Here is a 57,671-nt window from a genome sequence, read left to right as displayed (position 1 = left end):
TCCATTATCTCTTTTTATGTTAAAAAGATCTAAATTATAATCTTTATTCTCAAAAACAACATATGAATTACTGTTTAAAGACATGCTCTGAAAATCAGCACGAAAAATACTGTTATTATTTAAAAACACTTCAAAATAGTAAATACCACTAATAGCCTTTGAAACACCAATATCTTTTTTCAAAAAATTTAAAACAAGACTATAATCATCCAATTCTAAATCTAAATCAATATCCTCCTTTAACTCAAACATTGCATCATCCTTACCTTTTAAAAGGATATTACCTAATAAAAAGGAAGAATTGATATTTAAATTATTTCTATTCTTTATCACAAATAAAGGATTAATTATATGTCCACTATAATAATCAACAACTACTACATCAAAAACTTTACTATCATTCTTTAAAAAAATTTTCTCATTTTTGTATATAAAATCACCAAAAATTTCCAAATTAAACCCCAAATCTTTATCAAAAATGATCAAAATGCTTCCATCATATTCACTAACCTTATTCTTGGAATACAAAATCTTATAATTGTTTGAAAAAATAGAAAAGTGTGTATCTAAAGCTCTCAATTTTATACCAATACTTAAAGTATCATCTCGAAATTCTCCAAAATCACTTACCAAATCAAACTTCTCATCCTTTCCAAACTCCAAAAACGCATACAAATTAAAAAAATTAAAGAAAAAAAGAAAAGCAATTATCATTACAACTACAACCCTAAATACTTTAAATCACTATCATCATTAAAATATAAAATTCCTTCATCAAATTCAACATATGAATTTACCTTATCTTTAAAAAAGATATTATCAAATAAATTATAAGAATCTACAGAATAAGTCCTTATATTGATTATACTACCACTTAAATCATAGAAATATATCCTATACACTCTAGAAAAAGGATCATAAGAGGCTTTTAAAACAGAATTTTTATTATCAACTTTAAAAATTTTACCACTGTTAATATTAAGTATTAAAAATGAATTTGCAGTCTCAACAAACAAATTATAAAATTTATCAATCTTAAAAAAAGGATTAAAATCCTTAATCTTTAAATTTGTTAAATATAAAAACTGATTATATCCATCCTCTAAGTTAAAAATTTCTAGAGAGTATTCCTCATTTCCCCTTAAAATACATAAATATTTATTATTTAAACTTAACTTAAGACATATAATTGGCAAACCAACACTTAATAAATCACCACCATAAATCATTTTTCCACGTTTATACACATAAGTCTTGCCATCAGAAAGTCCTAAAGCCAAAACATCATCATTATAATCAATACTTAATATTGAAGCTATAAATTTTAAAGACAAAATTTTACTTCCATCGGCTCCATAAACTTCTAAGGCCTTATGTAAATTATTTAAAGCAAAAACAACATTATCTTTTGTAAAAACAAAATCCTTATATGCCAAAGAAAACAAAAATTTATCTGTCTTTCTAGAAAATACAGAATAATTATTTTTAAACCTGTTAAGCACATAATAATAGTCTGAAAAACTTACTAAACGATCACTTACAACATGATAACCATATTTATTGGGATCTAGATTCAAAATTTGATTAGCAATAAAAACATTACGCCTTGCAACAGTATCAACCAAATTATCAAACTTCTTAAAGTAATTAAACTTATAAAAAATTGAAATATCAATGGTTGCTTTCAAGATAGAATCAGTTAATACTATGAATATCAATAAAAAAATTGATAACAAAAAAATTTTGATCTTTCTAAATCGAATTGAATTTTCTTTACAAAGATTCACACTTATTAAAATCCTCCCCTCAAACTCACCTACTCTTGCTCAAATCCGACTGAAATTTAACAGACCAAACTTCATAAAATTTTGAAAACTTCTCAGCTATCGCTTTCTGAGAAGTAATAGTAGCTAAAGTTTTTCCGGCCTGAATGTAACCTAAAATCTGTTCTGAAAGTCCATAGATCCCATTTACTTCATATCTTGCTCTTAACAAAAATGCTCCTTCCTCTAAAAGATCTAAAGATTTAATAAGATGAGCTAATTGAACCTTATAAAAAGGACTATCAATAACTAAATTTTTTGACAAATTCTTAAAATCAATAAAATTTTTAACCAAAACAATAAATTTAAGATATATATCTTCTAAAAAGAGAATCGCTTTAGAATCACCTTTGCTAAAATACATCCCCAAATCAATAAGATATCCTAACTTTCTAATAATCAAAAACCGTTCTTTAGGATCTAAATTAAGCACAGATTCATTATCCATAAGTTCCCCAAAAGAAATAAATAAAACAGGACTTACAAACAACGAAAAATCAGAAATAAAACTAAAAAGATTCACTCGAAAATCATAGTTAACTTTTAATCTAGGTTTTGTGTAAAAATAATTTAATGATGCAATATAACTTAGAACATTTAAATTTAAGTTAATAAAATTAACCGTAACATCCAAATCCAGTGCAAATTTATCGGACTTTTTTATGTCTTTTATATCTTTTAAAGTTTTCAAAATAAGATCATCAATAAATAAAATTTTTTGATAATTTTCATTATGAACTAAATCCATAAATACCCACTAATATCATTATTACCTTTTAAAAACTTTTCTCATGTTGAAAGATAATATCATTAACATTTCCGCTAAACATGCGAGCAACTTTTGAAACACGATCATTATCCAATAATAAACAAGCATGAACATAAGTTCTATCTTTAGTATATTCCTTTTTTACCAAAATATGATAATTTGAAAGATTTGCAATATTATCAAGATGAGTAACAACAAATATTTGCATATTTTTTGACAATTTTTTTAAATACTTGCCCAAATTCTTCCCAGACTCACCCCCTATACCAGAATCAATGTCATCAACCATTTTTTCACATTTTTCTTTACTATCTTTATGCAATTTCTCTTTCGAAACAAAATTATCATAATCATTTAAATATTGAATATATTCTTCATAGACTAATCTATATTTTTCCAATTGAGAATTTAAATTAGCATAATTATCCAAAATCTTCAAATTATTTGAGGGGTTTCTCAAAATTAAATACTGTTGATTTTGAAGATGCACCTCAATCAACATAGTAAAAATTGACTTTAATATGGTACTAGAAATTGGTTTATTATTAATATAATAACTATTTAAAAGAGTCTTTGAGGATTCAAATATAATTACTTTTTTTATAATAATAAAATCTAGGGCTAACATAGCTTAAAAAAATAAATACTCCTTAACATCACTATTTACCCTAAACTTGGCAAGTAAAATATATTTCTGTTTTTCACTAGTAATTATATTACTTTTAATTTTTTCACCAAATAAATAATAAATTGTTAATAATAAGCTTTTTCCACTTCCAAACTCACCTATAAACGTTATCAATTCCTTACTTAGCTTAATAGAAAGCTCTTTAACTAAAACAAAATTTTTCACAAAAAATTCAACTAACATACAAAATTTTAAAACAAGCTATATTTATATTATAAAACGCTATACATTATAATAACTTATTTTTAAGCCTTCTAACAAAAGTATCTGTACAAAATGATGCAAAACGTAAACTCTTATTATCAAGTCCCAATTCAAAAATAATATCAACCCCAAATTTACCAATATTAACGCCATCAACGAAAATTGATGCTGAGTTTAACGCATATCCTTTCTGAAATGAAAGTGAAAGCTTACTCCTGCTTGAAAAGATAAAGGAACGATTATAAACAGAATGTGGAGAAATAGGAGTTAGGATAAAAGCCCGAAGATCTGATTCTAAAATAGATCCACCTGCCGAAAAAGAATATCCGGTTGAACCTGTAGGAGTTGCAAATATTATTCCATCACTCCTATATGAGAGAAAATCTTCTGAATTCACCCTAAGATTTACATAAATCAACTTATTAATAACACTAGAACGAATAATTACATCATTTAAAGCATATTTGGTAAACACATTATTTCCATTCTTATAAGCACTAATATTAAGTAAATATTTACTATGAATAACTAAAGAATTATCAAAAAATTTATCTATAACCTCTTTAAAAGCAATAGGTTTTATGTCTGCTAAAAATCCTACCTTGCCTAAATTTATTGAAATAATTGGAATATCAATATCATTTTTTAAAAGCAAGCTACTAGCTAATAAAACCGTACCATCTCCACCCAAAGTTATTGCAAGAATTAAATTATCCTCAGTTAACACCTCTAAAGATTTATCAATTCCTGCAAATAAACTTAAAACACCATATTTATGTTCTAAATATTTTTGTATTTCATAAGCAAGAACCTCAGCATCTAAATTTGAATAATTCACGTAAATGAGAACCTTACTCTTCATTATTCTCCTTATATGGAATTTGTGCAAATTCACCCTTGTCAAATATCCGTTCAATATCAATTAAAATTAAGTATTCACTCTCAAAATTTTCCTCATTCTCAATTTTAACAACCCCAGATATGTATTTTCTATCCAAAGTTTGCAAGGTCGCAGGGGGTTCTTGTATCTTTGATATATCAAAGCTAATAACCTTGAGAACTTTATCTACAAATATTCCTAAAAGCTTATCTTTGATATTCACTATTAAATAACCTGTTAAAAGTTTATCTTCTTCCGTTACATAAACAGAAGGGATTTTAAATCTAATATTTAAATTTATTAAAGGAATAACACTCCCTCTAAGATTATAAATACCCGTAATATAATCAGGAACATTGGGTATTGCATATATACCTTCCAAAGGCACTTTAATTACTTCCCTAATGTGATCTATTGCAACCCCATAACTCTCTTTGCCTATCTTAAAACATGCAACTTGTAAATGAGATTTTTTTTCCATAATTCTTTCTTTCATAAACATATCCCAACACCCTTAAATACTTTAAATATTTGTATCTAACTTAATAAAATCCTTAGATAAAAAATAAATCTCAAAGGAATTCTTCCGCACAGCTTTAGGTCTAATTTTTTTGACAATCTTAAAACAACTCTTAAGCTTATAAAAAAGCTGTTCTTCCTCGCCTCCTTGAAAAACCTTAAGTAATAAATTACCACCTTTTACCAAAATTTTAGACGCCAATTCAACTATTCTCATATTCAAATTAAAAGAATTACTTGTATCAACTAATCTATTACCAGTAGTCTTAGGAGCTGCATCACTTATAATTAAACTATAAGGTGCAAAAGTCTCGATCTTTTGACAAACCTCATCTATATATATATTACCTTTGATAAAATAAAAATTATTAGTAAAATTAAGATCTATATCATTAAGGTCAACTGCAACAAGTACCCCATCTTTAAGGTTACCATAAGTATATTGAGAAAAACTGCCAGGAGACGCTCCAATATCCAATATATTGCCAGAGGAAAATAAAGCAAATCTCTTATCAATTTCTATCAATTTATAAACAGATCTAGCAAGATATCCTTCTTTTTTAGCTCTTCGTGAATATTCATCAACAACATTATACATATCAATACTCTGCAATATACTCAATCCATTATACTTTTTATTATAATTATTATTATGCATAATAAATCATTTTTAGATAAGATCGAAAAAAATATTAATAATATATTCTCACAAGACCATTTTCTCAATTTATTTAAAGACAAAGATTTAAAGCTAAAACTTAATATACAAAAAAACACAATAAAGACAATTAAAGCTCCAGCTATTGAAATAATAAATAGAGGGGGAAAGAGAATAAGACCAATGCTAATGATTTTACTAGCATATGCATTAGGATATAATAACAAAAATACTGAAAATTTATACAAACTAAGCATGCTACTTGAATTACCTCATTCTGGAAGTTTAATTATTGATGACATAGAAGATGGGGCTATTAAAAGAAGGGGAAAACCTGCTATTCACTTAATTTACGGATTAGATAACAGTATTAATACAGCTAATTTAATTTACTTTCTTCCTGCAAAATTAATACAAACTTCTAAATTAAAAAAAAGTCAAAAACTATTAATTTATGAAATTTTTTTCACAACGCTTTCAAATCTTCACCTAGGACAAGGAATTGATATCGCATTGCACAATGGGACATATATCCCAAACGTTGACGAATACATATCTTTAGTAGAACTTAAAACAAGTTGCTTTTTTGGAATGGCTGGATTTTTAGCCGGAATACTTACAAAGAATGAAAATAGAGCAAAAAATCTTTACAACACATTTTTAAAGCTTGGAACCTGTTTTCAAATAATAGATGATATTAAAAATATTAAAGATGGAATTAATGGTAAAGATTTTGGAGATGACTTAATTGAAGGAAAAAAAAGTCTACCCATAATATACTTTTTAAAAGAAAAACTGTTGAATGAGCAAATCATTCAAGAATTAAGTGCAATTAAAAATAAATCTATAAATGAATCAAAAAAAGAAATATTAAAATTTAGCAATATGATTAACTCATCAAATGCTATTCAAGATTCTGCAAATCTTGCAATGTTGTACCTTAATAAATTTATAGAAGAATTAAATTCATATGCATTGATCAACAAGTATAAAGATATGATAATGGACATTGTAAAGAAAATAAAAGAGGAAAATTTATGAGAAAATATGCAATAATGCTAGTCTGGATGAATATCATTACTTTTGTTTATGCAACAATTCCTACAGAAGATATAAATAAAATAGATGAATTTTATACAAAATCAATGTTACTCAAAAAGCTAAAAAAATATAATCAATCCAAAGCATTATTAATGCAAATTATAAATACAGAGCCAAAACAAGTTGATGCATATTTACTGATCGCAGAATTAGAATACTTGATGAATAACTGGTTACAAGCAATTGAACAAACAAAAACTTATCTAAAAATAATTGATTTTAAAGATACAAAAAATTATCTTGATATTTCATGGGCATATTTTCTCATGGGAGAATCAAGAAATTCAATGGACTATATAATGCAATTTATTCAAGATAATAAAGAATTACTAAATACTAATATATACATATTAATTGATACTATTTTAAAAAAAGGATTTTATCATTTTATACAAGATGAGGATTTAATATTTAATCTGATAATAAATACTCTTTTCCAAATAGAAACATATGATGACACCATATTTACAATTTTTCTAAATAATTTAGAGATCATCAAACAAATACCCTTTTATGAATTTAATAAAATTAAAATCAAAGATTTAGAATTACAAATTCGGGCTTTAAAAAAGCTTAAAAATTCGATAAATGATATTGCTAAAACGGTTTAGTTTTTCTAAAAAGTGAAACAAATACATTAATTAATATAGCCATATAAAAGGGCAACGAAAGGGCAAAATAAGAATTAACATAATCTTGAAAATTAAAAAACTCGTATTCAATAAATATCATCAAAAATGCACTTGGAAAAATGAACCAAGGATTTGCAAATGCAATATACAGTATACAAATAGCAAGCCAACCATTATTTAACCCCAAATCATAAGAATAAACATTAAAATTGATAGCAAGAAATGAGCCTGCAATACTTGCCGAAATTACGGATACAAAAATAGCAAAAGATTTAAAGTAATTACTAGTTCGTTCACCTAAGATATTTTCATAATCATTCGAGCGAATAAACTCAAAAACTACTCTAACTCTTGAATAATTTAATATATAAATACTAAAACTTAAAAAAACGAAAAAAAATATAATAAAAAAAATAATAGCAAAATTATTAGAAATATTTAAACTAAATCCTGGAATAAAATTGAAATTAGCTTTCATTAAAACCCTAACTAAAAAATGACACAATATGTTAATTCCTATACCCGTTATAAAAATGTTATAACCATTTATTACAATAAAAGACAAAAAAAAACCAAAGAGCAAACTAATAAAAATTGTCATAACAACTGAAACAAATATTCCATACCCCAAATAAATAAAAAAAGATGTTAAAAAAACAGATAAAAAAGAAATGCCTTCAATAGATATATTTAGAAATCCTACTCTTTCAGCATAAAGAATGCCAAGAGCCAAATATGCAAATACTATAGAATGCAAAAAAATACCAAACATTTATTTTTTACCCGAATTAATTAAAAACAATGAAATAAAAATCGACATAGCTTGATATAAACCAATAAATTCAAATTTAAACGAATAATTTATTTTAAGATAATTATTAAATTCATTAAGCATTGCAAAAAACAAACTAAAACATAATACATATATATAATTAAATCCTGAAACTACAGCAACAACAAATCCATTCCAGCCAAACCCAGCAGTTAATCCTAAAAATAAATAATTCTTAAAAAAAATTAAAAATATTGAACCCACAAGACCATTTAAAAAAGCACTGGTAAATACCGTACAAAACTTATACTTAAACTCATTAATGCCAAAAAATTTGCTTAACGGCTTCCTATCACTTAATATCTCAAGTTTCAATCCTAAAACAGTTCTTTTATGAATAAATACATAACATCCCCAAATCAAAATACTAAATAAAAGCAAATATGGAAAAGCAGTATCAATAGCGAATATCTTATCAATACTTTTTGTCTGATTTAAAAGTCCATTCGAGCCTAAAAGCTTTGATATAAATCCATCAACTAATCTTTGATTTCCATAAGACATTAAAAGACCTGTAAGCATCCCATTTACCCCACAAAAAAATGTCAGTAAAAAAGGAATAATTCCTATAACACCAACTAAAAATGAGCTTAAAATTATTATTAATACAAAATTAAAGTATGTAAGTCCAAAAAAATCACAAAATATATATGATAAAAACGCTCCAAAATAAACTTGACCCTCATCACCAAGAGTCAAACTATTACTTCTAGCACAAGTTGAAATCCCTGTTGCAATTAATAAGAGTAACATAAAGTTCCACAACATCACTTTCATATAAGAAAAACTAAAAAAACCATCAAAAAAATAGCTAATACTCAACACACTCAGTGAAAATATTAACAAAATATATTCTCTTCCAAATGCCCTCATATAAACAACATTTCCTTTAAAGCATCTTTGTTGATATGTTCTCTTTTCAATTTCAATACAACCTCACCAGCCTTTATTGCCAAAACATTATCAGACAAAAGCAGTAATTCATCTAAATTAGGAGTAATTAGTAGAACAGGCTTTTCATTAGAAAAATTACGAATAAAATTAGATGTCTCACTATATGCTCTATAGTCTAAATTACTAAGAGGTGAAAAACAAATTAAAAAGCTCTTTGTAATATATTTTTCTCTAAAAAGAGCAAGTTTTTTTAAAGTTCCTCCAGAAAATGACAAAGACTTAGAATAAAAAGTCCTTAGTATCTTACTATCACAATATTCCATTTCGTTTTTAAAATTTTTTTTAAGATCATTAATAATAGACTGTTTAATAAAAATCTCATTTTCAAAACTCATTATTTTGGCCAAAAAGCTATCCAATATAGTCATATTATCAGAAAATAAATTACCAATTCCTAAAGGTAAAAACCCAGCCTTTAACTCATAAAAATTAATATATTCATATCTATGCCCATTCATCTTTATACATCCTACAAATGGAATCTCGCCTAAGAATAATTTTTCCCATGTTCTTATTACTGCCTCTTCTGCAATAATTCCTAAAACTCCTCTTTTTTTCAAAGAAAAACTAATATCATACTTCCAAAAATCTTCAAAAAACAAATTAAATTTTATAAAATCCTCATTTGGCCCACCACGCCTAATATTTATAGAAATAAACTTATCAGCAGGAATTTCAAGCTTACTAAGTATTATCTCTTTATTTGTCGTTCTAAAACACTTTCCCTCTTTTAAAATAATAAATTCATCACTAAATTTTATGGCATCGCCAATCTCTCTATGAGTAATAAAAAGAGAAGTAATATCTGCCCTTTTAAGGGCTTGAAGCAATTTAATAAACTCTTTAGCCTCTTTTTGAGAAAAATAAGAAACACTCTCATCAAAAATAATAATCTTTGCATTTTTTTTCAGGGAAGAAATAATAAGCAAGGAATAGATTTCTTTAATATTCAAATCTTGTATTCTAGTCTCTAGATCAAAAGCAATATTATAAAATTGCCTAAGCCATTTATAATATCTATAGGTATGGGATTTATTCATTGGCATAAAAAATTGAGAATCAAACCAATAAATACTAAGATATTCCCAAACTTTTAAGTTCATATCAAGTTTTGGAATCTGAGACACAATATAAATACCATTACTCTTTGCTACATCTACATTCCAGCTTTTTTGCCTAATATTATTTACAAATACATCACCACTATCAAAACGAATAAATCCAGCTATAATTTTTGATAAGGTACTCTTACCTTCTCCATTTCTCCCAATTACAGTTAAAATCTTAGATTCCTCAATTCTTAAATTAACACTATCTAAAATAGGTTTTTCAATATCTGGAAAAAATTTTACTATGTTTTTAAACTCTACCATAAATTATTCTAAATTTATTTTGATCTCAGTATTATTCATCTCTTTAATTTTTTCCTCAAGTCTTTTTTTAAGTTTTGAATCGGTCTTCTCTAAATAAAACCTATTTAACAAATTAAATGAAACCCCCCTTTCTTTAAAGCCCAGAACCTTATAAGTTCCATATTTAAGCTCCCCTTTAAGGGCTTTTCCCAAGACTTTTTCTAAATAAAATCTTTGATTTGTAACGCCTGAACCAATAATATTATCTTTATTATTCAAATAATCTTCACCATCAAAAAGAACAGCAAAAACACCATGCTCACGAACCGATGAGAGAACTCCTTTAACAGCTGTACCTACAATTGGAAGAACTACAGAAACTTTCAAGTCTAAAATTAAAGAGTCAGATAAAACTTTTACCCTATTGCTATCATGCCAATTTCCTAAAGTTCTAAAGAACACTTCTGAATCTAAAATTTCTCTAATTCCATTCTTGAAATAAGGAAAAATATAATTATTCATAACAGGATATTCTTGTCCAGCAATCAAGGCAACATTTTTATTATATAAATTAGAACTTTTTAAAAATAAACCCACATAATAACCCAATATGTAAGCTTCTTCTGCAACATTATAAGAGAGTGAATACACTTGTGGATTAGTATTTTTAACTAAAGAATCAAAAAGCAAAAACTTAGTATAAGGATAATTGGGAGAAATCCTATCAATAATTCCTTGCATTGCATTATTTGACGTTATTAAAAAATCATAATTGTTAGAATTTAATAACTTTTCAAGTAATTCTATCCATTCATGCTGATTAAACCCAGCTTCAAACAACCGAATCTCAATATCACTTTTATTTTTTTTAAATTCAATTAAAAAATCATACATTGCTTTATAAGAAGGAGAACCACTAATGATTCCAGGAATAAATAATGCAACTTTTCTATTAGATGAAGACCTAGGTTCTCTAATTCTAAAAAAATTAATATAAACAAATAAAAACAAACAAATTAGTGAAACAAAAACACAAAAAATCCTAAAAAAAAGAGCTTTACTCACAGAAATAAAACACCTTTTTCTTATAAAATAAAATAAACCTTGATACTACGAGAACAAAATGGCATAAAATCAAAAACCTAAAACGCACAATACACCAACCTTTTTAAAAAAGTTTCTTTGTAAGAAAGATACCATAAAAGCCTCTATAACGTCCAATTCTATATTCAATTTTTGCTTAAACTTGCTTAAAAACACCAGTATTGGATCAATATAACAAAAACTCAATGCAAGAAGTAGATTAAATCAAATCAAACCAAAACTATTAATCTTGAAGATAGAAATTTTATTAATACTTCACAATCACAACATTTATCAAAATTAAAACTCTCTAGGTTTTAACAAATAAAATTCATTAACACTTAAATTACTAGGAATATCACCATTTGTACGAATTAAATACATCTTAAAAGAATGAACAGTTTTAAAAAACTTCTTTGTTAAAGACGAGCGATTTTTTTTATAATATTCCAAATATTTTAAAATAGCCCCATGGACACTCACTTTATCAAACACATCAGAAGAATGCTTAACAATATCTTCTATAAAAAAAAACACATTGGCCAAATAAATAAAATTATTAAAAAGAATACCTATACGACCTCTTAAATAATTGACATAATTTATCATGTCAACTCTATTTCCTAAGGTATAATTTTTATCTTCTAAACTCCACTTTGAATATATTGTATTAAATTTAGGATCTCTTACCAAATAATCATATACAAAATCAAATCTAAAACTATCTTCCACATATTTTAAAAACATATAAGTTAAACGATTATTATTTAAAGAAAAAAAATCTTTACGAGATATTTCTTTCAGATTTTCAATTACATTTTGCGATACAGAATCACTAGTTTTATATAAAAAAGAATTATTATCCCAAAGTAAAATACTAGTGCCTGCTGAAATCCAATACTCATCCTTGTTATAATGTTTAAGAACTCCATCAAAAACACTAACAAAATAATTATTAAAGTATTCACAATTTACATAAAATTTTGCCGGAACATCGGTCATAAAAAAATAATTATTCAAATCTACAGAAAATGAAGAACCTTGCACAACCTCATAAATAACCACATCTAAACTCCCCTTAAATAAATATATTTTTGCATCCTGCATATCTTTAAGAGAAGAATAACAAATAAGACTATGAGTATTAGAATACAAGGTTAAATCTGATGCAATACCATTTATCCCATACAAACCTATTTTAATTTTAGAATTATCTCCCACTTCAATAAAATCATATTCAAAAATTTCATCCCCCAAATTTAATTTAACAGAAATAGCATTCCTTATAACATTAATCTGCCCTTCCATTTCTTTAATAGACGCCACTTGAGAGAATAATGTCACTTGTAATAATAAAAATAAAAGGATAATAACATATGATTTCACAATCAAATTTTCCTCTTTTTAAAACCTTATAAGCTTAATTATATCTTTTTTAAAGAGATTTAGTAACTTTAACAAAAAGGAAAAATACGTTATACTTTTCAAGAAAGTATAAAAATAATATGTTATACTAATCCTGTTCTTTTTAAAGAACCTAAAACATAATAAAACTACAATTTATGTAGTCAATCTTATATCAAAAGGATGTACTTATGATGAAAAAAAACAAATTACTATTTTTAATGTTATTCGTATTTGCTCTTTCCCTAATTTCATGTAAGACCCCGCCAGAAGAAAGAAAATGTGGAAATCCTAAAATTTATAAGGAATACTAAAGTCAAGAGTTAGAGTATTGATGCAATAAAAATGGAGTTTCAATGTATACGGTTATACAGTAAAAAAATTGTATAATGTTAAATTGTGTAATAATATACTAATTAGAGGCTTTATGCAAAGATAAAAGAATTAATATATCTAAAAAGCAAAATTCTTAATTTATATAGTCAATATCACATAAGAAGGATGTATTTATGATAAAAAAAAGCAAATTATTATTTTTAATGTTATTCGTATTTGCTCTTTCCCTAATTTCATGTAAGACCCCGCCAGAGGATACAAAAAATTCAAACTCCAAAATTTCAACTAAAAAAACTGGGGATATAAAAAGAGAAATTGAAGATATAAAAAACGACGTCTTAAGAGAACGAGGAAATCTTTTTTATTCTAAAGAATTTAATGAGACTGAAAAAATTGAAAAAGAAATGCACAAAAAATTTGAAAAGGGAATGATTAAAGAAGGTAATGAAATTGCCTTAAAAGTATTAGAAAGATACAGAAATATCGCAAGAGATACAACAGAAAAAAAAGAAAAAATAAACTATTTAAAAGAAAACATTGAAAAATACTTGAATGATGCTGAAGCTAATGAAGCATATATATGGATCCCATTAGAAATAGACGAAGTAAATAACTTATATTTCGAAGCAACAAGAAAATATAAAATGTATGATATCGAAAGTTCTCTTGGAATGTATAGTAAAACATTTAATAAAGCACAACAAGCTGCTAAAAAAGCAAAAGAAGCAAGAGCTCTTAAAGAGACGGAAGAGAGAATGTATAAACAATTAAAAGCACTGGAAGCTGCTTCTGAACTCCCCGTTTACAAAAACAATAAACTCATTAAACCATCACCATGGAATGGAAGAGCACTTCTTAAGGATAAAGGTGAACGCATAAATCTTTTAAACCCACAAGATGAAACTTACTTACTTGGACAAATGGATTCATTAGTACTTGCTTATGAAGAAAAGGCTGAAGAAGTAAAAAACCCAGACTCAAATAAATTTAAAACACTTCAACTTATTGAAAAAGCCAGACAATTATGGGAACAAGGACTTGAATCTAAGAATCTTAATAATCTTAGACTTGCAAATGAATTATTCTTAGATTCTGCAAGATATCTAAAAGCCTATCAAAGTCAATCAAGTAAGGAGTTATATATAGTTAAAATCGGAAACACCTTATGGGGTATTTCTAAAAAATTATACAGCGACCCTTACCTATGGCCAAAAATTTGGTTTGCAAACAGACAAAAAATTCAAAATCCAGATTTAATACATGAAAATTGGAAAATAATAATTCCTTCTAAATAAAACAAAAAAGAAAATAAGCTTATGCTTGTTTTCTTTTTTTATATTTAATAAAATTAATTTAAACAAAATTTTTTTACAAAATAAGAGAATCAAAAATGAAAAAACTAGTACTAATAAGTATCCTATTCTTCTCCTGTTATACAGTAGCCCACCTAAACAAACAACTTACAAAAGACACTCCTTACAGCATTTACCTACGAGAAGCTCAAAAAGCAACAAATATTAACGATTATCAATCTGCTTTAAAGATATATGAAAAAATGATTGAAAATTATAAAGAAAATGAAAGCATCGTTGCCATAGGAAAATATGAAATCGCATTCATATATTATGTGACAAATAAAAACAACACAGCAAAAAAGCTCTTTGAAGAATTAATACAATCTAATGTACAAACACCTAAATGGATCATTCCCTTATCTCAAAAAGTAATAGAAAAAATACAAAACCAACAAAAAAACAAATCATAATACACAATTAATGCAAACCACTATTTAAGTAATATTCCATAAATTGTAATATCTTTTTCCTTAGCAGATTTAATGACATCCTCATAAACTATAGGTCCTCGGGGATATTCATGGGGAGGTGCATTACCCAATACGATAATAAACCTATTATCTGCGCTCCAATCAAATTGAGTAACAGCAGCATTAATTCCCTCAAATACTGCCTCAGGATAATCTCCCCCACCACCTACACTAATACCTCCAAGAACATTATTTAAATATTCCTTATTATTAAAATCAAAAGATCTTGTTAAAAAATCTTCAAGATAATCCTTATAAAATACAAAACCTATCCTATAAGACTTATATTGACTTAGTTGCGATTCTATCATAGAAAAAAGGTGTTCTTTTAGAATTTCGATATGATTTTTCATACTATCAGTCACATCAATAACAAAAACAAGATCTAAATCAGCAAGCGGATCTTCTGATTTTTCTAGAATATTTTTTATCTTTTCAACAAGATCAAGTCCTTTTTTTGCAACAACAACATTATCTGCAAACCTATAAAATTCTTTTTGTAAATTATTATTATCAATTGTACTTTTTAGTTGAATGTCTCCAAAGAATAACTCATAAGCATTATCCTTATACTGACCTAAATAATCATTATATTTTTTCTCAAAAGTTCTAATTGAAAACCAAAAAGGATCTTTTTTTCTCTTTAAAACCTCTAAATCGATATCATCACTCCTTGTCGAAAAATTAGGAAAACCGTATCTCAACTTTTTAGGTATTAAGATATGAAAAGCTTGTCCAAATCTTCTATTTTGAACAGGTGTAGAAGATGTTAATGATAAGAGACGTCTATTTTGAATAACTCTACCATTTAAAATTCTAATCTCATCCCCATTAATTTTATTATACTCCAATGTTCTAAATGAATAAGTAGAAACGTCTTTACTCTTACCTGGGATTTCAAAAGATTCAGTTAAAATAACTGATTTAATATTTGGCTTTTTTCTTATAAAAAGATGAAAACCATCTTCATGAGCCTCAACATATACATCATCAATATTAATGCTTAAGTGATCATTCATTGAAGAAAATAAATTAAATACAATAAATAAGAAAATAATAAAGTAAGCTTTTCTCATATAAATCCTTACACGTTAATTAGGCAACCTTATATGCCTTAAAACTAACAAAACACCAAACAATTTAAAGATTATCAGCCAAATTATCATAGAATAAAATCTTAGAACCAATAAAATCATTCTTAAAAATACCTCTAAGATTTAAACTAGCAAGATCTTTTTTAACACTCTTAACCATCTCATCATCACGATTTAAAAGATCAAATATTCTAGAAGATTCAGTCAAATTCGCAATCCCCGAATCAAAAAGATTATCATTTCTAACAACACCAGAGTCAATCCTATCACCAAGAGATGCTCTTATCTCAACAACACCTAGATTATTGTAAATTTCAATTTCTTTTATCAATAAAGCTTTATGATGATCATTCCCTTGAGGTTTAAAATTTAAAATACTAGACTTTTCTGATTCCAAGTTCTGCAATACTCTTAAATAATAACTCCTAGCAGCTTCAAAATCACCCATCTTGTAAAGAACAGACGCAATTGAGTTTAAAACTTTATTACTATTTGCAAATCCTGACATATTTTTAACTCTAAATAAATAAGTTAATGCATCTTTATAATTATTTTCCTTATAATTAAGCAATGCTAATTTGTAATAAACATCTGGGGAATTAACTCCTTCATTTATTGCCATTTCATAAGAAGATATAGCCGATTTAAAACCATTTAAAGTTCTAAGAATATCCCCCTGCTTTTCATAAATTAAAGCAAGCTCTTTAGAGCCTTTAACAAGACCATTTTTTTTATAAAAATCATACTCATTTAAAGCCAGACTAACAATATTACTTGCCTTAAGAGCATCATTGCTCCTCTCATAAATATCTGACAAAATTCTATAAGCAACAATCTTTTCAGATGAATTTTCAATTGAATCTTTTTGTCTAAAACTATTTAGTGCTGTTAATAAATACCCTTCTGATTTCTTAAGATCACCCATATAATAAAAATATCTACCACTCTCAAAAAGAGCCTTATCATAGTCAGGATTTTTGAATAAAATTCTTCTAAGAATATATTCAATCTCTGAGTTAATATTAATATCATTTAAAGCATTGGAAATACTTTTTCCATTACCTGCCTTAAAACTAGAAAATTCTTTATTAAGTAAGTTCATTTGAGCAGTGAAATATTTCAAATTTTTAGAAAGAGCATTTATTCTCTTATTATAAACTGTAAGCTCGACATATTTATCTATCAATTTCTTAGCATATTTAGTATAAACTACTTCATCAATATCTAATTCTTTATTTACCTTAATAAAAGCATTTAAATCTTCAGCTTCTCTTTCAGCACCAGCCTCAATGTAAGCATTAAAAAGTTTAAACAAAATTTCCTTTTTATGACCATACTTTGAAAGCAAAATAGTGTAATTATTAATGCTATCTTTGTAATATGCAGGATCTCTTTGAGCCCACTGAAAATAATTATCACCCTTAGCCATTAATGCCTCATAATCATAAATAAAATAAGATATAACCTCATCCAAAATAGCATTGGCATCAGCATACTCACCAAGCCTCATTTTCATAGAAGCATAAGATATATACCCATCCCTATCAAAATTTTTACGTCTTCTCTTAGAAGCATCCACAGAAAATGGATCAATGGTAAATAATTCTTCATATTTTTCCTCAGCACTATCAAAATCTCTTACATCTTCAAAAGCTTTAGCATAAGTTAAAAACCACTTTTTGTTAGGTTTCATATAATATGCATCCCTAAAAATAGCTTTAGCAAGCTCTCTTTTATTCTCATATATATATGAGATTCCCTCTTTATATTTTTTATCAGATGCAATATAAAAAAACATAACATCAACTAAAAAATAAAAAAACAAAAAAGTTAAAATAACAAAAAGAGATGCAATTTTAAAGATTGGAGTTAAAGCTTTAGAAAGTCTATAGCTAAAATTTTTTTCAAGCTTGCTAAATTCCTCTGCTTTATAATACATAACAGGCAATTTAACAGAACGACCAACAATGTCTCCAACAAATTTAGCAATAAACTTAAGCCCTTTCTTATTTTGTTCAACAAGATCAATTAATGCTTCAATTTTGTACCTAGAGACATTCTTTAGCATTAAAGCCTCAGCAATAGCAATTCTCAAATTTCTAGGATAAGAATCTAAATTTTTGAAAAATAAAGGATAATTAATTCTAAAATTATGTGTACCCAAAGGTTCTTTTTGGTCATCTTCCAAAAATTCAAAATCATCTGAAAGATTAGACCAATTATCCTCTTCACCATCACTAAAATTTTCAGAATTTTCATTAGAAAGAGATTCATCATTGTAAGGCATTTCTAAACGATCACCTGTTTCACCTGATTCATTTAGACCACTAATCATATTCTCAAGATCAAGATCATCATTACTATCATTTAAAGATTCCTGACTCAAATTATTAGCATCAATCTCATTATCAGTAGAATCATCAGAATTTAATAAATCTAAATCACTCTCTATATCTAAATTTTGCAAACTATCAGCATTATTATCTAAATCAAAGTTAATAGCATCGTCTAAACTAATAGAATTATCATCAAGAACTTTTTCAAGATTTTCTTCAAGATGAGAACTTAAAACATCAAAATCATTATCTAAATCATTAAACTCAGGATCAATATCTACTTTTTCAGAATCTTTTAAAATTGCAATATCATTTTCATTAGATAAATCCTTATGATCTTCCTTACTATCAAGATCACCAAGCATAGTATCCAAATCAAGCTCATCATCAGGTTCTTCTTCTAAATCAAAAACTTCTTCTTGATTTTCCCAAGGAACAATAGACTCCCCATCTTTAGGAGGTTCAATATCCATCTGAATGCCAAAACGTTCCTTTTGAGCCCTTTCATCGGAAATATTATCTAATAATTCTCTTTTAAACTTATTTATTTTTTCTATATCTGGCATACTACAATCAAAATCCTAAATCAAACCACTATATATCTTGGCTCCTTCTTCATGAAGAACCTTAAAACGTTTCTCTAAATCATCAGCAATTCTAGGACCCAAAATCTCTTTTGTTGGTTCTAAACCTTCTTGATTTAACTGCTCTAAAATTAAATTTTTGTATTCAAGTACATCTAATATTTCCGTTGCATTATAAACAAGAATATCTTCTTTAAAAACATCACAAGACATATCTTCATTTGATGAAACTTCAAGAATACTCCCATTAACACCAACCATTATAAAATAATCAAAAAGCTTAAAATAACTTGAAATTTCTGAAATTATTTTTTTAGTCTCAGGCTTACCTTTCCTATATCTTGTAGCCGTCGGAAAAATAAGAATCATATAACCACTACTCTTTTTATCTGCAATACATCTCATAGAATTAGCATTAAAAACCCGTCGCTCCCTAATCGTTTCATGATCAACACCAACAAATGCATGTGGAGGATAAATAAATATCACACTATAACCTAAAGATAGACTTTTAATTAATAAATTATCTTTAAAAAGTTTAACACCAGCTATAGGGACAATATGTTCTGAAACTTCCTTACAATTCATTTGATTAAGCAAAAACTGAAAACAAGGAAAATCAAAATTACTATAATGTTCCATTAATATAATTGAAGACTTACCAAATTTAGATTTCTCATAAAGCTTTAAAATATTTTGAATACCAACAATAGTAGAACTACTCTTAAGAAGTCTTTTAATCATTGTATCAACCAAACTCCTACTAACAGAATCTGCTTCATGATAAGAATTATTTAAATAATTTATTTTTTCAATAGCTTTAAACCTACTAAACAATTCATTCTCAATACCTTTAAAATATTTATTAAAACTCTCATTACGTATAAACATAAAACTTCATCCTTTAAAGTTCTTGAAAAAAAGATACTAGTAAACCAAAATATTACATATATATATATATATAATTACATGTAAATATTTTACATAATTATACTTTATTTATTTAGCAAATTAAAGTAAAATCCATTCAAGTATGTTAAACAAGAATAATTCAAAAAAAATAAAAATAAAAAATATTTATAAGGAGAATAAATCAACTATGAAATACAAAACAATAATTCTTTTCTTATCTTTATTGATTATATGGCTAACTTCCTGTTCCGGTGATGAACACAAAGATAAGATAATATTTAGAGTAACAAATGAAGTCGAACCTGATTCAATTGATCCTCAACTTGCTACTTCTGTTCAAGCATTTAACATAATTATAAACACATTTGCAGGTTTAACAACAAGAAACACACAAACTGGAGGACATAAACCAGGATTAGCTCAATCTTGGGATATATCTGCAGATGGACTTATATACACACTACACTTAAGAGAAGGTATTATTTGGAGTGATGGGGTTCCCATTACTGCTGAAGGAATTCGAAAGTCTTACCTTAGAGTTTTAAATAAAGAAACAGGTTCACAATACGTTGACATCGTTAAATCAACAATCAAAAATGCACAAGATTACTTCGAAGGTAAAATACCGGAATCCGAACTTGGTATTAAAGCTATAAACAACTCAACTTTAGAGATAACTTTAGTTGCTCCAAAACCTTATTTTCTTGATATGTTAGCACATCAAACATTTATACCAGTTCCAGTTCATGCTATTGAAAAATATGGGCAAAATTGGACCAATCCTGAAAATATAGTAGTAAGTGGTGCATACAAATTAAAGACAAGAATACCAAATGAAAAAATAGTGCTTGAAAAAAACGATAAGTATTACAATGCCTCAAATGTTGAAATAGATGAAGTGATATTTTACCAGGTACAAGGAAACACCGCGTATAACATGTACATAAATGACGAACTTGATTTCCTAACCAAAGTAGCATCAGAATATTTAGATGAAGCTAGAATAAGAAATGACTATTATTCTCATCCTGTAAATAGAGTAGCCTACATGGCATTTAACATCACCATCAAACCACTTGATAATGTAAAGGTTAGAGAAGCCTTAACTCTTGCTATTGACAGAGAAGCACTCAACAAGATTACTCTAAAGGGTCAATCAAAACCAACAAGAAACTTAACACCATCATTTGAGCATTATTCTTACGGGAAACAATTAAAATTATTTGACCCACAAAGAGCAAAACAACTATTAGCTGAAGCTGGTTATCCCGATGGAGCAGGTTTTCCAACTCTTAAATATAAAACCTCACAACGAAATGGAATGGCAATAACTGCAGAGTTCTTGCAAGAACAACTTAAAAAAATACTAAACATTAACATTGAAATTGAAATTGAAGAATGGAATACATTCCTAAATAATAGAAACAAAGGTAATTATCAAACATCATATATGGGATGGACAGGTGATTATTCAGATCCACTAACATTTCTTGAAAGTCTATTTACAACAGAAAATCAAGGATTTGGAGCATATGGCTACTCAAACAAAAAATATGATAAGTTAATAGAACAATCTAATTTTGCACAAGACCCACTACAAAGACAAGACATTTTAAGACAAGCTGAGGCTATAATTATAGAGCAAGATTTTCCTGTAGCTCCACTCTCAATACTTAAATCATACTATCTATTTAGGCATGACAAATGGACTGGTTGGATCCCTAATGTTTCAGAAGCTTATCTTTATGAAGAAATAAAATATAAAAGAGAAAATATCAGTAATTAATAATAAAATATGAAAATAACTTTAAAATTAATAAACTAACACTTAATAATGATTAAAAACCACTCCTATAAATTATAGGAGTGGTTTTTATTACATAATCAGAGCTTTCAAAATCATCTCAACATTTTTGCACCTAAATCTCTTTTATAATAGTTCATTATTTTACTTTATAACTTTTTTATATCGAACACCAAGTAACTATTCAAAAATGTAAGCAAAGATACACATCTAACTTAATATCCAATAATATTCTACATTCATATGCCTCTATTATTATCTTTATATTTAAACTTACTTTATGGTATAATAAATTTTTACCAAATAAATTAAAAAGTTCAATAAAAAAATTTTTATAGGAAAAAAACTTTAAAACTTTTAACTGTTTTAATTGCATTAGAATTAACTTTAGTAAATAGGAGGTAAAAGAATGAAAATAAGAAAATATACATTTATGATATTTTTCTTAATAGCTATTTTATCCTGCAGTAAGGAAAATAGCAAAAAAGATTCGTCTTTCAAAATCAGCATGGGAGGAGAACCTAAATCAATAGATCCGCAATTAACTGAAGACAAAATAGGTGCAATTATAGTTGCACAAATGTTTAGTGGTATAGTAGATAGTGACTCAAAAACTGGTGGATACAAGCCAGGGCTAGCTCAATCTTGGGACATATCCGATGATGGAACTATATATACATTTCACTTACGAAAAGATATCGTTTGGAGTGACGGGGTCCCTATTACTGCTGAAGGTATAAGAAGATCTTATCTTAGGATGTTAAATAAAGATACAGCATCAAATTATGTCGGCATGATTAAGTCAACAATCAAAAATGCACAAGATTACTTCGAGAACAAAATACCAGAATCTGAACTTGGTATTAAAACTATAGATGACTTGACACTAGAGATCTCTATTATTGCTCCAAAAGCTTACTTTTTAGATATGCTAGTACACCAATCTTTCATACCAGTACCAGTTCATGCTATTGAAAAATATGGAAAAAACTGGACAAATCCTGAAAACATGGTAGTAAGTGGTGCATACAAACTAAAGGAAAGAAAACCTAACGAAAAAATATCACTTATAAAAAATGATAAATACTTTAACGCTGAAAATATTGAATTACAAGAACTTATATTTTACACAATAAATGATGCATCAACTGCCTATAGAATGTATGAAAATAATGAAATTGATATGCTTACATATGGAGCAATTCCACCTGATTTAATAAAAGAAATAAAATTAAGAAATGATTATTATTCATCTGCTATTAATGGTCTTTACTACTTCTCATTTAACACACAAGTCAAACCTCTTGATAATGTAAAGGTTAGAGAAGCTTTAACTCTTGCTATTGATAGAGAAACATTAACAAAAAAAGTTATAGATAATGGTTCTATTCCTACAAGAAATATAAGCCCAAACTTTAATCATTATTCTTACGGAAAACCACTAGAATTATTTAATCCACAAAGAGCAAAAGAACTAATGGCTGAAGCTGGTTATCCTAATGGTGAAAACTTCCCTCAACTAAAACTCAAATATAATACAAATGAAAGTCATAAAAAAATTGCTGAATTTGTTCAAAATCAATGGGAAAAAATTTTAAATATCAACATTGTACTTGAAAATGAAGAATGGTCATCATTCTTAGAAACCAAACAAAAAGGGAATTATGAAATAGCAAGATCTGGTTGGATGGGTGATTATTCAGATCCATTAACATTCTTCAGTTTATTCCAAAAAGAGTTTGCACATTTTTCCTCATACAAGTACTTTAATAAAAAATATGAAAATTTAATAAACCAATCTGATCGCGAGCAAGATCCAATCAAAAGACAAAACATTTTAAGACAAGCTGAAGAAATAATTATAAATAAAGATTTCCCTGTAGCCCCAATATACATATATTCAGGAAATTATTTATTCAAAAATGACAAATGGACTGGTTGGATACCTAACACTCCAGAAAGATTTAATTTCTCTGAAATTAAAAGGATCAAATAACAATAAACAGACATCTATCTTAATAGATGTCTGTTTATTGTTATTTGATCCTTTCCTTTAAAAATCGTAATTTATATATTAGTGCATAAAATAAGGCTAGCTTAATGGTATTAATTTTCCCAATTAAAATAAATTCAATATTTTTTGAAAAAATTTGAATCTCATATGTTAAAATAACCAATTATACAATGAAAAAAATCTTTCTGTTATAATAAGGAGCAATTATGTTAAAGTTTACCATGCAAAAAATACTAGAAACAGTACCAACTTTAATAGTGATAATTTTTTTGTGTTTTTTAATAATGAGGCTTGCTCCCGGAAACCCATTTGATTCTGAAAAACCCATTGACCCTCAAGTTAAAGAAAAATTGATGCAAAAATACCATCTTGACAAACCTTTTTATGTGCAAGCTTACTACTACATCACAAACATTTTAAAAGGAGACTTTGGGCCATCATTAGTAAAGAAAGATTTAAATGTAAATCAATACATAAAATTAGGATTTCCTAAATCATTTACAATTGGAATAATAAGCTTAATAATATCTCTCACACTTGGAATTTTGCTAGGCTCATTAGCAGCGACCCAAAAAAACACTCGTACCGATTATATAATAAGAATAGCAGTAATATGTGGAATTTCTGTACCCACCTTTGTGACTGGTCCTCTTTTACAATATTTTTTATCTGTAAAATTAAAATTATTTTACACTTCTGGATGGATTTCGGAACGAGGAGGTCTTATAAATTTAATTATGCCAATATTAACAATGAGTCTGCCATGGATAGCTATTTTTACACGCATTATTAGAGGTTCTATGTTAGAAATACTAAAGAGCGATTTTGTAAGAACAGCAAAAGCCAAAGGACTAAGTTTTAATGTAATAATTAGAAAGCATGTGTTAATAGGCTCTATACTCCCTCTAATAAGTTATATAGGACCTGCATTTGCTGGTATAATTTCTGGCAGTATGGTTATTGAACAAATATTTAGAATTGCTGGAATGGGTACATTTACAGTAGAATCATCTCTAAACAGGGATTATCCACTACTCATGGGTTCACTATTAGTATATTCAACAATATTGCTCATTTCCATTTTAGCATCTGATATTGCTTATAAAAAGCTTGATCCAAGAACATAGGAGAACAAAATGAACGAACACGAAAAGCAAGACACCTACGTCGAAATCCACACAGCAAACAAAAGAGCTTGGTTAAGATTTAAGGAAAACAAACTTGCATTTATTAGTATATTTATCATCGGATTTTATATACTAATTGCAATACTTAGGCCAATACTACCAATATACAAATATAATACTCAAGTAGTAGAACATGCTGATTTGCCCCCATCTCTTAAGTATGCTGGAGAATTATGGTATGAAAAGGAACTTCATTTCATAAAAAGATTATCAGCAAAGGAAAAACGAGAAATCAATAAGGAAGAAAAAACAAAACTAGAAGAGATAAAAAGAAAAATAGAGACCGAGGTTCAAATAATTGATGGAAAAGAAATTAAAATACACAAAAGAATATACCTACTAGGAACAGATAGTCTTGGACGAGATTTGCTTGCAAGAATAATACAAGGAAGTCAAATATCAATATCTGTAGGCTTTATTGGAGCACTAATATCAATGATCATAGGCACTATAATAGGTGCAATAGCAGGCTTTTTTGGTGGTATTATCGATAGGATAATAACTAAAATAATAGAAATTTTTTATGTCTTACCTACTTTGCTTGTCATAATAATTTTAATGACTGTTATGGAAAGAAATATAATTGGGATATTTATTGCAATTAGCATTATCTCATGGCTAACAATTGCTAGGATCGTAAGAGGGCAAGTAAAATCACTTGCAAGATCTGAATTTATACAGGCAGCTAAAACACTAGGTGCAACAAATAAGAGAATGATATTTAAACATTTAATTCCTAACAGCTTTGGCATGATAATAATTATTGCAACAATGAATGTTCCATCATTCATTATACTCGAATCATTTTTATCATTCTTAGGTCTGGGAATATCAGCACCAATGACTAGTTGGGGAGAATTAATCAAAAACGGAATCCCCACATTTATTGAATACCCATGGAAAATTTTCATCCCAGCAACAGTAATGACAATATTTTTACTATTTATGAACTTTTTAGGCGACGGATTAAGAGATGCATTTGATCCAAAAGACAACTTATAGGAGACATTAAATGAAAGAAAACTATATGCTAGATATAAGAGATTTATCAATTGAGTTTAAATTGAAGCATACAACAATATATCCTGTAAGCAACATAAACTTAAAAATGAAAAAAGGGGAAATTAGGGCTATTGTTGGAGAATCTGGTAGCGGTAAATCTGTCACAAGCATGGCAATACTAAAATTACTTCCTGAAATTACGACAGTATACAAAACCGGTGAAATACTATTTGAAGGTCAAGACTTACTAAAACTTAGCGAAAAAGAACTTCAAAATATTAGAGGCAATAAAATAGCAATGATATTCCAAGATCCAATGACTTCGTTAAATCCATATTTAAGAATATCTACACAAATTGAAGAAACAATAATGTTACATCAAAAATTAGATAAAAAAACAGCAAAGCAAAAAGCAATAGAAATGTTAAAAACAGTTGGTGTTATAAATGCAGAAGAGCGAATAGAACATTATCCACACCAATTTTCAGGGGGAATGAGGCAAAGAGTTATGATTGCAATGGCTCTCAGTTGCCATCCATCATTATTAATAGCAGACGAACCAACCACAGCTCTTGATGTCACAATCCAAGAACAAATATTACTACTCATAAAAAGCCTGTCTAAAAAATTTAATACATCCACCATATTAATAACCCATGATTTAGGAGTAGTTGCAGAAGTATGCGATACAGTTTCTGTAATGTACCAAGGAAAATTTGTAGAAGAAGGTACAGTACAAGAAATATTTAAAAATCCTAAACATCCATATACAATTGGGCTTTTAAAATCAATACTTACTCTTAATAAGGATCCAAATGAAAAACTTTATTCAATGAAAGATAATCCTATTGAAACTATTACAAACAAAATGGGAGGCTTTAAATGAAAGATGAAAAAGACATAATTCTTAAAGTAAAAAACTTAGTACAAACATTCACAATTGGGGAAAACTTTTTATTTTGGAAAAATAAACGTAAGGTAAATGCCGTAAATGGTATCAGCTTTGAAGTTGAACGTAACAAAACATTAGGACTGGTTGGAGAATCTGGATGTGGAAAATCAACAACCTTAAGAACAATAATGCAGATCTACACACCAACATCTGGCAACATATATTTCAATGGAAAAGATATTACTAAACTGTCAAAAAGAGAACTTTTAAAGACAAAAAAAGACATGCAAATGGTATTCCAAGATCCACACACATCTCTCAATCCAAGAATGACAATAAAAGAAATAATAGCAGAACCATTAGTGATATACAACGAAAATAAAATTTTCCCAAGAACCAAGCAAGAAATAGAAAAAAGAGTAAATGAATTAATGGATATTACTGGACTTGCAAAAAGCATGCTATTTAGATATCCACACGAATTTTCAGGAGGACAAAGACAAAGAATAGGGATAGCAAGAGCACTTGCTCTAAATCCCAAGCTATTACTGTTAGACGAAGCCGTCTCTGCACTAGATGTATCAATAAGAGCACAAATTTTAAATTTACTTAAAGACTTACAAAAAGAATTGAATTTATCTTATCTATTCATTTCACATGACTTGGCAGTAGTAAAATACATGAGCGATAAAATTGCAGTAATGTATCTGGGGGTCATTTTAGAGATTGCGCCTAGAGAAATTTTATTCTCAAACCCTAAGCATCCATACACTAAAACATTAATAGCATCTATCCCTGAAATTGATCCTGAAAAAATAAAAAATAAAACTATCAAACTTGATGAACCCTCCCTAACAAATATACTAAACACATCTATAACACCAGAAAATACAATTCTTGAGGAAGTGGAAAAGGATCATTTCGTATCTAAGTACCTTTTTGATGAAATGAATAGTCTGATAAATAAAAATGATACTTAAGACAAATAAACTTTTATTTGTCCGACCCCAGATTTCTATATTTAGACCTCACAAAACAATGTGAGTTATTAACTTAATTTAGTATAAATTTTTATATTTCCATAGATAAATTGTATTAAAAAGTGCTAACAAAAACTTCAATTTTTCCCTTCAAGCGATTAATTATCAAAATAAGAAACTTCAAAATCCATCTTATTGTCAATACCTTCAACCGAATATAGATTAATTCTATTAACATTATTCTTATCTATAACTTTATTTCCAGAATCAACAAAATAATAATAAATTCGACCTTTAGGAAGGTCTTTAAGCTTAATAGTATACACCCCTTTATAGGGTTCTTGTTCAACTAATCTATTTAAAAATGGATTAAAATTATTAAAATTGCCAGCTATTGTAACAATCTGTCCAGGGCGACCTATATAAAAAATTTCAACTTCTCTTCCATCAGAAGAATCAATCGGATTTCGTAAAGACACGTAACTATGATCTACACCTATATCAATTATAGAAAATGGTATTGAGTCTTTATTAAAGACTACATTTTTATTATATTCATCATTTGTCCAAATACCATCTACAACAAGCCTATACTTAATGCTACCAACTCCATGAGGAAGATTAATCTTTACAAAAAAAAGTCCATATCTATTTTTCTTAAATAAATACTTTTTTGCATAACCATCAAAGTCAAAAGCAGCAAAAATTTTCCTAATATCCTTATTTGGAGGATAAAACATAATGACTCTCTTAGAGTCAACAATTGGTGATAAATTATCCTTTCTTGTTGAAACTTCTAAAAATTCATTTAAAGATAAATCAAAATTTTCAATTACATAATATTGTGAACAAACATTAAAAATATTAAAGAAAAAGAATATAAAATAAAATAGCCCACCTAAAATTTTTTCCATGATTTAATTATAAAATCCAATAAACAATTCTTTTTACCAAAATACTACACATTTATCTTACTTATCATTATACTAAAATATATATACTAAAGTAAATATACAAATATTAATCAATAAGGAGCGGAAAATGGGCTTTCATATTTATGAAGTAAAAGCTAGGCAAATAATTGATTCTAGAGGAAATCCAACTGTTGAAGCAGATGTCATACTTGAAGATGGTTCTCTAGGTAGAGCAGCTGTTCCATCAGGTGCATCAACAGGAACCCATGAAGCTGTTGAATTAAGAGATGGTAATAAATCTATTTATATGGGTAAAGGGGTACTAAAAGCAGTTGAAAATATAATAAATATTATCTCTCCAGAACTTGAAGGAATGAGTGCTTTAAACCAAGTTGAAATTGACAAAAAAATGCTTGAACTTGATGGAACTCCTAATAAATCAAAACTTGGGGCTAATGCTATTCTTGCAGTTTCAATGGCTACAGCTAGAGCAGCAGCCGAACACCTTGGACTTAAAGTTTATCAATATCTTGGTGCCTACAAAGCCAATATTTTACCTACACCAATGTGTAATATTATAAATGGAGGTGCGCACTCAGATAACTGTGTCGATTTTCAAGAATTTATGATAATGCCAATTGGAGCAAAAACTTTCAGTGATGCAATAAGAATGTCTGCTGAGGTTTTCCATACACTTAAAGGTATTTTAAGTAAAAAAGGTTATGCAACAGCTGTTGGAGATGAGGGTGGATTTGCACCAAATTTAAAGTCAAACGAAGAAGCTTGTGAAGTTATTATGGAAGCAATACAAAGTGCAGGATATACACCTGGAACAGATATCGCAATTGCTCTTGATCCAGCAACATCTGAATTATACGATCCAAAAACAAAAAAATATGTACTTAGATGGTCAACAAAAGAAGAACTCACATCCAAAGAAATGGTTGAATACTGGGCAAAATGGGTAGAAAAATATCCTATCATATCAATTGAAGATGGAATGGCTGAAGAAGATTGGGACGGCTGGAAAAAACTTACAGATAAGATTGGAAATAAGGTTCAACTTGTTGGTGACGATTTATTTGTAACAAACACATCATTCCTTAAAAAAGGAATTGAAATGCAAGTTGCAAATGCAATTCTTATTAAAGTAAATCAAATTGGAACACTAACTGAAACTTTTGAAGCTGTAGAAATGGCAAAAAAAGCAGGATATACTGCAATAGTTTCACATCGTTCAGGAGAAACAGAAGATACAACAATTGCCGATCTTGTTGTTGCACTTGGAACAGGACAAATCAAGACAGGATCTTTATCAAGAACAGACAGAATAGCTAAGTATAATCAACTCTTAAGAATAGAAGAAGAATTAGGAAGTATTGCCGAATACCACGGAAGAGACGTTTTTTATTCCATTAAAAAACAATAATAATAACTAAAGCCCTCATAAGAAGGGCTTTTTTTTATATAAACAAAATACTTATCTTTTTGAAAACTGAAAGCTCTTCCTAGCCTTTTTCTTACCAAATTTTTTACGCTCAACTTTTCGCGAATCTCTTGTTAAAAACCCATTGGACTTAAGAATCATTTTATACTCTTCGTTAAGATCAAAAAGAGCTCTTGCAATACCATGTCTAATAGCACCGGACTGACCTGAAATGCCTCCGCCATAAATATTAATGTAAAGGTCATATTTTCCAAGAGTATTTGTTAAAACTAATGGAGATAGAGCAATTGTCTTTAAATTTTCAAGTTGAATATAAGAATCAAAATCTTTATTGTTGATCTTAATATCACCTTTACCTTCCCTAATATAAACCCTAGCAACAGAAGACTTTCTCCTTCCCGTACCCATTCCTAAATTAATGCCTTTAACATTTGATTTTGCCATTTTTCCTCTCTTAATTTGCTTCTAATTTATAAAAATTTTGAGAACTAAGCATGTGATTAGAACCCGCAAAAACTTTAAGATTTCTAAAAAGTTCACGTCCCAAAGGTCCCTTTGGTAACATACCCTTAATAGCTATTTCAAGAGGAGCTGTTGGATTTCTCTCAGATAATGTTCTAAAAGTATCAGAGCGAAGACCTCCAGGATATCTTGAATGTCTATAATAAATTTTTTGAGAATATTTTTTACCAGTAAGCCTAATCTTTGAAGCATTAATAATTATAACATTATCACCTAACTCTTGGTGGGGCGTATAATAGGGCTTATGCTTACCTCTTAAAATTTTAACAGCTTCTGTAGCAACTCTACCAAGAACTTTATCTGACGCATCAATCACACACCATTTTTTCTCTACACACTTAGGTTTAACCCATATTGTCTTATTATTCGTTATCCTATTCATAATAATACACAGTCCTCACTTAGATATTCTACAAACTTATACTTTTTCATTGTATTATTTGTAAGTTAACCTGTCAATACTAACAGCCAAATTTATCCTGTAGCTTAAGAGAAACTTTGTGAAAACCATCTAAATCTCCTTTAGAAAATTTTAAAGGAACAAGCGAAGGAACATCAAAAAAAGGACTAATTAAATAGCCATTCTTTAAATACTCATTAAAAATTTCATCATGATACTCAGATTTATAAAGAGGAAACATATATCTATTAATTAGTTTAAATATAGGTGTAGCAAAAATATTAAAATTAATTTTTGTACTTTTTTCATAAGACAAAATCTTAGTAAGCATATGTCTAGCAATCGCTAAAGTTAAAGCATCAAAAGAATCTCTAAATTCTATTTTTCTAGATAAATTATCTACTATAGCAATGTTAATAGACATGCATCCAGGCATTGGGATCTTTACAAGCATAGGATATCTAAAATTATTAAATCCAGCCTTAAATTCATATATACCTTGTTTTTCCTCCCAAGGACTACTAAAACAACAATGGTCTGTTAAAGATAACAAAAAGTCTCTAGCATCCCTTTCAAATTTAAAAATACACACAAATCCTGCTTCTTTAAAAAAAGAAAAAAGAACATTTTCAAATTGTTTTCTAAAAACAGAAGGATAAGAAGCAGTAAGACCTCTTGAAAAAGTTTGCTTAAGAATAAGATTTAACCCTTGAACCCTATGTCCTAAAAAATTTAGGCCCCCATTTAAGTACAAATCCAAATACCTATTACCACTAATATCATAAAGATAAAAAAATCTTGCTCTTTTAATTATTGGAAAACAGCTAAATAAAGATTTATTATACATCCCTTAATTTATTCATTAAAATATCATTTGCAAGAACGGGATTAACCCTTCCAGAAGTTTTGCGCATAATTTGACCCATCATGAACTTAATTGCATGACTCTTACCTTTTTTATAAAGTTCAATTGATTTAGGGTTTTCATTCAAAACCTCAAACACAATTGACTCAATGAAAGAGCTATCACTTATCTGTGCTAAATTTTTTTCATTAATAATGATAGTAGAAGAAACATTTCGATCAAGCATTTCTAAAAATATTTCTTTTGCTATCTTACCACTTACCCTATCACTAACAATGAATTCAACAAGTTCACTAATATATGATGGTGGTAAATTAAAATCAAGTATACTTATCTCTCTATCATTTAGTACACTTAATACCTCAGACAATATCCAATTTGCCACTCTCTTAGGATCACTTGAGGCAATTGCTGCCTCTTCAAAATATTTAACCAAGTTTTTATCAGCCGTTAAAGTCACAACATCAAAATCACTAAGACCATATTGCTCTTTTAATCTAACTCTTGTATCAAAAGGCAATTCCACCATTCTATTAGACTTTATACTTTCAATATAAGAATCATCGAGTTTGATCAAAGGCAAATCGGGCTCCTTTATATAACGATAATCAGCTACCGTCTCTTTACTTCTTTGAAGCACTGTAATACCCTTTTTATCATCAAAACCCATTGTACGTTTACCTACACTCTCAAAAGTTTTTCTATGTAAAATCCACTCTTCTTTTTGTCTTGACTTTTCATAATCAATTGCCAATTTTACCGATTTAAAAGAATTTAAATTCTTTATCTCAGAAATGGGGGTTTTATACTCAATATTATTCTCATTGATAAGTAAATTAACGTTGACATCACAACGAAATGACCCGTTTTCCATGTTACAATCAGACAAATTAAGATATCTAAAAATTTCTCTTAAAGCACTCAAATAAGCTACGGCTTCTTCTACATTACTAATATCTGGTTTTGAGACAATTTCTAGTAATGGTGCACCTGAACGATTAAAATCAATATAACTTCGATTTTCACTCTCAAGTAAATGCAAACTCTTGCCAGAATCTTCTTCCATATGTATCCTAACAATATTGATTTTTTTTAAACCTGAACAAGTCTCAATAAAAATAAATCCATTTTCACAAATTGGTGCATCATTTTGAGATATTTGATATCCCTTAGGTAAATCGGGATAAGCATAATGCTTTCTATCAAACTTAACAATATTTTTAATTTTAGAATTAGTAACATGCCCAGCTAAAATTGCACTACTAATAAGTTCTTTATTTATACTAGGCAATGCTCCAGGAAGTCCAAGACATGTTGGACAAGTACGAGAATTTGGAATACCACCAAAATCATTCTTACACCCACAAAAAGCTTTGGTTTTTAATCCTAATTGTACATGAACTTCTAAACCAACAAGTAACTTATATTCCATTTAATCCCAATTCCTCTATTACATTTTTTGCAAAACTTAAAAGCTCAAAATCTCTCTTAACTTGGCCAATTATTTGCATACCAATAGGCAATCCCCTATCATCTTGAGAAAAGGGAATAGATAGCGCAGGGGCCCCAATAAGATTAGCAATCACAGTACACAGATCAGAATAATACATCTTTATAGGATTATCAAAATTTTCACCAATTTTAAAAGGTTTCACAAAACTTGTAGGCGTAATAATATATGAATAATTATTAAAAATCTCATTGAATTTTGGAACCAATACATTTTCAATAATTTTACAAGCCTTTACATAGTATTGCAAATCATAACCTTCTGATAACAAATAATTACCAAGCACAATACGCCTTTTCACTTCTTCTCTTAAAAACAAACTCCTATGTCTATAGTAAAAATCACTAAGATTTAATTCATCACTTAACCTTTTCCCATAATGAAGACAAGTATAACGAGCAAGGTTAGATGCAGCTTCAACTGGAGATAATGAATAGTAAAGAGAAAGTACAAAGCTTACTGCCTCTATTGAAACTTCATAAAGTTCAACGCCTCTGTTTAAAAGTGCAGATTTAAATTTAGAAAATTCGCATGCAACCTCAGGTTCCATCAAATTTTCACTAAGTTCTTTAATTACAGCTAATTTAATACCTGCTAAAGATTTACCTAACAATGGATAAGGATCTTGAATAATATCTATGCTGGTAGCATCCATTTTATCAATTCCACAAGTATATTTTAATATTAAAGCCACATCATCAATAGAATTAGCAAAAAATCCTATTTGATCAAGAGATGACGCATATGATACAAGTCCATAACGAGATAAACCTCCATAAGAAGGCTTAAAACCAATTAAACTTGAAAAGGACGCAGGAAGCCTAACAGAACCTCCAGTATCACTACCAAGTGCAAAAGGAGCTTGACCGGCAGCAACAACAGCTCCAGAACCACCAGAACTACCACCTACAACATATTCTTTATTTAAAGGATTAAGCGTAACACCATAATAAGAAAACTCACAAGAAGAGCCCATTGCAAATTCATCCATATTAGTTCTACCAAGCATAATTGCACCATTATCTTTTAATCTCTTAATAACAGTTGCATCATAAGGAGAAACATATCCTTGCAAAAGTTCAGATGCACAAGTCAAGGCTTTATTTTCAATTGAAATATTATCTTTAACAGCAATGGGCATACCAATTAAGGGTAAATTTTGCCCCTCACCTCTACCCAAAAGTTCATCATATTTTTTTGCCAATTCTAATGAATCATCAAAAAATTCAATATATCCATTGATATCCTTATTTGCTTCATAAAGTTCTTTATAAAAGAGCACAATATCATAAATTTTACACCTGCGAGTCAATATTAATTCTCTAATTTTTATTAAACTTAAACCTCTGAAGTCCAAATCAATACTCCCTATTCAAGCACTTTAGGTGATGAAAAGTAACCATCTACAAACACATTGCTAAAATTTTTAATAGATCCAATCGCCAAAGAAGGTAAAATTTCATCGTTTCTTAAAACAGAAAAGTTACATGCCTCTTTTTGAATGCCATCTTTTATCTCAAATTCAGAAATTTTATTTAACATGCCAATAATTTTTTCAAATTTAATGGCAAATTCTCGTTCTTCATTCTTACTTAATCTTAGTAAGCTTAACTTTAAACTATCTTCTAAACGAATATCTTTAATATCTTTCAAATTTAACCTCTAAATTTTGGCAAGTCCTTTAATATAACTTGAACTTAAAATAGCTTTTTTACCATTTCTCAGATTAATTTTAATAAATGGCTCACCATTTTGATACCACTTATCAACAACTATTCCGTTTTCACCATTATAAGTTATATAATCTCCAATATTAAAGCTTTTATTACCATTTTTTGAAAAAAAATATTTAAAATTATCTTTTAAATATTCTGGAACAAAAACAATATCATAATTATCTTTGCTAATATCTTGAAAAAAGATTGACATAGCTGTATTTTTGAGCATGCCTCCAAAAAATCTTTGCAAATTAATCGTCACAATAAGCTCAAATTTGGCTCTAGTAATAGCAACATAAAAAAGTCTTCTCTCCTCTTCCAGTCTCTCTTTAGTCAATTCTTCGATCTCAGCAGGCAATAAACCCTTTTCAAGACCAGATATTATCACTCTATTAAATTCAAGTCCTTTAACCCCATGAATTGAAGAGAGTAGTACACTAGAGTTAAAATCTCCATGTATTAAAGGTGAAATAGATGAATTTTCCAAAAATATTACAAGTCCCTCAAAACTGCCTGAATATTCAACTCCACTGCTGATAAGTTCATCAATATTTCTAGATTTTTCATCCTCATCAAATTTTTGATAATAATCCCAAAATCCAGATCTAATTACAACATTTTTAATAAATTCAGATAAATTTACATAAACATCTTTTTGTATATTTTCTGCTAGTTTATCATACAGATTTAAAAAAGTAACAAGAGAATCTTTTGCTTTGCCCTTAAGACTCTCAGCAACTTTTCTACTTGCAAGAATTAAATCAAAATTAACATTACGATCATTGAGTATTGCAATTATTTTATTCGTAGTAGTTTTTCCAATCCCCCTAGCAGGTTTATTTATTACTCTTAAGAAAGAAATTTTATCTTTTTTATTTACAAAAAGTCTTAACAAAGAAATTACATCTTTAATCTCTTCTCTTTCATAAAATCTAATTGAACCTAATATTTTATGTGGAATATTATGTTTTAAAAAAGATTTCTCAAACTGCAAGGACTGGTAATTAAATCTATAAAGAATAGCTGTCTCAAGCTTATTTTCAATAAGGAAATTAGAAAAATACTCAGCCTCTTCCGCAGGATTTTGAAAAACAAAAAATCTTATCTTCTTGCCCATTTTATTTTCTGTAGTTATTACTTTTTCATATCGATTTCTATTTTTTGAAATAACATCATTTGCAACATTAACAATGCTTAAACTAGAACGATAATTTTGTACCAAATAATATTTAGACACATTGTCAAACATTTTTTCAAATTCAAAAATATTTTCAATTCTAGAGCCTCTAAAAGAATAAATAGACTGATCTTCATCTCCTACTACCATAAAATGCATATCTTTACAATAAAGCTCTTTTAAAAATAAAAACTGTGTATAATTGGTATCTTGATACTCATCTACAAAAATAGCCTTAAATTTTTTCTGAACCCTCATCTTTATATCTTTACAATTTCTTAACATCAAAACGGTTTTAAGAATAAGATCAGCAAAATCAAAAGCATTATTTTTAGATTTTTCTTGCTCATAAAATTTAATATCTTTGTAACTTTTTTCATCAATACCACAATAATTATCTAAAAAGCAATTTTCCTTATATTTAAATATGAGAGACGCAACATACTTTGAAAGTTCAATGGTTGAAGCAAGCCCAATTTGCTTAATAAATTTAACAACATCATTAGTATCCCAAATTGTAAAATTTGAATCATAATTTTTATCAAATTCTTTAAAATAAAGTCTCAAAAGCCAAGCACCAAAAGAATGAAAAGTCTGAATATGCAAAGCCTTATTAAAATCAAAAAGATAATTTAGTCTTAAATTCATCTCATTTGCAGCTTTATTTGTAAATGTTAAAGCAAGAATCTCTTCTGGTTTTAATTGCATTTTTTTTATTAAGTGTGTTATTTTAGCCGTTATAACCCTTGTTTTACCACTGCCTGGACCTGCCAAAACAAGAATGGGATTTTTAGTATCATCTAAAACAATTTGTTTCTGATAAGAATTTAAACTAAAGAAAAATTTTTCTATTTTGTCCATTAATAAACTTCAGAAACCTTAAGATCAAAACCTCCAGGGGTTTTTAACCAAAAAAATTGAACTGCCATTATTTCTCTTCCATAACCCTTTAAAATAGAAGTAATATCCTTACCTTGAAGAATAATATTAACATCAGAAAGTCTTGACAAAAATAAGATTAAAGATTTTTTGAAATTTAAATTAAGAGGAACCTTCTTAGATACAAGCAAAGATTTACCATAAATATTATTCTCATCAGCATATCTTAAAAACGTATCGTTTAAAAAATTAATCATTAAATCAATGTTGGAAATATCTTGAGAAGAATATACAGTAGGATACTCACTAATCGATCTACTCTTAGGTCCATTAACTTCAAAACCCCAATTTAAAACATTAAATCTACTAGAAAGACTAGTTTCAAGCACATATTCAATATTAAGCATAAAAGATTCTAAGCTTACATGAGCCTTTCGAACCTTACCTTGAGAATAATTATCATACGCAATCTTAACTTTAACATTATCACTTAAATTTATTTCCCGAAATTTGCCTAATTTAAAAACATATCGCTCATTTCTCAAATCATTTGTAACAACCAAATCATCATTCATAAAAGAGACTCTATAATTTACAATAGCATTGCCATAAACTAAAGATAAAAAATCACCATCTCCAAGCATAACATTCCAAAAACTTTCTTTATCAAAAAGAACTTCATGAACTTCTAAAGCTCGTTTTGCAGCATGATTTGCTTTAAAAAATTTTCCTACAAATTGCTTAATCCCACTAAAATTTGAAATTAAAAGTATTAACAATATAATACTAACTAATCCTACTAGTATTTGAATCATTCTAGGAAAAGCTATCTTAGACAGATCTAAATACTGACTCCCAAGTCTGCCTTCGTTTACAAAATTTAAACTGTCATTTTGATCCTCAGTCTTAATTCCAATATAGCTACTATTAAGTCTTCTTTTGTATTCTTTAAAAAGGGACGAGACATACCAAACATCAATTCCTAAATACTCACTATAAGTCCTTAAAAATCCTAAAGCTAAAACTTCATTTGGAAATAATTCAATATTAGAATCTTCAAGTGCCTTAAGATATTTAACAGAAATTCTAATATCATCAGATATCATCTCAAGGGTTAAACCCTTATCAATCCGAGCCTTTTTTATAAAATCTCCAAATCTAATGAAATTATTTCTTTCCATTTCTCAACACCTCAAGTTTTTTTAACATCATATAAAAAATTATCCACTTTATTTGAAGTTTTTGGCAGATCATACTTAAATCTACTATCAGGGATTCCAACATTAAATTTTACAGATAAAAGATCAATAATTATTTCTCGACCACGATCTGTAGGATAAGCAATAACTCTCCTAATTACACCATTTCGTGTAAAAGCAATCATAAAGGAATCAATCGTAGCAGCACCCTTATAAAGTCGCCTTGAAAAAGTCAATTTTATAAAATTTTCTGTACTCCCACCTCCTCCAGATTCGTCAAGTGGTTCTAAATTTGGAGAATTAGTATAAGACACACTATACTCAGTACTTAAAATATTCATAAAACCACTTCCCACTTTTCCCATAGTCAACTGTTGTCTAAAAGAAGTACCAAGAGTTGGTACATAAACGGTTAAAATTTCACCATCACTTACAAAAACCTGATTATTTGAATCCAAATTAACAATAAATTTATCGGGAGATTTATATAACAAAGTTCCTGTTTGCTTTAATCCTTTTATATTAAGACTAATCTTAGCCTGCATATCTTCTATATTTTGGTAGTTTGAATAAATATTCTCAAAATATTGATTGGCAGATACTTGAGCAAAAATTAAACAAGGACAAAAAATTAATATTATTTTCTTCATTATAAAACTCGTATATTACTAAGCTCAATTTAACAACAAATACATTATTGTACGATCTATGTCTAATATAAATAGTACCACTTGTTATAATAATAAGCTATTATCATAATATACCATTTTATAAATTAATAATAAACATAGTTAACAAAAGATCAAAGGGGATAAAATGTCATTAAACTACAGTGAAATAAATATCTTACTTAAAGAAGTGCCACTAAAAAATTCATTTTTAAGAAAAATCAAACAGCCCAACCATAAAACTTTGATTATGGAACTTTATAATAAAGAAACAGATGAAAAAAATTTTAATATATTAATCTCATTAGATCCAAAAAAAATAAGAATTCACAAAACAAATAAGAAATTTGAAAATATCAAACCTCCTTTAAGATTTTTTGAATTTCTAAAATCAAAAGTTCAAAATGGTAAAATATTTGAGGCATATCAAATAAAAAATGAAAGAATAATTTTAATTAAAGTGTTTAAAAATAAGATAATAATCTTTATCTTAATAAAATTATGGCCATCATCTCCTAATATAATTGCAACAGACGCAAATTTTAAAATCCTTGATGCATATTATAGAAGACCAAGATCAAAAGAAATTACAGGTGAAATATTCACAAAAGCCAAAGAAATTATTGAAAATAATAATATAACTGACAAAAAAGAAGTCAAACTTAAAGATGGATATAACAATAAAATATCTTACTCCGAATTTATTGAAAATTACTATGACAATTTAGAAATAAAAGAGACTCAGGTGCACAATATAGAATTACTTAAGCAAAAATACGAAAAAGAGAAAATAAATTTAGAAAAAAAAATAAGCTTTCTAGAGAAACAAATAAACTCAATTGAAAAAATCGAAGAGCAAAGAAAAAAAGGTGAAATGATCCTATCAAACATTAACAGAATAAAAAAAGGAATGGATAAAATCATTTTAAACAATAACAATGGTGAACAAATTAAAATAATGTTGGACAAAGCATTACTCCCTAAAGATAATGCTTTGAAATATTTTAAAGAATACAAAAAAAACAAAAATTCTTTAAAGATCATACAAGAACAATTAGAATATGCAAAAACACAATACAATACATTAATATCAAAGACAGTTTATGTCGACAAAACAAACTATATCATACCGGAAAATGAAAGAACAAAAAAACAAAAAATCACAAAAAAACCATCTATTGGCCTTCATTTCATATCTTATGGATTTGAAATTGTTGTAGGCAAAAATGCAAAAGAAAACGATGAACTTTTAAGAAATTGGGCAAAGGGAAATGATTACTGGTTACACACAAGAGACTATCCTGGTGCTTATGTTTTTATTAAGAGCAAAAAAGACAAAACACCTCCTCTTGAAGTCTTGATAGATGCTGGAAACTTATGTGTGTTTTATACAAAACCTGCAAGACAATCGGGCGAAGCTGATCTTTACTATACCAATGTTAAATATTTAAGAAGAATCAAAGGAGAAAAAAAAGGACTTGTAATACCTAATAGGGAAAAAAATTTAAATATCAAACTAGACACCAAAATATTAAACAAACTAAAAAACAAAAATTAAGTTTATAATATATGTTAATCTAATCTTAAAATAAAATGACAAGTTCTTAAAAAAATATTGTTATTGAAGCTTAAAAAGCATAAAATTTAAGTACTGTAGGAGAAAAATAAATGATACAAAAATTAACAAAAATAGTAGCAACAATATCTGACCTTAGATGTGATACAGAACACATAAAAGAGTTATATGAAGCAGGAGTAAATGTAATAAGACTTAATACTGCTCATCAATCTCATGACGATGCAATAAGAGTAATAAACAATGTCAGACAAGTTTCAAACAAAATAGCATTAATGATCGATACAAAAGGACCAGAAGTTAGAACAGCTAATATTGAAAATCCTATTACCGTTAAAATAGGAGACAAAATAATAATCTCAACATCACCTATCAATGAGCCTAATGCATTGCAAACAAACTACAATGGATTTGTAAATGAAGTTCCAAATGGTTCGACAATTCTTATTGATGATGGCGAACTTGAAATGACTGTTATTGAAAAACTTGCAGATAGATTAATCTGCAAAGTTAAAAACGACGGACAAATCAAAAATAAAAAATCAATTAATACACCGGGAATTTCACTTAAACTACAATCTATCACTGAAAAAGATAAGGGATTTATTGAACTTGCAGCAAAACAAAATATTGATTTTATTGCCCATTCATTCGTAAGACATGCAAAAGATATTCAAGACGTTAAAGATATATTAAATGCTGCTGGAAATCCAGACGTTAAAATTATTGCCAAAGTCGAAAATCAAGAAGGAATTGATAATATTGAAGAAATTGCAAAGGCCTCTTATGGGATTATGGTCGCAAGAGGAGATATGGGAGTTGAAATACCAGCTGAAGATGTTCCTTTAGCACAAATTAAAATAACAAAAACCTGCATTAAATACGGAATACCCGTAATTACTGCAACACAAATGTTGCACACAATGATTGAAAATCCAAGACCTACAAGAGCAGAAGTATCTGATGTGGCCAATGCAATTTTAAATGGCACAGATGCCATCATGCTATCTGGAGAGACAGCTTATGGCAAATACCCAATTGAAGCTGTTAAAATGATGACTAAAATTGCTATAGAAGTTGAAAAATATAGAGAAAAAACACTATTTCAAGATGAGATTTTCAACAGCAAAAGGATCATAAGAAACTATATTATTAAATGTGCAATTGATGCAACCAAAATAATGCCTGTTAAAGCCATTATCGTTGATTCACTTAAAGGAAGAACCGCAAGAATAATGGCAACATACAGAGCAAGTGTACCTCTATTTATTACAACAAATAATGAAAGGATTGCAAGAGAATTATCACTCTCTTATGGTGTTTATGCGAACCTGGTTGATCATAACTTCAAGGCAACAACTGAATTTGTAGTAACCTCTCTTGAAATGCTTAAAACACAAGAAGTAGTTCAAGATTCAGATATCATAGTAATTATTTCCGGAAATCCAAATAGAGATACTAATAAAGGTACGGAATTTATGGAAATAAATACAGTAGAAGAAGCAATTAAAGGACACAACAGATAAACAAAATAAGAAATAGTTTAGTTGATAATATATTTTATTCAACTAATGATTGCAATTTAAAATTATTTAAATTAAATAAAAGAAAAACTCATAAAGCACTTTTAATTAGTTATGGTACTTATGAGTTTTTCTTAAAAAATATTGCTCTGTTCAAAAAAATACTAGCACATGATACAAAAAATGTGTTTATATTCTCAAAAACAAAAGAAAACTCAAAGATTAATATCTCAGATCATCAAGCTTGGAAATTCTTTAATAAAACAATTGATGTCAATATAAACATAATCAATTTAATAAAAAATTTTGAGTTTACAAATACAGAAGATAAAATAATAGAAAATGACCATAAAATTGAAATTGTATTAAATTTTATCAAAGATATAAAACAAGATATAAAAATTATTCCCATTATTTTAGGTAAACTTAAAAATCAAACTTTAAAAGAATTTTGTACTTTTTTAAATCCGCTTACAATAAAGGAAGAAAATTCGTTTATATTCCTCTCCCACTTCATATCACACTCTACACATTTAAACAAAACTATTCAATTATCAACAACATTAAAGGGGCTCTTAAGTACACCTAATTTAAATTCATCAACTCTATTAGAATATTATAATGCTCGCAAAATATTTCCTGAAAATATAAACACAATCATCATAATCCACAAGCTTTTCCACAAATTTGAATTTATAAACCAACAGATCATCAACAATAACAATGAATATTCAATAATAGAAAACATATTAATAAATTAAAATTAACAAAGATACAATTTTTAAATAAAATCTTCTATCTTTTTGGAATTTTTCTTCAAAAAAACACTAAGACCTAACTTCGAAATACTTCTTAAAGTACTTGCAGAAATTTTTATATTAATACTTTTTGCAAGCTCAGGAACAAAAAATTTCTTATTTATCAAATTTACCTTAAAAGTTCTCCTGGTCTTTACACCAATGTGTTGTCCCCCTCCACCCTTTTTTCTAGCAAGTCCCTTCCTTGGAACATTGTTCCCAAACATTGTCTTCTTACCTGTTATTTCGCATTCTCTTCCCATATAAATCTCCTAAACTGTATTTTTCTTCTCCAGATATAAATCCATCAACTTCAAAAATAAATTTAAACTATCAACTACATTTTTAATTATACTACCAAAGTTTACATTATTGCCATAACTTTTTACAAGCTCAATATCAAGCTCTTTCCAATTATAAATAAACTCCTTTTCTAAAGCAGGTTTAAAATAATCGTCTAAACAATCATTCAAACGTTTCTCCAAAGATTTAATTACTGAATAATACTCATTCAATAAAATAAAAGCCTTTTTATTAATATCTGCTATTATATTTAACAGTAATTTCTCTGAAGATTTATCCCCAATAGAAATTCTGTGCAAAAGCGAATTTATTCTATTACCATAAGTACCCTGTTCGCCAAGATTATTATCAAAATCAATAATATTGGAATAAATACCAACTAAAGAATGAATATCATTAGAAATATCTCTAGAAACTTCCATATCTTTCCACTGTCCCTTAATAATAAGGACATTAATAATATCACTTAGATCCTTTTTCACAAAATTAACCACATGGGTTTTTAAATAAACTAAAAGATCAGAGTAAACATATCCAGTAGTATTTACAATTGTAGATGTAATCTTAGCATGCATACGTTCACTATAATTCTCTAAACTTACAAGAGTCATTCCAGGAAATAATTTTTCGGCTAAAAGCTTAGATTTACTATTTTTTTGCAAAATTTCAATCTTTGCTCTTTCATTTGAAACATGTTTAGAGAGATCATTAAAAAATAATTTTGCCTTTACTTTTGACTTTTTGACACCAGATATAGGCAAATAATCAGGATCACCACTAACATACCTTATAAGATATAAAATTTCTTTATTTTTATTTATCTCAATTATAGAGGTTAGTATCTTAAGCCAAACATTTGGTTTAATAGGGAAATTGTCCCTATCTCCATATACTTCTAAAAGAATATCGTAGAGATTTCTCCAAATGGAAACATCTCTAATAGAATATATACATTCCAAAAAATCTTTAATATCATCAAGGATTACACCACAACTAACCGCATTAAATCTTGGCTTATATATAAAATCATTTTCTGGAAATAAACTATCAAAATTCTTAATAATTGAATAATACTGATATAAGACTAAGTCAAAAAAGATATCCAAAGCACCACAAGTTTCATCTATCAATCTAATTTGTTCTTGAGTTATATTGTTCAACAAATAATTTAAATTACTATCCAAATTCTTAGATATATCAGGTGTAAAATTGACTATATCATTAGATGAGAAAGAATAAATATATTCTAAAGCTTGCTTTTGACTATCATTTAAATACTTTTCAACAACAAAATGAATTATTTTATTTGAAGTTCGATATCTTTGTACAAAAAACTTGAAAGGCATAAACGCTTTATAAAGACTATAAATAAACTTAGCAAATTGAGGCAAAGCCTGAATTTTTGAAGCACTAAAAAAATTGCCTACCTTACTTAGATTATTTTTTACCTCTCTAAGTCTTCTTTGCTTCACTTGTTCAGGAGTAAGCTCTCTATTAAAGATAGAAACTAAAAAATCAACTAAACTCAAACCAGATACTCTCCTTTAAGACTAAAATCTGAGGTTCTCAAAGAGATCTAAAATTATAAAATAACTATAAAAATTATACATAATTTATTGTAAAATGGAAGAAAATAAAACAAATAATTTTTTATGTGTATAAAGAAACCAATTTTGATCATAGTGTTTACTTTAATTTTTAGTTGTTCAAAAAATGATACCATCACTATATTAACTGATAACAAAATCATGCCATTTTATATAAACCAATTCAATATACAAAATAAAACTAATTTTATCATTAAATATAGAAAACATATCAACATGCAAACGATTAATGAAGAAAATGCGCAAGTAATTATCTCAAAAAATATAGACAACATAAACATAACTAAAAACTTTAAAAATATTCAACAATACTATTACTCAGATTATCCAATATTGAATAATATATCTGAAAAATTCACATACAAAATTGTCCCTTTAAGCTTTGATATCCCAATTTTAATATATAAAAATGAACATAACATACAAAAATACATTGATACACAAGATATTAAAGAAATATACAAAAGCTTTCAAAAGAAAAAAAAACTTTTTATCTCTCCATACATTTCTGAAAATCTATTTTACACAATATCTGAAATCAATAACATAAATTTTTACTTTGGAAACAACAAGCCAGAATATAATGAAAAAAAAATGTCGGATATGATAAAACACTTTAAATCTTTCATAGACACAAATGAACTTGCGTTACACAAAAACTTCACAGAAAAATACAAATATTTAAATTTAGAGAAAATATTATTTCAAAAGAAAACAATTTTAATTGCAGGATTAACTAACTTAACATATTACAATAGCTTAAACAAAGATATAAAAGACAAAATTAATTTTTCATATCTAACAAATAAAGAAAAAAAATCATCAATATGCAACATAAGCTTTATGGGGGTTAAAGAAATATCAACACCTATAGAAAAATTTATTCAATGGATACTAAACCAAGAGATACAAAAATCACTAATTAAACTTAAAGAAAAAGTAAAATTCAATGAACATTTTGGATTTGTAAACGGATTTACACCCTATAAAGGTTTAAATTTAAAATTTAAACACATAATAAAAAAAATACCTTCATTTATTATAGATGAAAATTACATAAACAAAAATTCATATATTCTCAATAAAGAACAAATAGAAAAAGAAAATCGCATGATTAATGAATTATATTTATCCAATATAAACAACACAAATTCTAATTAAGATCATGCTTCTTTATAATTAACTAGTATTACACGCAACACAATAAAAAACAGGATAGAAAAAATCAGAATAAAAGATATGTATATATTAACGGATATTTGAATAAAGAGTGCTATTAAAATCAATAATAAATAATTTATAAAAAGCGAAATAATACCTGAAAAAATAGCTATTATTAAAGATATAAGAAATATCATAAGTTTTGAATCAAATTCAAAACTTATCTTAGAAGCTACAGCTATAAACATAACACCAAAAAAAACTAATAAAATAGGACTCATCATTAAAAAAAGACTTGAAGAAAATACACTTATCAGTATTAAGTTAAACGTTCTAACTCTATTAAAAGCACCTAAAAGAACTTGAATGGGCAAAAAAATGTTATCTTTACCAAAATTTGAAAATAAACGCAAATTATTAACATCATTATTAATATTAATGATTTTTGTATTACTTAAATCAAAGTCTGTAAGCGATACAATTATTCTAGTGGCAGTAACGTCACTATTTTCATTTTTCTTATCTAAAACGTTTTGATAAACCCAATCGCCTTTAAAAGTAGCAAATGGTACTTTAATATGCAATATAACATTACCTGAGCTATTAAATCTAATAAGCTCAAAATTTTTAATTATCTTTATATAAGAAGAAATAGTATTTACAACCTTTTGCATATAAATATAATCATATGTCCCATTACCAGAATTAGGTTGAAACAAAAATATATCATTGATGCCATAATGCTCGTAATGCTTTTCAATCTCATCAAAAAAGAAATACTTATCCTTAAGCTTTTCTAAAGACTTATTCATATAATTTAAGATTTCATTATCATTTGGAAATAAATTATGAAGCTTTAAAAAGCCATAATATGCAGGCTTAAACTTTTCTGTATTGAGATATAAAAAATTTTTTTGCTTCTCTTCAAAAATCGAAGACTTCTTTTCAATTTCGATATTTTTATATTCATTAATAGCTTTAAAAGTTAAATCTAAAAGTGCAGCAAATTCATCATCTCTAGTCGAAACCAATCCCATATAAGCAAAATAATTAGCTGTAGAATAATCACCTTTAAAAATAAATCCATTAACAATATCTTGAAAATCCCTCTTCGTCAAATTTTTAATCAAATGTACTTTGAGCGTCTTTCTAACTTTTTCCAAATCAACATCATAAATAGGCATTCTATCATATTCAGACCGAGTCAAGTAATAATTAATTGAAAGTTCATCATTATCAGAAATAAGTCTCATTTTTTCATACATTCTAAGCAACTCTTCAAGGTATTTTTTCTTCTGTTGCAAAACCTCTATCAGTTCATTTACATCTAATGTCTTATTTGAAGATAAATTTATATCTATACTTTTAACCTTATTAACTATCGCATTTGCCTGACCTGCAAGAAGATTATATCTTTCATAGTTATATTTATATTCACTTCTTTGAGTAAGAATATAAGACATAACAGAGTTAAAAACAAACATAAAAACAATGCCTATTATAAAAAACAGAAACATGAATGGAGAGAGTTTTTTAAATAAATATCCTCTATAGTCTCTTAGATAAAGTCGTGTCTCATGTTTAGCTAAAAAGATAAAATAAACTAAAACAAAGAAAATAAAAAATCCATTAAAATAATGATAAACAGTTAAAATAGTATCAAAAAATGTGGCTATGAATACATGTTTGTCTAAATAATCTGCCCCAAAGAAATACGTGTAACAAAAAACAAAGCAAATAAATAAAAGTAAAAGAATAAAAAATTTACTTACAAATGTATATAATTCTCTTTTCATACAAAACAAATTAGTTTAACGTAAACTATTATCAAATCCTTCACTCACCCTAATATACTTAAAAATAAAGCTAATCAAATAAGTAGAAAAGAAAGTAAGTACACAAAAAACAAAAGGAACATAATTAGAAACTACATTTTCGCCCATAATCAAATCCAAACTCTCAGGAAATTCAATCGCATAAATATTATAAACCTTAAAAAACAATATAATAAAAATGGGATAAAGAAAAAAAGATAAACCACTTGAAAATATAAGATTAAAAACATAAGAAAATGAAAATAAAAGTAAAGCAAATCCAAATATATTAAAAATCAAACTAAAAGATTCTAAAGAAAACAAAAAATTATTCAAAGTATCCAAGTCATTAAAAACATAATTAATTAAATTATTATACAATTTCTGAGTAAAAAATGAATTTATATTAAAATTCATGATATCAGATTCAGAAAAATCTGAATCATATGAAAAAGTTTTAAAATCTCCCTCATTAAACCCATTATCTTCAACTTTTAAAATACCTTTAAAACCAAATGATTTAACATCATCACTATAAAAGACTATTTTATCATCAAAAAAATGCACTACCCCATCTTTAATAATTTTTTCACCTCTGCTATGAAAGTCCAAAAAAACAGAATTAAAATTAGCAGATGCTAAGAATCCAAAATAAGATAAAAGCAATATAAAAATAAAAACGATACCATAAAAAACTCCAGAAACGCGCAACGTCTTTACATTGAAAGGATAAGCAATTCTCATAAAAGTAGTAACTAAAGATAAAGGAAAAGCATAAAGATAAGCATCATAATAAAGTTCAAAACTTACAATAGAAAGATTCGCTTGTAAAAACTTATATTTCAGGTAAGATGTACAAACAAACATTAAGGAAAAGATAAAAAACATAACAATAAATCTGAAAGATATTAAAAAAATAAACCTCAAAATACTCAACATAATAAGTTCCTACAAGTTATAAACAATAAACAATCTAGGATTTTCCCATAGACAGAACTTCTTTTATCTTTTGTTTAGCTTCTTCAAAGCTAATTTGCAAGGCTAAACTAATCTCATGTTGCAAAATCAACTCAAAATCATTCAAAATTCTTTTCTCATAGAAAGGCAATTCTTTTTGCATAGATTTTGTATACAAAAATTTATACAATTTAGCAGTACTTAATATATCACTTTGTTTATAAAAATCATGACTACCATCTTTTATCTTTTTTTGATCTATTTGCTCTTCAAAGTCTTTAATGATATTGAAAACTTCTTCTACTTTTTCTTTACTTACCAAGGCTCTAATTCCAAGATCATCTGCTCTAGAGACTGGAACCATGAAAGTCATTTCATTAAATGGAAAATATATTTCATAATAATCAATAAACTCGCCATTAAATTCCTTATTTTGAATGTTTTTTATTTTTCCCACTCCCTGCATTGGATAAACTACAGCTTGATCTAATACAAATGCCATTTTTTTACCTCATATAAATTTTCACCAATATCTAATAATTAAAAAAATCACAAAAATACACTCAAATTAGTTCTAATGCCAAATTTATTTACATAAAACAAATACTCAAGATAACTATCACTACAAAAACTTATTATCATACTAGGAGTGAGTTTATTAATATTGGCAAAGAACATTTCTTTGTTTCTCTTAACAGCTTTCAAATCATAATAACCAATAAAGTTAATTTCTTTATGTGACTCTTTTAATCTTAAAAAATTTCTCTTAGAAATTATTTTATCTTTATCAATAATATAACACGTTTTATATGTATTTTCTAGTACACTCATCAAAACAAGCAAAATCGAATTCGAATCATAACAGCCAATATCGATCCTTTTAAAAAACTTACAAAGAGCTCTTAATAATTTAGAATTTGAAAAAACAAGTGAAGAATTCCTAACAAGATTTCTAAACCTTTTAAAAAACAAAAATTTTAGCAAAGACTTACAATCAATAAAAATAACCATCGAATGATATGGATAAGACACAAGATATTCAAATCGACCAATCAATTTATCACTGCTCTTAAACACATCTATTGGGATTCCAAAGAAATATATTCTATCTGGTTTTGAATATATATCTTTTAAATTAGCCATTATTATCCTCTAATAATAATTTAAAATGAGCAAGTGAATAGACAATAGCCGTATCCGCTCTTAAAATTGGGGTATTAAATCTTACAAATTTAAAATTTAATTTTTTAAAGAAATCAATTTCTGATTTTGAAAAACAACCCTCAGGACCTATTAAAATTCCAATCTTACCAAAATCACTAATATCCTCACCACAACCTAGTAAAACACCTTCTTTATGAGCAACATAATAATTCACAGATGAGGAATAAGGAATGCTAAAAAAATTTCTGTAAAAATTAATACTAGGCACTTGGGTATTACCACTTTGCTTTAAAGCCTCATTAATCAATTTTAAAAATCTTGACCTTTTAAATTCCAAATCATCCATATCTATTCTAGCAACAGAATTATCAGCATTAACAATATTTATATGATCTACACCAATTTCAACAACTTGTCTTAAACTTAAATCTAATTTTCTACCCTTAAGACTAGATATAAATATACTTATTTCAAAATCACGCTTCTTAAGCATTTCTATCTTTAAAGTAGAGAGTTTAATAAGATTATTATCTATCCTAGAAATTTCAGCAAACCTTACTTCTCTTCCCCTTAAGAGAACATTTAACATGTCACCTACCTTAACTCTTCTTACATCAACAAGATAGTGATAAATCTTAACATCATCAATAATGATATCATTATCAAATAAACAAGTATCGTCTAAGACTATTTGTTTCACAGATTAATTTTTAGTCCCCTTTACAAGATATTCATAAGCAGCTCTTAAAGGCTTGTCATAATGTAAATTATAAATTGGCATTTCATTATGTGTGTCTTGATAAAATTGTGAAAATATATAAAGTCCCAAAATATCCTTATCTATATTATGGATTGAATGTTCTTTAAGAATCTTATTTACAAAAGCATCTATTTCTTTCTCAGTAATAAATTTTTTGTTTTTTCTGCTATTTAAAAAACCTTCTACTAATTTCTTATCAAGAATTTGTCTGTATGCTGAGACCTCAGTCTCAGAAAACTCTCTCTCCCCAACTTCCAAGTCAGGCTTAATACCAACATTATGAATACTGTGACCAGAAGGGGTATAGTATTTGGAATTTGTAATCTTAAATCCTCCAGTATAGAAAGGTAATATACGTTGAATTACTCCTTTACCATAAGATTTTTCACCTATAACATAAACTCTTTTATTATCTTTCAAAGCTCCAACTAAAACCTCCGACGCTGATGCTGAATGTTTATCAATCAAAACAACAATTGGCATGTCCAAAGGCACTATATGTGAAGAACTAGCCTTGTATTCCACAGGAACATTAGAATCTCTTGCCCTTGTTGATACAATAAGTCCTTCAGCCAAAATATCATCAGCTATCTCTATTGCATCTTGAAGATAACCCCCGGTATTAAATCTTAGATCTAAAATCAAAGATTTGACATTCTGAGCTTGCAGTTTTTCAAAAGCTTTTTTAAAATATGTATTAGTATTTGGATTAAAACTTAATATCTTAATATACCCAACACTTTTATTAATAACATCATGTTTAACAGTTTGTATATCTACTTTTTCTCTAACAAGTTCAAATTCAAGTTTTAAATCTTTATCTCTTAAAACAGAAATTTTAACTTTAGTACCCGCTTTTCCTTTTAAAAGACTACCTACTTGTTCTATTGTCATTAAAGTAGTACTCTTACCATCAATATCCGTAATGTAGTCACCAGACTTAACTCCGGCCTTATAAGCAGGCCCCTCTTCAAAAGCAGTAATAATCATTACATAAGAAGCGTCAAGAACAGAAGTATCAGATTTTATAGGAACATTTTTCTTAACAATAGAAACTCCAATCCCAACATAATTTCCTTCAGTAGTCTTTGAAATTTCTACTAAATCTTCTTTTGTCAAATATTGTGAATAAGGGTCATTTAATGCTTTAAACATACCTTTCAAAGCACCTTCAAAAATAACATCATCATCAACAGGCTCAACATAATTCCTCTTAATAAAATTAAAAGCATCCATCATCATTTGACCATAAGTGGACGCAGACATCTTACCCTTAGAAGGATCCGTTTGTGCAAAGATAGATTCTACAATAACTGAAGAACTGATACTCAAGGCTAATACAAAGTATACAAATATTAAACATTTATTTCTCATTGAATAATTCCTACATAAATAAAACTTGATTTTATCTTCATAATATAATATTTTAAGATTATGTTAAAGACAAATAACTCAAAAACAAAAAGAATAATTACAGGTCTCGTTCTTGTTTTACAAACAGTCGCAAGTATATTAATATTGTTAGCACTATATGGATTTGCTGAGAAAACAATATTTATAAATAACTCCTCTATCAAGTTTATGATAGCATTCATCATATTTTCACCAGAATTATGTATATCAATATTAACAACAAACTACATACTGTATGAACAATTCAAAATCCTTCACAACTTAATCATCATAACAAAAACCTTTCAAATAATAATGGTTTTTTTACTTATTATATTGGGATTAAGCCTTGACTTATTATATGTATATCAACCATGGCTATTTATACTTCTAGGAATAATAATAACTTATACTATATTTAACGCAGTGATTTTAATTTTAGTAAAAATAAAGGATAAAATAACGGGGTAAATATTTGATTATCATTCCTGTAGCTAGTGGAAAAGGAGGTGTTGGTAAATCTCTTTTTTCAACAAATATTGCAATTTGTCTTGCAAATGAAGGGAAAAAAGTATTACTTGTCGATCTTGACCTTGGCGGTTCAAATTTACACTCTATGCTAAATATCATACCTAAAAAGAGTATTGGAACTTTTCTTAAAACAAAAATTCCCTTTAAAGACATAATAATTGAATCAGGAATAAAAAATTTAAGCTTTATTGCAGGAGATTCAGATATTCCTGAACTTGCAAATATAGCCATCTTTCAAAAGAAAAAAATAATAAATAACTTAAAGAACTTAAACTATGATTACCTAATAATTGACCTTGGTGCTGGCACAACATTTAATACAATAGATTTCTTTCTAATTTCAAATCGCGGAGTAATAATAACGATCCCAACAGTAACAGCAACAATGAATGCTTATTTATTCTTAAAAAATGTAGTCTTTAGGCTTATATCAAAAATATTTACAAAAGAAACAAAAGCATACAAACTAATATCTAACATAAAAAAAGACTCTAGCGATTTACAAAAAATATATATACCTAATCTGTTACTTAAAATAGAAAATTATGATTCTGAAAGTTATGAAAAATTCATGAAAAAATTTTCACAGTTTAGCCCTTTCATAATATTTAACATGTTAAACAAACCTGACGACATCAAAAAAATTGAAAGGATACTAAAATCTGCAAAAAACTATTTAAATATAAATTTACAAAGTATAGGTTCAATTTATAAAGACGAGCTTATTGACAAAGCACTAAACCATAAAATACCAATAACTATTTATAAACCAACAAGCTTAACTTCCAAAAGTATTAAAAAAATAGCAAAAAAATTAATTGAACTTGAAACCATAATAAATGATGTAGAACTTTTAAGCGAAGATGATTTAAACGAAAGCCATCATTTTGTAATTCAAGAAACGCAAGATGAATATCTAGAAAAATATGCATATCTTGAATCGTTACTAATGAACAAAACAATAGATAATAATGCAATTATTGATATAATAAAATCTCAACAAAAAGAAATTGAAACATTAAGAAAACAAAATATAATGTTTAAAAAAAAATTATTTGCACAATTAAAAAAAGACTAAGGAGAAAAAAATGCCGAATTACATAAATTATCCTAGTTGGTTACATCCTGAAATAATTAAAGGCATCCCCATTACATGGTATAGCCTATCTTATATTATCATAATAATAATTTCTTATAAATTCATTTGGTATCAAATACAAACTGATAAACTTAACATAGAAAAAAGTAATTATGAAAAACTAATGTTTTCGCTTACTATGGGAGCAATAATTGGCGCAAGACTAACATCTACTTTGATTTATGATAGGAGTGGAATTTATTATACACACCCATGGCTCATCTTCCTGCCATTTGACCAAAACTGGAATTTTACAGGTTTTAGAGGAATGGCAATACACGGGGGATTTTTCGGAGTAATTATTGCATCAATAATAATGATAAATACCGAACTTAAAAACACAAATATAAAGAAATACTTCAGAAAGATAACTGATTACGGAGCAATAGCTTTTTCTTCAGGATATATACTTGGAAGATTTGCTAATTTTGCAAATTCAGAGCTTTATGGAAGACCAATGAAAGGCGGTATAATATTTCCCAATGCAGAACCTTTTAGAGTAAGTCAGAAAGGAGTAAGAGAATTTGCAGAATCAATTGGACTGGAAATACTACCTCACGATTTGTTTATTAACCTACCAAGAATTCCATCACAACTCATTGAAGGATTATTTGAAGGAACTGTAACCTTTTTATTACTATGGTTTATTTTTAAGAAAATAAAAAAATATGACGGTTTTATCTTTGGAGTATACATAATTCTTTATGGACTATTTAGATTCTCTATCGAGTACTTAAGAGAGCCAGACAAGGAAATAGGATTTGTTATAACTTACAAAAAACCTGAAAGCATATTAGATTTTTCATTTTTAAACATATCAATAGGACAAATATTTTCATTAATTTTAATATTATCTGGAATAATTTGGCTTTCATGGGCCAAAACAAGATCGGAAAAACTAAAGAAATAAATCACAAAATATAGATTTATACCAAAATTAATATAAATTTATTTAAATAAGATGAAAAACCAAAATGCAATTGTAATATCTGAAGAAACAATTAATGACAATGATATTACAAAGATCAAATCTATTTTTAAAATATCACAAATAGTAAAATCTAGAAAAAATATCTCTAATGAATATATCAAGCAAAGTAATATTAAATTTGCTATTATTTATAACCACAAAAAACCAATAGATTTTTCAATCAATACGGCAAATGACTTAAAAAGCATTAATAACATTCATTCTATTATCATAGATAACAAATCTATAAATAAAGTAGTATATAGGCCAAATTATATAGAAATATTAAAAAATATTAGTGAATTAAACGATAAACACAAACTCATACAACAAAAAAAACTTTATTATGACAATAATAATGCCAATCTTAATTTTTTCCTAAATCTATCTGAACTTATTCAAGAAATAGTGATCATTACAAATACTGACAATGATATCATTTACATTAACAAAAAAGGAAGCAAAGAACTTGAACTCCCAATAAAGATTGGGGGCAAAACAAATAAAATAAGTGACATCAATATCATTGATTTAGAAAAAGATACAAAAATAGATTTAAGTTACAATATAAATGATATCCCCGAATTCAAAAACATACTAATAACCAACTGCCTTTTAAAGATTAAAAATAACAAAAAATTAATAGTAGACTTATTTATCAGTACAATTGCTCAAAATAATATTGATAAACTAATTACAATAAAAGACATATCAGAGTTAAAATCTAAGCATAATATTCAAGATCTCACAATTATCGATCAACAAACAGATCTCTATAACATTAAAGGACTTGAAAAGCTATTGATAAATCAAATTGAATCTTCTTATAAGAAGATATATTTATTTGATCTGGATTTACACATAAATACAGAATATGAATATAAAGACAAGAGAGACAACTCCAACTTAAAGATACTTAAGAAAATTACTTCGAGAATAATGTCATTTTATTCAGAATACATATTTAGATTAAAAGACAATAATTTAATAGTCATTATATCCACAAGAGGAGGAGAACAAAGACTAATTTCAATTGCAGAAGAAATCAAAAAAACCATTTCAAGAGAACTTAAAAAAGAAGGCCTTATAATATTTAAATTCAACATAGGGATAATAGAAGTAAACCTAAAAGAAGATATAGAGACAAAGATTTCAAAATTAAAAATAGCAACAAAAATATCCGATGAATATAAAGATTCTACGCCTATTTTATACAAAGATGAATTACCAGAAACAATACTTATCAAAAAACAAAACAAAATATTTGAATATATAATAAAAGCAATAAAGAATGACTTTTTTAGTCTCTACTATCAAAAAATTACGCCTCTTAAAAAAGATTTAAAACCCAAAATTGAAATATTAACAAGACTTTTTGACTATACAGGAACTCCTATCCCAAACGGCAATGTATTTAGCCTAATAGATAAGTACAATTTAACTGTTGAAGTGGATAAACTGGTAGTTACTAAAGCATTGAGAGAATATACAAATTTCGTAGCAAAAAATGGTGTTCATATCTTTTCAATAAATATTTCACCATACTCACTTAAGTCCAAAAATTTCAGAATGTTCCTAAAAGAAACACTTCTTAAAAGCCATGTCCCACTTCAAAACATATGCTTAGAAATAACAGAAACTGGAATTTTAGAAAATTTTGAATTAATCAACACATATTTCAACGAACTTAAAACCTTTGGAATTAAACTTGCACTGGACGATTTTGGCAGCGGATATACATCACTTTCATACATTAAAATTTTGCCAATAGATATCATCAAAATAGATGGTTCTTTCATTCAAGTAATAAATTCTAGTCAAACAGATCTTGTAATAATAAAATCAATAAAAGATATTGCTGACACAAAAAAAATAAAAATTATAGCTGAATTTGTATCGAATGAAGAAATACTTAAAAAGATAAACGAGATAGGAATAGATTACGGACAAGGATTTTTGTGGCATAAACCAGAGCCAATCTAAAAATATACAAAAATTTTTCTTAAATACTATAAACTCATTTTATCTTAAAAATAATTAAAAAACTCAGATTTGCAAAGCAACTAAACCCTATTTTCTATATATTATTAAACTGCATTAAAAAAAGAATAGAATGTTATAATAAATAATTAGGAGGAGAAATTTCAATGACAAAACAAAATCCTTGGACTTCTTTAAACGAAGAAGATAGAAATAACATTTTAGAATTTACTCAAAAATACAAAAAATTTTTAAGCACAGTTAAAACTGAAAGAGAAGCCACCAACTACGCTATACAAAGAGCAAAGGAAAAAGGTTTCATTAATGCCTGTGAAAAACAAGAACTCAAAGCCGGGGATAAAATCTTTTACACATGTCGCAATAAAAATATTGCTCTTGTATTTATCGGAAAAGAACCTATTGAAAACGGAATTAATTTCATTGTATCACACACAGATTCACCAAGACTTGATGCTAAACCATCACCAATTACTGAAGAGAACGAATTGACAATGATGAAGACAAATTATTATGGTGGTATCAAAAAATATCAATGGTTATCCCTTCCTCTATCAATACGGGGAATAATATTTTTGCAAAACGGAGAAAAAGTAGAGATTAACATCGGGGATGATAAGAATGATCCCGTATTTGTAATTCCCGACATCCTGCCACATCTTGACAGAAAGGTACAAAGAGACAAAAAAGCTGATGACATCATTGAAGGTGAAAATTTAAAAATCATAATTGGAAGCTTACCTATTGAGACTAAAGAAAAAGAAAAAGTAAAATCTGCCACTCTAAAATTAATAAAAGAAAAATACAAAATAGAAG

General features: G+C 27.4%; 53 protein-coding genes (2 of these 53 running past the window's edge). 19 read left to right on the top strand and 34 right to left on the bottom strand.

The genetic code is table 11. From position 1 onward, the window contains the following. The 8 genes from QMG63_RS02910 to QMG63_RS02875 all read right to left on the bottom strand — a co-directional run. Positions 1 to 714, bottom strand: partial view of a hypothetical protein gene (locus QMG63_RS02910; protein WP_281861551.1) — the 5' portion only. Its footprint begins 117 nt before the window's first position; only the first 714 of its 831 coding nucleotides appear in the window; its start codon is at positions 712 to 714; its stop codon lies beyond the left edge, outside the window. Between the two features lie 5 nt (positions 715 to 719). After that, complete coding sequence (locus tag QMG63_RS02905; protein WP_281862094.1) at positions 720 to 1,793, bottom strand: hypothetical protein; 1,074 nt, start codon at positions 1,791 to 1,793, stop codon at positions 720 to 722. A gap of 19 nt (positions 1,794 to 1,812) precedes the next feature. Then, complete coding sequence (locus tag QMG63_RS02900; protein WP_281861549.1) at positions 1,813 to 2,571, bottom strand: hypothetical protein; 759 nt, start codon at positions 2,569 to 2,571, stop codon at positions 1,813 to 1,815. A 28-nt stretch (positions 2,572 to 2,599) separates the two neighbouring features. Next, the gene (locus QMG63_RS02895; protein WP_281861547.1) at positions 2,600 to 3,022 is read right to left on the bottom strand and encodes a P-loop NTPase family protein; all 423 of its coding nucleotides are present in this window, start codon (positions 3,020 to 3,022) and stop codon (positions 2,600 to 2,602) included. 201 nt (positions 3,023 to 3,223) lie between these two features. Next, positions 3,224 to 3,445: a P-loop NTPase family protein gene (locus QMG63_RS02890; RefSeq protein WP_281861545.1), complete on the bottom strand. Its 222-nt coding sequence runs from the start codon at positions 3,443 to 3,445 to the stop codon at positions 3,224 to 3,226. A 64-nt stretch (positions 3,446 to 3,509) separates the two neighbouring features. Continuing rightward, positions 3,510 to 4,346, bottom strand: coding sequence for an NAD(+)/NADH kinase (locus QMG63_RS02885; RefSeq protein ID WP_281861543.1), 837 nt, complete (start codon positions 4,344 to 4,346; stop codon positions 3,510 to 3,512). Further along, positions 4,336 to 4,866 (bottom strand): chemotaxis protein CheW, encoded by a 531-nt coding sequence (locus QMG63_RS02880; protein WP_281861541.1) that lies wholly within the window; start codon positions 4,864 to 4,866, stop codon positions 4,336 to 4,338. The genes QMG63_RS02885 and QMG63_RS02880 overlap by 11 nt, the downstream gene beginning before the upstream one ends. Before the next feature lie 21 nt (positions 4,867 to 4,887). Next, a complete protein-coding gene (locus QMG63_RS02875; protein WP_281861539.1) occupies positions 4,888 to 5,481 on the bottom strand; it encodes an SAM-dependent methyltransferase in 594 nt (197 codons plus the stop codon). A gap of 54 nt (positions 5,482 to 5,535) precedes the next feature. Between QMG63_RS02875 and QMG63_RS02870 the strand changes: the two genes are divergently transcribed. Both QMG63_RS02870 and QMG63_RS02865 read left to right on the top strand, forming a co-directional pair. Beyond that, a complete protein-coding gene (locus QMG63_RS02870) occupies positions 5,536 to 6,582 on the top strand; it encodes a polyprenyl synthetase family protein (RefSeq protein ID WP_281861537.1) in 1,047 nt (348 codons plus the stop codon). Next, positions 6,579 to 7,253 (top strand): tetratricopeptide repeat protein, encoded by a 675-nt coding sequence (locus tag QMG63_RS02865; protein ID WP_281861536.1) that lies wholly within the window; start codon positions 6,579 to 6,581, stop codon positions 7,251 to 7,253. The genes QMG63_RS02870 and QMG63_RS02865 overlap by 4 nt, the downstream gene beginning before the upstream one ends. On the opposite strand, the gene QMG63_RS02860 is transcribed toward QMG63_RS02865, so the two are convergent. From QMG63_RS02860 to QMG63_RS02840, 5 genes are all read right to left on the bottom strand, one after another. Continuing rightward, the gene (locus QMG63_RS02860) at positions 7,240 to 8,046 is read right to left on the bottom strand and encodes an ABC transporter permease (protein ID WP_281861533.1); all 807 of its coding nucleotides are present in this window, start codon (positions 8,044 to 8,046) and stop codon (positions 7,240 to 7,242) included. The genes QMG63_RS02865 and QMG63_RS02860 overlap by 14 nt on opposite strands. After that, positions 8,047 to 8,979 (bottom strand): ABC transporter permease, encoded by a 933-nt coding sequence (locus QMG63_RS02855; protein WP_281861531.1) that lies wholly within the window; start codon positions 8,977 to 8,979, stop codon positions 8,047 to 8,049. Continuing rightward, positions 8,976 to 10,433, bottom strand: a complete 1,458-nt coding sequence (locus QMG63_RS02850) for an ATP-binding cassette domain-containing protein (RefSeq protein ID WP_281861529.1) — start codon at positions 10,431 to 10,433, stop codon at positions 8,976 to 8,978. Before QMG63_RS02850 ends, QMG63_RS02855 begins: the two co-directional genes overlap by 4 nt. A 3-nt stretch (positions 10,434 to 10,436) precedes the next feature. Further along, positions 10,437 to 11,477, bottom strand: a complete 1,041-nt coding sequence (locus QMG63_RS02845; protein WP_281861527.1) for a BMP family ABC transporter substrate-binding protein — start codon at positions 11,475 to 11,477, stop codon at positions 10,437 to 10,439. A gap of 318 nt (positions 11,478 to 11,795) precedes the next feature. Continuing rightward, positions 11,796 to 12,803: a hypothetical protein gene (locus tag QMG63_RS02840; RefSeq protein WP_281862092.1), complete on the bottom strand. Its 1,008-nt coding sequence runs from the start codon at positions 12,801 to 12,803 to the stop codon at positions 11,796 to 11,798. A 605-nt stretch (positions 12,804 to 13,408) separates the two neighbouring features. Here QMG63_RS02840 and QMG63_RS02835 point away from each other — a divergent pair. Together QMG63_RS02835 and QMG63_RS02830 are read left to right on the top strand one after the other, a co-directional pair. Next, the gene (locus QMG63_RS02835) at positions 13,409 to 14,530 is read left to right on the top strand and encodes a LysM peptidoglycan-binding domain-containing protein (protein ID WP_281861526.1); all 1,122 of its coding nucleotides are present in this window, start codon (positions 13,409 to 13,411) and stop codon (positions 14,528 to 14,530) included. 95 nt (positions 14,531 to 14,625) lie between these two features. Next, on the top strand, positions 14,626 to 15,000 hold the full coding sequence (locus QMG63_RS02830; protein WP_281861524.1) for an outer membrane protein assembly factor BamD: 375 nt from the start codon (positions 14,626 to 14,628) through the stop codon (positions 14,998 to 15,000). 20 nt (positions 15,001 to 15,020) lie between these two features. On the opposite strand, the gene QMG63_RS02825 is transcribed toward QMG63_RS02830, so the two are convergent. The 3 genes from QMG63_RS02825 to QMG63_RS02815 all read right to left on the bottom strand — a co-directional run bounded on the left by QMG63_RS02825 (position 15,021) and on the right by QMG63_RS02815 (position 19,965). Continuing rightward, entirely contained in the window at positions 15,021 to 16,136 is a 1,116-nt protein-coding gene (locus QMG63_RS02825) for a vWA domain-containing protein (RefSeq protein ID WP_281861522.1), read from the bottom strand. 64 nt (positions 16,137 to 16,200) lie between these two features. Beyond that, a complete protein-coding gene (gene flcA, locus QMG63_RS02820; protein WP_281861520.1) occupies positions 16,201 to 19,056 on the bottom strand; it encodes a periplasmic flagellar collar protein FlcA in 2,856 nt (951 codons plus the stop codon). Between the two features lie 15 nt (positions 19,057 to 19,071). Next, the gene (locus QMG63_RS02815; protein ID WP_281861519.1) at positions 19,072 to 19,965 is read right to left on the bottom strand and encodes a 1-acyl-sn-glycerol-3-phosphate acyltransferase; all 894 of its coding nucleotides are present in this window, start codon (positions 19,963 to 19,965) and stop codon (positions 19,072 to 19,074) included. Positions 19,966 to 20,173: 208 nt separating this feature from the next. Between QMG63_RS02815 and QMG63_RS02810 the strand changes: the two genes are divergently transcribed. From QMG63_RS02810 to QMG63_RS02785, 6 genes are all read left to right on the top strand, one after another. Beyond that, entirely contained in the window at positions 20,174 to 21,772 is a 1,599-nt protein-coding gene (locus QMG63_RS02810; protein ID WP_281862090.1) for a peptide ABC transporter substrate-binding protein, read from the top strand. 427 nt (positions 21,773 to 22,199) lie between these two features. Then, positions 22,200 to 23,786, top strand: coding sequence for a peptide ABC transporter substrate-binding protein (locus QMG63_RS02805; RefSeq protein WP_281861517.1), 1,587 nt, complete (start codon positions 22,200 to 22,202; stop codon positions 23,784 to 23,786). Between the two features lie 224 nt (positions 23,787 to 24,010). Then, the gene (locus QMG63_RS02800; RefSeq protein WP_281861515.1) at positions 24,011 to 24,931 is read left to right on the top strand and encodes an ABC transporter permease; all 921 of its coding nucleotides are present in this window, start codon (positions 24,011 to 24,013) and stop codon (positions 24,929 to 24,931) included. Between the two features lie 9 nt (positions 24,932 to 24,940). Further along, the gene (locus QMG63_RS02795; protein WP_281861513.1) at positions 24,941 to 25,993 is read left to right on the top strand and encodes an ABC transporter permease; all 1,053 of its coding nucleotides are present in this window, start codon (positions 24,941 to 24,943) and stop codon (positions 25,991 to 25,993) included. 10 nt (positions 25,994 to 26,003) lie between these two features. After that, positions 26,004 to 26,879, top strand: a complete 876-nt coding sequence (locus QMG63_RS02790; protein WP_281861512.1) for an ABC transporter ATP-binding protein — start codon at positions 26,004 to 26,006, stop codon at positions 26,877 to 26,879. Next, complete coding sequence (locus QMG63_RS02785; RefSeq protein WP_281861510.1) at positions 26,876 to 27,865, top strand: ABC transporter ATP-binding protein; 990 nt, start codon at positions 26,876 to 26,878, stop codon at positions 27,863 to 27,865. The genes QMG63_RS02790 and QMG63_RS02785 overlap by 4 nt, the downstream gene beginning before the upstream one ends. Before the next feature lie 158 nt (positions 27,866 to 28,023). On the opposite strand, the gene QMG63_RS02780 is transcribed toward QMG63_RS02785, so the two are convergent. Then, the gene (locus tag QMG63_RS02780) at positions 28,024 to 28,779 is read right to left on the bottom strand and encodes an early set domain-containing protein (protein ID WP_281861509.1); all 756 of its coding nucleotides are present in this window, start codon (positions 28,777 to 28,779) and stop codon (positions 28,024 to 28,026) included. Between the two features lie 127 nt (positions 28,780 to 28,906). On the opposite strand from QMG63_RS02780, the gene eno reads away from it, so the two are divergent. Further along, positions 28,907 to 30,208: a phosphopyruvate hydratase gene (gene eno / locus QMG63_RS02775; RefSeq protein WP_281861507.1), complete on the top strand. Its 1,302-nt coding sequence runs from the start codon at positions 28,907 to 28,909 to the stop codon at positions 30,206 to 30,208. Positions 30,209 to 30,259: 51 nt separating this feature from the next. Here eno and rpsI read toward each other — a convergent pair whose 3' ends face one another. The 9 genes from rpsI to QMG63_RS02730 form a co-directional block, all read right to left on the bottom strand. Continuing rightward, complete coding sequence (gene rpsI, locus QMG63_RS02770) at positions 30,260 to 30,670, bottom strand: 30S ribosomal protein S9 (RefSeq protein ID WP_281861505.1); 411 nt, start codon at positions 30,668 to 30,670, stop codon at positions 30,260 to 30,262. Positions 30,671 to 30,680: 10 nt separating this feature from the next. Beyond that, a complete protein-coding gene (rplM, locus tag QMG63_RS02765) occupies positions 30,681 to 31,130 on the bottom strand; it encodes a 50S ribosomal protein L13 (RefSeq protein WP_281861503.1) in 450 nt (149 codons plus the stop codon). Between the two features lie 79 nt (positions 31,131 to 31,209). Next, complete coding sequence (locus QMG63_RS02760; protein WP_281861501.1) at positions 31,210 to 31,995, bottom strand: hypothetical protein; 786 nt, start codon at positions 31,993 to 31,995, stop codon at positions 31,210 to 31,212. Continuing rightward, positions 31,988 to 33,445 carry an Asp-tRNA(Asn)/Glu-tRNA(Gln) amidotransferase subunit GatB gene (gene gatB / locus QMG63_RS02755; RefSeq protein ID WP_281861499.1) on the bottom strand — a complete coding sequence of 486 codons (1,458 nt, stop codon included), beginning with the start codon at positions 33,443 to 33,445 and terminating at the stop codon, positions 31,988 to 31,990. Before gatB ends, QMG63_RS02760 begins: the two co-directional genes overlap by 8 nt. Then, complete coding sequence (gatA, locus tag QMG63_RS02750; protein WP_281861497.1) at positions 33,435 to 34,880, bottom strand: Asp-tRNA(Asn)/Glu-tRNA(Gln) amidotransferase subunit GatA; 1,446 nt, start codon at positions 34,878 to 34,880, stop codon at positions 33,435 to 33,437. The genes gatB and gatA overlap by 11 nt, the downstream gene beginning before the upstream one ends. Positions 34,881 to 34,891: 11 nt before the next feature. Beyond that, complete coding sequence (gene gatC / locus QMG63_RS02745; protein WP_281862088.1) at positions 34,892 to 35,167, bottom strand: Asp-tRNA(Asn)/Glu-tRNA(Gln) amidotransferase subunit GatC; 276 nt, start codon at positions 35,165 to 35,167, stop codon at positions 34,892 to 34,894. An 18-nt stretch (positions 35,168 to 35,185) separates the two neighbouring features. Then, positions 35,186 to 37,279: an ATP-dependent helicase gene (locus QMG63_RS02740; RefSeq protein ID WP_281861495.1), complete on the bottom strand. Its 2,094-nt coding sequence runs from the start codon at positions 37,277 to 37,279 to the stop codon at positions 35,186 to 35,188. Next, positions 37,279 to 38,478, bottom strand: coding sequence for a helix-turn-helix domain-containing protein (locus QMG63_RS02735; RefSeq protein WP_281861493.1), 1,200 nt, complete (start codon positions 38,476 to 38,478; stop codon positions 37,279 to 37,281). The genes QMG63_RS02740 and QMG63_RS02735 overlap by 1 nt, the downstream gene beginning before the upstream one ends. An 11-nt stretch (positions 38,479 to 38,489) precedes the next feature. Beyond that, entirely contained in the window at positions 38,490 to 39,146 is a 657-nt protein-coding gene (locus QMG63_RS02730) for a LolA family protein (protein WP_281861492.1), read from the bottom strand. 166 nt (positions 39,147 to 39,312) lie between these two features. Between QMG63_RS02730 and QMG63_RS02725 the strand changes: the two genes are divergently transcribed. The 3 genes from QMG63_RS02725 (at position 39,313) to amrB (ending at position 43,024) form a co-directional block, all read left to right on the top strand. Beyond that, positions 39,313 to 40,722 carry an NFACT RNA binding domain-containing protein gene (locus QMG63_RS02725; protein ID WP_281861490.1) on the top strand — a complete coding sequence of 470 codons (1,410 nt, stop codon included), beginning with the start codon at positions 39,313 to 39,315 and terminating at the stop codon, positions 40,720 to 40,722. A 110-nt stretch (positions 40,723 to 40,832) separates the two neighbouring features. After that, positions 40,833 to 42,266 (top strand): pyruvate kinase, encoded by a 1,434-nt coding sequence (gene pyk, locus QMG63_RS02720; protein ID WP_281861488.1) that lies wholly within the window; start codon positions 40,833 to 40,835, stop codon positions 42,264 to 42,266. A 5-nt stretch (positions 42,267 to 42,271) separates the two neighbouring features. After that, complete coding sequence (amrB, locus tag QMG63_RS02715) at positions 42,272 to 43,024, top strand: AmmeMemoRadiSam system protein B (RefSeq protein ID WP_281862086.1); 753 nt, start codon at positions 42,272 to 42,274, stop codon at positions 43,022 to 43,024. 20 nt (positions 43,025 to 43,044) lie between these two features. Here the strand turns inward: amrB and rpmB are convergent, their stop codons facing one another. Both rpmB and QMG63_RS02705 read right to left on the bottom strand, forming a co-directional pair. After that, positions 43,045 to 43,323 (bottom strand): 50S ribosomal protein L28, encoded by a 279-nt coding sequence (rpmB, locus tag QMG63_RS02710; RefSeq protein WP_281861487.1) that lies wholly within the window; start codon positions 43,321 to 43,323, stop codon positions 43,045 to 43,047. Between the two features lie 9 nt (positions 43,324 to 43,332). Next, a complete protein-coding gene (locus QMG63_RS02705) occupies positions 43,333 to 44,892 on the bottom strand; it encodes a hypothetical protein (RefSeq protein ID WP_281861486.1) in 1,560 nt (519 codons plus the stop codon). A 123-nt stretch (positions 44,893 to 45,015) separates the two neighbouring features. On the opposite strand from QMG63_RS02705, the gene QMG63_RS02700 reads away from it, so the two are divergent. Next, positions 45,016 to 46,131, top strand: coding sequence for a hypothetical protein (locus QMG63_RS02700; protein WP_281861484.1), 1,116 nt, complete (start codon positions 45,016 to 45,018; stop codon positions 46,129 to 46,131). 2 nt (positions 46,132 to 46,133) lie between these two features. Here QMG63_RS02700 and QMG63_RS02695 read toward each other — a convergent pair whose 3' ends face one another. From QMG63_RS02695 to QMG63_RS02670, 6 genes are read right to left on the bottom strand one after another with little or no spacing between them, the layout of a single operon-like run. Beyond that, a complete protein-coding gene (locus QMG63_RS02695) occupies positions 46,134 to 47,927 on the bottom strand; it encodes a hypothetical protein (protein WP_281861482.1) in 1,794 nt (597 codons plus the stop codon). A gap of 15 nt (positions 47,928 to 47,942) precedes the next feature. After that, positions 47,943 to 48,884 carry a hypothetical protein gene (locus tag QMG63_RS02690; RefSeq protein ID WP_281861479.1) on the bottom strand — a complete coding sequence of 314 codons (942 nt, stop codon included), beginning with the start codon at positions 48,882 to 48,884 and terminating at the stop codon, positions 47,943 to 47,945. Between the two features lie 34 nt (positions 48,885 to 48,918). Further along, a complete protein-coding gene (locus tag QMG63_RS02685; RefSeq protein ID WP_011772308.1) occupies positions 48,919 to 49,404 on the bottom strand; it encodes a CarD family transcriptional regulator in 486 nt (161 codons plus the stop codon). Between the two features lie 47 nt (positions 49,405 to 49,451). Beyond that, entirely contained in the window at positions 49,452 to 50,045 is a 594-nt protein-coding gene (locus tag QMG63_RS02680; RefSeq protein WP_281861478.1) for a hypothetical protein, read from the bottom strand. Beyond that, positions 50,038 to 50,766, bottom strand: a complete 729-nt coding sequence (locus QMG63_RS02675) for a 16S rRNA (uracil(1498)-N(3))-methyltransferase (protein WP_281861476.1) — start codon at positions 50,764 to 50,766, stop codon at positions 50,038 to 50,040. Before QMG63_RS02675 ends, QMG63_RS02680 begins: the two co-directional genes overlap by 8 nt. Before the next feature lie 3 nt (positions 50,767 to 50,769). Further along, a complete protein-coding gene (locus tag QMG63_RS02670; protein WP_281861475.1) occupies positions 50,770 to 52,200 on the bottom strand; it encodes a S41 family peptidase in 1,431 nt (476 codons plus the stop codon). Between the two features lie 493 nt (positions 52,201 to 52,693). Between QMG63_RS02670 and QMG63_RS02665 the strand changes: the two genes are divergently transcribed. The 4 genes from QMG63_RS02665 to QMG63_RS02650 form a co-directional block, all read left to right on the top strand. Continuing rightward, positions 52,694 to 53,827 carry a P-loop NTPase gene (locus tag QMG63_RS02665; protein ID WP_281861474.1) on the top strand — a complete coding sequence of 378 codons (1,134 nt, stop codon included), beginning with the start codon at positions 52,694 to 52,696 and terminating at the stop codon, positions 53,825 to 53,827. 10 nt (positions 53,828 to 53,837) lie between these two features. After that, positions 53,838 to 54,797, top strand: a complete 960-nt coding sequence (gene lgt / locus QMG63_RS02660) for a prolipoprotein diacylglyceryl transferase (RefSeq protein WP_281861472.1) — start codon at positions 53,838 to 53,840, stop codon at positions 54,795 to 54,797. 51 nt (positions 54,798 to 54,848) lie between these two features. Further along, positions 54,849 to 56,840, top strand: a complete 1,992-nt coding sequence (locus QMG63_RS02655) for an EAL domain-containing protein (protein WP_281861470.1) — start codon at positions 54,849 to 54,851, stop codon at positions 56,838 to 56,840. 164 nt (positions 56,841 to 57,004) lie between these two features. After that, a protein-coding gene (locus QMG63_RS02650; protein WP_281861469.1) for an aminopeptidase crosses the window boundary here: on the top strand, positions 57,005 to 57,671 show its beginning. The gene runs 710 nt beyond the window's last position; 667 of the gene's 1,377 nt are visible here — the first part of the coding sequence; it begins with the start codon at positions 57,005 to 57,007; the stop codon falls past the right edge of the window.

Source organism: Candidatus Borrelia fainii (assembly GCF_027925085.1).
In the GTDB taxonomy this organism is placed as follows: Bacteria; Spirochaetota; Spirochaetia; order Borreliales; family Borreliaceae; genus Borrelia; species Borrelia turicatae.
This window is presented reverse-complemented; position numbering and strand designations above follow the sequence as displayed.

Coding starts and splice junctions, on each gene's coding strand:
- QMG63_RS02870 (WP_281861537.1), top strand. CDS start 5,536: ATGCATAATAAATCATTTTTAGATAAGATCGAAAAAAATATTAATAAT.
- QMG63_RS02790 (WP_281861512.1), top strand. CDS start 26,004: ATGAAAGAAAACTATATGCTAGATATAAGAGATTTATCAATTGAGTTT.
- QMG63_RS02840 (WP_281862092.1), bottom strand. CDS start 12,803: ATGGAAGGGCAGATTAATGTTATAAGGAATGCTATTTCTGTTAAATTA.
- QMG63_RS02850 (WP_281861529.1), bottom strand. CDS start 10,433: ATGGTAGAGTTTAAAAACATAGTAAAATTTTTTCCAGATATTGAAAAA.
- QMG63_RS02735 (WP_281861493.1), bottom strand. CDS start 38,478: ATGGAAAGAAATAATTTCATTAGATTTGGAGATTTTATAAAAAAGGCT.
- QMG63_RS02730 (WP_281861492.1), bottom strand. CDS start 39,146: ATGAAGAAAATAATATTAATTTTTTGTCCTTGTTTAATTTTTGCTCAA.
- QMG63_RS02680 (WP_281861478.1), bottom strand. CDS start 50,045: ATGGCTAATTTAAAAGATATATATTCAAAACCAGATAGAATATATTTC.
- QMG63_RS02805 (WP_281861517.1), top strand. CDS start 22,200: ATGAAAATAAGAAAATATACATTTATGATATTTTTCTTAATAGCTATT.
- QMG63_RS02655 (WP_281861470.1), top strand. CDS start 54,849: ATGAAAAACCAAAATGCAATTGTAATATCTGAAGAAACAATTAATGAC.
- pyk (WP_281861488.1), top strand. CDS start 40,833: ATGATACAAAAATTAACAAAAATAGTAGCAACAATATCTGACCTTAGA.
- QMG63_RS02865 (WP_281861536.1), top strand. CDS start 6,579: ATGAGAAAATATGCAATAATGCTAGTCTGGATGAATATCATTACTTTT.
- QMG63_RS02855 (WP_281861531.1), bottom strand. CDS start 8,979: ATGAGGGCATTTGGAAGAGAATATATTTTGTTAATATTTTCACTGAGT.
- QMG63_RS02830 (WP_281861524.1), top strand. CDS start 14,626: ATGAAAAAACTAGTACTAATAAGTATCCTATTCTTCTCCTGTTATACA.
- QMG63_RS02690 (WP_281861479.1), bottom strand. CDS start 48,884: ATGTTGAGTATTTTGAGGTTTATTTTTTTAATATCTTTCAGATTTATT.
- QMG63_RS02880 (WP_281861541.1), bottom strand. CDS start 4,866: ATGTTTATGAAAGAAAGAATTATGGAAAAAAAATCTCATTTACAAGTT.
- QMG63_RS02725 (WP_281861490.1), top strand. CDS start 39,313: ATGTCATTAAACTACAGTGAAATAAATATCTTACTTAAAGAAGTGCCA.
- QMG63_RS02700 (WP_281861484.1), top strand. CDS start 45,016: ATGTGTATAAAGAAACCAATTTTGATCATAGTGTTTACTTTAATTTTT.
- QMG63_RS02810 (WP_281862090.1), top strand. CDS start 20,174: ATGAAATACAAAACAATAATTCTTTTCTTATCTTTATTGATTATATGG.
- rpmB (WP_281861487.1), bottom strand. CDS start 43,323: ATGGGAAGAGAATGCGAAATAACAGGTAAGAAGACAATGTTTGGGAAC.
- QMG63_RS02800 (WP_281861515.1), top strand. CDS start 24,011: ATGTTAAAGTTTACCATGCAAAAAATACTAGAAACAGTACCAACTTTA.
- QMG63_RS02695 (WP_281861482.1), bottom strand. CDS start 47,927: ATGAAAAGAGAATTATATACATTTGTAAGTAAATTTTTTATTCTTTTA.
- rplM (WP_281861503.1), bottom strand. CDS start 31,130: ATGAATAGGATAACGAATAATAAGACAATATGGGTTAAACCTAAGTGT.
- QMG63_RS02860 (WP_281861533.1), bottom strand. CDS start 8,046: ATGTTTGGTATTTTTTTGCATTCTATAGTATTTGCATATTTGGCTCTT.
- QMG63_RS02685 (WP_011772308.1), bottom strand. CDS start 49,404: ATGGCATTTGTATTAGATCAAGCTGTAGTTTATCCAATGCAGGGAGTG.
- rpsI (WP_281861505.1), bottom strand. CDS start 30,670: ATGGCAAAATCAAATGTTAAAGGCATTAATTTAGGAATGGGTACGGGA.
- QMG63_RS02670 (WP_281861475.1), bottom strand. CDS start 52,200: ATGAGAAATAAATGTTTAATATTTGTATACTTTGTATTAGCCTTGAGT.
- QMG63_RS02875 (WP_281861539.1), bottom strand. CDS start 5,481: ATGTATAATGTTGTTGATGAATATTCACGAAGAGCTAAAAAAGAAGGA.
- QMG63_RS02835 (WP_281861526.1), top strand. CDS start 13,409: ATGATAAAAAAAAGCAAATTATTATTTTTAATGTTATTCGTATTTGCT.
- QMG63_RS02815 (WP_281861519.1), bottom strand. CDS start 19,965: ATGTTTATACGTAATGAGAGTTTTAATAAATATTTTAAAGGTATTGAG.
- QMG63_RS02760 (WP_281861501.1), bottom strand. CDS start 31,995: ATGTATAATAAATCTTTATTTAGCTGTTTTCCAATAATTAAAAGAGCA.
- QMG63_RS02740 (WP_281861495.1), bottom strand. CDS start 37,279: ATGGACAAAATAGAAAAATTTTTCTTTAGTTTAAATTCTTATCAGAAA.
- lgt (WP_281861472.1), top strand. CDS start 53,838: ATGCCGAATTACATAAATTATCCTAGTTGGTTACATCCTGAAATAATT.
- eno (WP_281861507.1), top strand. CDS start 28,907: ATGGGCTTTCATATTTATGAAGTAAAAGCTAGGCAAATAATTGATTCT.
- gatB (WP_281861499.1), bottom strand. CDS start 33,445: ATGGAATATAAGTTACTTGTTGGTTTAGAAGTTCATGTACAATTAGGA.
- QMG63_RS02785 (WP_281861510.1), top strand. CDS start 26,876: ATGAAAGATGAAAAAGACATAATTCTTAAAGTAAAAAACTTAGTACAA.
- QMG63_RS02825 (WP_281861522.1), bottom strand. CDS start 16,136: ATGAGAAAAGCTTACTTTATTATTTTCTTATTTATTGTATTTAATTTA.
- QMG63_RS02795 (WP_281861513.1), top strand. CDS start 24,941: ATGAACGAACACGAAAAGCAAGACACCTACGTCGAAATCCACACAGCA.
- QMG63_RS02885 (WP_281861543.1), bottom strand. CDS start 4,346: ATGAAGAGTAAGGTTCTCATTTACGTGAATTATTCAAATTTAGATGCT.
- QMG63_RS02900 (WP_281861549.1), bottom strand. CDS start 2,571: ATGGATTTAGTTCATAATGAAAATTATCAAAAAATTTTATTTATTGAT.
- QMG63_RS02780 (WP_281861509.1), bottom strand. CDS start 28,779: ATGGAAAAAATTTTAGGTGGGCTATTTTATTTTATATTCTTTTTCTTT.
- flcA (WP_281861520.1), bottom strand. CDS start 19,056: ATGCCAGATATAGAAAAAATAAATAAGTTTAAAAGAGAATTATTAGAT.